This is a genomic window from Shinella yambaruensis (assembly GCF_050859155.1).
In the GTDB taxonomy this organism is placed as follows: Bacteria; Pseudomonadota; Alphaproteobacteria; order Rhizobiales; family Rhizobiaceae; genus Shinella; species Shinella yambaruensis.
Genome location: NZ_CP150638.1, coordinates 1 through 56,031 on the forward strand (window position 1 = coordinate 1; position 56,031 = coordinate 56,031).

Genomic DNA, 56,031 nt, shown 5'->3' on the forward strand with positions numbered 1-56,031 from the left:
ATGCAGATGAATACGGCCAGAACGGCTGGTGCATTCGCAAACGGGGAAAATGCACTTAAAACGCTCCCGCAAGAAGGGGCGCAGGCGGCGGGGGTTCCATCCGATATGAAGCAGGACGCGATTTTCGAGCGGGTCAGTGCGCGCCTTAAAGCGCAGGTTGGCCCGGACGTCTTCGCGAGCTGGTTCGGTCGGCTGAAGGTCCATTCCGTTTCCAAGAGCGTCGTGCGCCTGTCGGTGCCGACGACGTTCCTGAAGTCCTGGATCAACAATCGTTATCTCGATCTCATCACCAGCCTGTTCCAGCAGGAGGATGCCGAAATCCTCAAGGTGGAGATCCTGGTGCGAACCGCAACCCGCGGCGCCCGCACCGGCGTCGCCGAGGAGGCGGCGGCCACCGAGCCCGCAGCACCGCAGGCGCAGCCGCGCCGCGCCGCGAGCGGTCCGCAGCCCGTCGCCAGCGCAGCGGTATCGGTTGCCGCTTCGGCCCAGCCGCGCGTGCAGCAGCCGTCCGGCCCGCTCTTCGGCTCGCCGCTCGACCAGCGCTATACGTTCGACGCCTTCGTCGAGGGCACGTCGAACCGCGTCGCCCTTGCCGCTGCCCGCACGATCGCGGAAGCCGGCGCCGGCGCCGTGCGCTTCAACCCGCTCTTCGTCCATTCCAGCGTCGGCCTCGGCAAAACGCACCTTCTCCAGGCGATCGCGCTCGGCGCGCTGGCAAGCGCCCGCAACCCGCGCGTCGTCTATCTGACGGCCGAATACTTCATGTGGCGCTTTGCGACCGCGATCCGCGACAATGATGCGCTTTCCCTCAAGGAGACGCTGCGCAACATCGATCTCCTGATCATCGACGACATGCAGTTCCTGCAGGGCAATTCGATCCAGAACGAGTTCTGCCACCTGCTCAACATGCTGCTCGATTCCGCCAGGCAGGTCGTGGTCGCCGCCGACCGCGCGCCGTGGGAGCTGGAATCGCTCGATCCGCGGGTGCGCTCGCGCCTGCAGGGCGGCGTGGCCATCGAGATGGAAGCGCCGGACTACGAAATGCGCCTCGAAATCCTGAAACGCCGGCTCGCCGCCGCGCAGCAGGAGGACGCTTCGCTCGATATCCCGGTCGATATACTGAGCCATGTCGCGCGCAACATCACGGCGAGCGGCCGGGAGCTGGAAGGCGCCTTCAATCAGCTGCTCTTCCGCCGTTCCTTCGAGCCGAATCTCACGATCGAGCGCGTCGACGAATTGCTCGGCCACCTCGTCGCCGCCGGCGAACCGCGCCGGGTGCGCATCGAGGACATCCAGCGCGTGGTGGCGAAGCACTACAACGTCTCGCGCCAGGAGCTGGTCTCGAACCGCCGCACGCGCGTCATCGTTAAGCCGCGCCAGATTGCCATGTATCTGTCGAAGACGCTGACGCCGCGCTCCTTCCCGGAGATCGGCCGCCGCTTCGGCGGACGCGACCACACGACCGTGCTGCACGCGGTGCGCAAGATCGAGGAACTGATCGCGGGCGACACCAAGCTCAGCCACGAGATCGAACTGCTGAAGCGGTTGATCAACGAATGATCATGGCGTTCATGCCGTGACGAAAAGGGGCCGGAAGGCCCCTTTTCAGTGCCCACGCACTGCGCGCGCCTCTTCCGTCAGCCATTGCCGCAAAGCCGCGACCGCCGGCCGGTCCAGCGCGCCCGGCGGATAGACGATGTAATAGGCAAGCCCCGTCGCCACGCCGCGCGGGAAGGGGGCGATAAGCCGCCGCTCCTGGACCTCGCGTGCCACCAGCGAAAGCCGCGCCAGCGCCACGCCGTCGCCGGCCTTGGCCGCCTCGATCGCGCCGTTGCTGTCGGTGAAGACGGGGCCGCGCTGCACGTCGATGCCGGCAACGCCCATCGCTTCCAGCCAGAGCCGCCAGTCCTGCCGGTGCACGTCGTGGATCAGCACATGGCCGGCAAGGTCCGCCGGCGCATCGAGCGGGATCTTCTCCTTGAGGGCAGGCGCGATGACGGGCATCAGGTCGTCGTCGAGCAGCCTTTCGCTGACAAGGCCCTCGTAGCGGCCGAAGCCGTGGCGGATCGCGATATCGACGCCGTCGCGGGCAAAGTCGACGAGGCGGTTGGAGGCACTGATGCGGATGTCGGCGCCGGGCAGGCGCTCCTCGAATTTCGGCAGACGCGGCACGAGCCATTGTGCGGCGAAGGTCGGCGTGCAACTGATTGCCAGCGTCGCGGGAGATTTTGCCCGGGCCAGCAATTCGTCGGTCGCCTCGCGCATCATGCGAAAGGCCGAGCGCATCGCCTTGAAGTAGCCCTCGCCATTCTCCGTCAGCCTGATCTGCCGCGGCCGGCGCTCGAAGAGCTGCACGCCGAGCGATTGCTCCAGCTCGCGGATCTGCAGGCTGACGGCGCCCGGCGTGACATTGAGCTCGCCGGCGGCGAGCGTTACGCTCAGGTGTCGCGCTGCCGCTTCGAAGGCGCGCAGGCCGGAAAGGGAGGGGAGGCGGCCGTTCATGATTTAGTTTTCCTCGCTGAAGAGCCGAAATATGATCGTTTGTACCGCATGAAAATCCGCGAAATTATAGCGCGAAAGCCGGATTTTGACATCCGGGCACTGCGACAGGTTTAGAAAATTTCGCAAGGAGATTCCCATGGCCAACCGCAGCATGACCGCAGGCGAATGGGGCCTGCTCATCGCGCTCTCGCTTCTCTGGGGCGGTTCGTTCCTCTTCAACGGCATCCTGGTGCGCGAACTGCCGACGCTCACCATCGTCACCGCCCGCGTCGGCCTTGCCGCCCTCGCGCTCTGGACGGTCGTGCGCCTTGCCGGCCATGCCGTTCCGCGCAGCAGGGAAGTCTGGCTCGCCTTCCTCGGCATGGGCGTGCTCAACAACATCATCCCGTTCTCGCTGATCGTCTGGGGCCAGACGCACATCGCGAGCGGCCTCGCCTCCATCCTCAACGCCACCACGCCGCTCTTTGCCGTCATCGCCGCCCATCTGCTGACGACGGACGAGAAGATGACGGGCGGACGGCTCGTCGGCGTCCTCGTCGGCTTTCTCGGCGTGGCGCTGATGATCGGCCCCTCGGTCCTCTCCGATCTCGGCGCCAACCTCCTGGCGCAGCTTGCCGTGCTCGGCGGCGCCGTCTCTTATTCGATCGCCGGCATCTTCGGCCGCCGCTTCCGCCGCCTGGGCCTGCCGCCGCTGCTGCCGGCCGCAGGGCAGGTGACGGCCTCCGCCGTGCTGATGCTGCCCGTCGCGCTGGTCGTCGACCGCCCATGGACGCTCGCCATGCCCTCGGCGCAGACCTGGATGGCCCTGTTCGGCCTCGCCTTCCTCGCCACCGCGCTCGCCTATGTCATCTTCTTCCGCATTCTCGCCACGGCGGGCGCGACGAACCTGATGCTCGTGACCTTCCTCATCCCCGTCAGCGCCATCCTCGGCGCGCTGGTTCTCGGCGAGGTGCTGGCGCCGAAGCATTTTGCCGGCATGGTGCTGATCGCCGTCGGCCTTGCGGCCATCGACGGGCGTCTCCTGCGCATGGTGATGGAAAAGCGCCGGCCGCTCGGCTCGGATGCCGGCGGCTGATCAGCAGGCGAGGTCCGCGACGACGGCGTCGAGGATCAGCATGCCGGCCGGCGTGCAGCGCAGCCGCGAATTGCCGAGCCGCTCGATGAAGCCGTGCTCGATGAGGAACTGTTCCCGGTCGGGATCCGGGTCGCGGCCGGAGAGGGTCTGCCAGCGGGCGAGATCGACGCCCTCCTTGAGGCGCAGGCCCATCAGCAGCAGTTCGTCCGCCTGTGCCTCGCGCTCCAGAAGCTCCTGGTCGATCATGCCGTGGCCTTCCGCCTCGACCCGTTCCAGCCAGGCTTCCGGCTTGCGCTCCGTGGCGGTGGCGATCTTTGCGCCGCCGGTCGTCAGGCGGCCATGCGCGCCGGGACCGATGCCGACATAGTCGCCATAGCGCCAATAGGTGAGGTTGTGGCGGCTTTCCGCGCCGGGGCGGGCGTGGTTGGAGACCTCGTAGGCCGGCATGTTTTCGCGCTCGGTGATTTCCTGCGTCGCCTCGTAGAGCACGGCGGACTGCTCCCCGTCGGGCACGACCAGCTTGCCGGCCTTGTGAAGGCCGTAGAAGGGCGTGCCCTCCTCGATGGTGAGCTGGTAGAGCGAGAGATGATCGACGGCATAGGAGACGGCCTGCTTCAATTCGCGGTCCCAGTCCTCGACGGTCTGGTTCGGCCGGGCATAGATGAGGTCGAAGGACATGCGCGGAAAAATGTCGCGCGCGAGGCGGATCGCCTTCAGCGCGTCGGCGACGTCATGCAGCCGGCCGAGGAATTTGAGGTCCCGGTCGTTCAGCGCCTGAACGCCGAGCGAGACGCGGTTGACGCCGGCCGCGCGATAGCCGCGGAACCGTTCGGCCTCGACGCTGGAGGGGTTCGCCTCCATGGTGATCTCGATGCCGTCAGGCACATGCCAGTGGCGGGCGATGCCGTTGAGGATCGCATCCACCGTTTCCGGCGCCATCAGCGAGGGCGTGCCGCCGCCCATGAAGACGCTGGTGACGCTGCGCGAGCCGGTGAGCCGGCGCATCGTCGCCATTTCCTTCAGGAAGGCCTGCACGAAACGCGGCTGATCGACCGGCTGGTGGCGCACATGGCTGTTGAAGTCGCAATAGGGGCATTTGGCGGCACAGAACGGCCAGTGCACATAGATGCCGAAGCCGGGGTCGGAAAGGCCCGATCCCATGCCCGGCCGGATGTCGAGGGGCACCGCCGTCATCGCGCCTCAGGCCTTCAGGCAGGTTTCGACGAAGCGCTTGAAGGCGCGGGCGCGGTGCGACAGCGCGGCCGCATCGCCCGGCTTCCAGCCGTGCTTTTCCTGCGCGCTCATCTCGCCGAAGGTCGTCTCGTAGCCGTCCGGCCGGAAGACCGGATCGTAGCCGAAACCCTGCGTGCCACGCGGCGGCCAGACGACGTGGCCTTCCACTTCGCCGCGGAAGAGTTCGGTATGGCCGTCCGGCCAGGCAAGGCAGAGCACGGAGACGAAGCGCGCCGTGCGGTCCTTCGCCTCGGTGGCGCCCTTCTCGGCAAGCGCCTTCTCCACCTTCTCCATGGCCATGGCGAAGTCGCGCGTGCCGTCTTCCTTTTCCGCCCAGTTCGCCGTGTAGACGCCCGGCGCGCCGTCGAGCGCGTCGATGACGAGGCCGGAATCGTCCGAAAGGGCGGGCAGGCCCGCGGCCTTCGCCGAGGCGAGCGCCTTGATCGTCGCGTTTTCCTCGAAGGTCGTGCCGGTCTCGTCCGGCTCCTCGAATTTCAGTTCGGCGGCGGACCTGGCGGAAAAGCCGAAGGGGCCGATCAGGTCCTCGATCTCGCGGATCTTTCCGGCATTGTGGCTGGCGACGACGATCGTCTTGGTGTCGAGCTTGCGCATGAAATTCCTCAAGCGATGTTCCAGAGGCCCGGTTCGGCGCATTCGAGGCTGTTGCCGGCGGGGTCGCGGAAATAGATGGAGCGGGCGCCGTTCGGCCAGCGGAAATCCGCTTCGATGGCGATGCCGGCTTCTTCGAGCTTTTTCACCCAGAAATCAAGCGCCGGCCCCGGCACGCGGAAACAGGCATGGCCCGGCCCCCTCGCGCCGTGCACCGGCACCGGAAAGGCCTGGGGCGGCGGCGGATGCACGGTCTCGGCCGGATTGAAGATCAGGAGAACGCCGGGACCGCAGCGGAAGAAGACGTGGCGGTTCGCCTGCCGCGTGATCTTTTCCAATCCGAGGATGCCGCCATAGAAGGCTTCCGCCGCGTCGAGGTCGTCCGCGTAGAGCGCGGTTTCGAGAATGCCTTCGATCGCGGCGGTCATGGCGAAACCTGTCTCAGGCGATCGCCTGCTTCTGCAGGCCGACGAGGTCGGCGATGCCGGCGCGGGCGAGCGCCATCAGGCCGGAGAATTCCTCCTCCGTGAACGGCTTGCCCTCGGCGGTGCCCTGGATTTCGACGATGCCGCCCGAGCCGGTCATGACGAAATTGGCGTCGGTCTCGGCGGCGGAGTCTTCGAGATAGTCGAGGTCGATGACCGACTGGGCGGCGAAGATGCCGCAGGAGATCGCGGCGACATGGTCCTTCAGGACCTTCTCCACCTTGATCATGCTGCGGGCTTCCATCCATTTCAGGCAGTCGTGAAGGGCGATCCAGGCACCGGTGATGGACGCGGTGCGCGTGCCGCCGTCGGCCTGGATGACATCGCAGTCGACGGTGATCTGGCGTTCGCCGAGCGCTTCGAGATCGACGACGGCGCGCAGCGAGCGGCCGATGAGACGCTGGATCTCCTGCGTGCGGCCGCCCTGCTTGCCGGATGCCGCTTCGCGCCGCATGCGTTCGCCGGTGGCGCGCGGCAGCATGCCGTATTCGGCGGTCACCCAGCCCTTGCCGCTGTTGCGCAGCCACGGCGGCGTCTTTTCTTCCAGGCTCGCGGTGACGAGCACGTGCGTATCGCCGAACTTGACGAGACAGGAGCCTTCGGCATGTTTGGAAATGTTGCGCTCGAAGGAAACCTTGCGCATCTGGTCGGTTTTTCTGCCGGACGGCCGCATTGCGAACTCCTGTCTGAATTGTCTGGGAAGCTGCTTTAGACCAGATCGCCGGGCGAGGGAATGGTGGTGCGGCACGGCGCTTGCGTTTTGGCGCCTTGCAGCGGGAAACCATGGCGGGAAAATCCGTTTTGCGCTGACCTTCGAAATCACTATATTCCTGTCGGATAACAGGGTTTGCAGCGGAAAGATGGTTTTGAAGAGATCTCCGGGTCCTGACAGTCAGGCGGCGCTCGACGAGCGTTCGGGCGAAATCTTCCGCCGCATCGTCGAGAGCTATCTGGAAAGCGGCGAGCCGCTCGGCTCGCGTAACCTGTCGCGTATCCTGCCCATGTCGCTCTCGCCGGCCTCGGTGCGCAACGTGATGAGCGACCTCGAGGAGCTCGGCCTCATCTATTCGCCGCATATCAGCGCCGGGCGGCTGCCGACGCAGCTTGGCCTGCGTTTCTTCGTCGATGCCTTCATGCAGGTGGGCAACATCTCGCCGGAGGACCGCGCCTCGATCGAGCGCCATGTGCGCCCGCACGGCCAGAAGCATACCGCCGTCGAAACCATGATGAACGAGGCGAGCCAGGCGCTGTCCGGCATGTCGCGCGGCGCGGGCCTCGTCATCACCACGAAGAACGACGCCGTGCTGAAGCATGTCGAGTTCATCCGGCTGGAGCCGACCAAGGCGCTGGTCGTGCTGGTCGGCGATCACGACCAGGTAGAGAACCGCATCATCGAACTGCCGGCCGGCGTCACCAGCTCGCAGCTCACGGAGGCCGCCAACTTCCTCAACGCCCATCTTGCCGGCAACACGCTCGTGGAAGCGCGCTCGCAGCTCGAACGGCTGCGCGGCGAAATCAGCAGCGAGCTGGACAAGCTGTCGCAGGATCTCGTCGAGCGGGGCCTTGCGGTCTGGTCCGGCGGCTTCGACGAGGGCAAGCCGACGCGGCTGATCGTGCGCGGCCGGGCGAACCTCTTGGAAGGCCTTGCCGGCGCCGAGGATATCGATCGCCTGCGCATGCTCTTCGACGATCTGGAGCGCAAGGACAGCCTGATCGAACTCTTGAACCTTGCCGAGACGGGCCCGGGCGTGCGCATCTTCATCGGCTCGGAGAACAAGCTCTTCTCGCTGTCCGGCTCCTCGCTCATCGTCGCGCCCTATCGCGACAGCGACGACAAGATCGTCGGGGCCGTCGGCGTCATCGGGCCGACGCGGCTCAACTATTCCCGGATCGTGCCCATGGTGGACTATACGGCCCAGCTGATCTCGCGGCTTTCGCGCTGAATGCCCGCAATCCGGGCATCGGCCCTTGATTTTTCGGGATCAAAGCTCGATATCGGGCCAAACCCCTTAAAAGATGCAATTCGGAGTACGTCATGACCGACGAGAGCAAGAAACACGGACCTGACGAAGCGGTAGAGAGCACCATCGCCGCCGAAACATTCGCGCCGGAGGAGGCAACTGCCGAGGCCGCCGCCCCGGCGGAGCCGGATCCGGTCGATGCCCTGCGGGCCGAAAACGCCGAACTCAGGGACAAGTACCTGCGCCTCGCCGCCGAGATGGACAACCTGCGCCGGCGCACCGAGCGTGACGTGAAGGACGCCAAGTCCTATTCCGTCGCCGGCTTCGCCCGCGACATGCTGGCCGTGTCCGACAACCTGCGCCGCGCGCTGGATGCCATTCCGGCCGAAGCGCAGGCCGCCGAAGACACCGGCCTGAAGGCGCTGGCCGAGGGCGTGGAGATGACCGAGCGCTCCATGCTCGCAGCGCTCGAACGCCACGGCGTGCGCAAGCTCGACCCGATCGGCGAGAAGTTCGATCCGAACTTCCACCAGGCCATGTTCGAAGTGCCGAACCCGGACGTTGCCAACAACACGGTCGTGCAGGTCGTGCAGGACGGCTACGTCATCGGCGAGCGCGTGCTGCGCCCGGCCATGGTCGGCGTTTCCAAGGGCGGCCCGAAGGCGCCTGCCGGCGAGGCGAGCACCGCGCAGGCCTGATCGGCAGACGACAGGACAAAGAAAACCGGCGGTCGCAAAACCGCCGGTTTTTTCATGTGCATTCCATAAAACGCTAGGCCGCGTTCGATGCCTGTTCCTCGCTGAGGCAGGCATAGATGGCGCTCTCGCTGTCGGAGGCGCGCAGCTTTGCGACCATTGCCGGGTCGCGCAGCACGCGGGCGATGCGCGACAATGCCTTGAGGTGGTCCGCGCCGGCGCCTTCCGGGGCCAGAAGCAGGAAGACGAGGTCGACCGGCTGGTCGTCCAGCGCCTCGAAGTCCACGGGGGTTTCGAGCCTCGCGAAGAGACCGGTGATCTGCGAAAGCTCCTTCAGCTTGCCGTGCGGGATGGCGATGCCATTGCCCACGCCGGTCGAACCGAGCCGCTCGCGCTGAAGGATGACGTCGAAGATCTCGCGTTCCGGAAGACCGGTGATCTTTGCCGCTTTTGTCGCCAGCTCCTGAAGCAGCTGCTTCTTGGAATTGGCCTTCATCGCCGGAATAATCGCACTCTGCTGCAGCAAACCTGCCAATGCCATGCTTTTGTCCTCGTGCGCTGGGTGAAGGGATTGAAGAAGCGTGGCGCCCGTCCCGGCGCCACGCTCCCGTCACTCAGCCTTTGATATTGGCTGCGTCGATCCAGCCAATATTGCCGTCGTTGCGTCGGTAGACGATATTGAGCTGCTCCGACCCGGCGCTGCGGAAGAGAAGGACCGGCTCGTCCGTCATGTCGAGCGCCATGACGGCGCTGGCGACGGACATGGTCCTGAGTTTCTTCGTGCTTTCCGCAACGATGGTCGGCGCGTAGTCCTCGGGAAGCTCGTCGTCTTCGTCGGGGACCGAATCCATCACCGTGTAAGCCACTTCTGCAAAGGCATCATGACCATTGCCGTTGTGGTGATCCTTGAGCTTGCGCTTGTACCGACGCAGGCGCTTCTCGATCCGTTCGGAGGCCGATTGGAAGGCCGCCAGGGGATCGTTCGCTTCACCATTCGCCTGCAAGGCCATGCCGGTATCGAGGTGCACCTTGCAATCGGCACTGAACCGCGACCCCGCTTTTTCCACGGTAACCTGGCTCGAATATCCTCCGTCGAAATATTTGGTTACGGCCTCTCCCACCTGCTCTTCAATACGCTGGCGGAAGCTGTCGCCGATTTCCATATGTTTTCCGGATACACGCACACTCATGGAGGTTTCCTCTCTTTCGTGATTTGCGTGCAACAGTCTATTCCAACCTTATCCACGTTCCAAGCTTTTCACGCATGCACTGGTTTTTGTGACGCACGCTTCAGAAAAGCGGGGATATGTCTGGAGTTCCGGCCTGCCTTCCCTTCGAAAGTGGGGCGCGCATTAGCCCGTCCCGCCAGCGAAGTCAATTCCCGGGTTCACGCATTCTTAACGTCTGTCATATGAAAACGCCGGTTCTCCGGCTTTGTTTCACGAGGTGGCGGCCTTGGCGAGCGCCCGCTTCTCCCGGCGCCGCTGCACGGAGGAGGGGATGTTCATCGCCTCGCGGTATTTCGCCACGGTGCGGCGGGCAAGATCCACGCCCCCCTCGCGCAGGGCACCCACGATGTCGTCGTCGGAGAGCACCGCGTCGGGGGATTCCTGCGCGATCATGGCGCGGATGCGGTGACGCACGCTTTCGGCCGAATGGGAATCGCCTCCCTCCGCCGAGCCGATCGAGACGGTGAAGAAATATTTCAGCTCGAACAGGCCGCGCGGCGTCAGCATGTATTTGTTCGAGGTGACGCGGCTCACCGTCGATTCGTGCATCTTGATCGCCTCGGCGACCGTCTTCAGGTTCAAGGGGCGCAGTTGGTCGACCCCGTGCATCAGGAAGGCATCCTGCTGGCGCACGATCTCGCTCGCCACCTTCATGATGGTGCGGGCGCGCTGGTCGAGGCTGCGGGTCAGCCAGTTGGCCGTCTGCAGGCATTCGTTGAGGAAGCCGGAATCGGCGCTGTCGCGGCTCGTGCGGCTGGAGACGGAGGCGTAGTAGTCGCGATTGACGAGGACGCGCGGCAGCGTCTCGGCATTGAGCTCGACATGCCAGGTTCCGTCCGGCGCGGCGCGCACGACGATATCGGGCACCACGGCCTCCGAGGCGCTCGTCTCGTAGCGCGTGCCGGGCTTGGGGTCGAGCTTGCGGATCTCCGCCAGCATGTCGACGAGGTCTTCCTCGCCGACGCCGCAGAGCTTCTTCAGCGTGGCGAAATCGCGCCGGGCGAGCAGTTCGAGATTGTCGACGAGCACCGCCATGGCCGGGTCGAGCCGGTCCTTCGCCTTCAGCTGGATGGCGAGGCATTCGCTGAGCGAACGGGCGAAGACGCCGGGCGGGTCGAGTTCCTGCAGGCGGTAGAGCACACGGTCGACGTCGGCGACCGGCTTGCCGAGGCGCAGCGCCGTCTCGGCCGTGCTGCCCTGGAGATAGCCGGCATCGTCGAGCTGATCGACGAGATGCTGGGCGACCAGCCGGTCAACCGGGTCGGGCAGGAGGAAGGGAATCTGCTCATTCAGCACGTCGCGCAGCGTCTTGCGGGTCGCCACGAAGTCGTCGAGGTCGTAGCCCTCGCCATCCTCGCCGCCGCCGGGCATGGATTTCCACTGGCCGATGAGTTCCGGCGCATCGGCCGCGCGCGGGCCGGCATCGTCGGGAAAGATGTTATCGAGGCCGCCATCGAGCGTTTCGGGTGCGCTGCCCGCGCTGCCGCTGGTCGCGCTGTCGTAGAGGTCCGGCTGGAACCCGTCCTCGCCGCCTTCGGCATGGCCGCGGTCCTCGCCCGGCAGGGCATAATCCTCGCCGCCCTGCTCGCCGTCCCGTCCGCCTTCGTCGCCGGAGGCGATCTCCAGGAGCGGATTCTTCTCAAGTTCCTGCGCGATGAACTGGTTGAGCTCGACATGCGTCATCTGCAGGAGCTGGATGGACTGCATGAGCTGGGGTGTCATCACCAGCGACTGGCTTTGGCGCAGGAAAAGGCTGGCTGCGAGTGCCATGCGGACGCTCTACTCCCCGGAAAAGCGGCCTCCGGCCGGCGTGGCGGGGCGGCGAAATCCAACTGGCCCAAAAATTGCTTTTTTGATGGGTTTGGTCAAGCGCCAGCCGTAAACTTGGTGAAAATCGCGGCGCGCATGCGCACGGCTTGCGTCAGAGGCTGAAATTGTCGCCAAGATAGAGGCGGCGCACATCCGGATTGGCGACGATGTCGTTCGCCCGGCCGTGGGTCAGCACTTCGCCGGCATGGATGATATAGGCCCGGTCGATGAGGCCGAGCGTCTCGCGCACATTGTGGTCGGTGATGAGAACGCCGATGCCGCGCGAGGTGAGGTGGCGTACCAGCGCCTGGATGTCGGCGACGGAGATCGGATCGACGCCGGCAAAGGGTTCGTCGAGCAGCATGAAGGTCGGGTCGGTGGCGAGCGCCCGGGCGATCTCGAGGCGGCGGCGCTCGCCGCCGGACAGCGCGATGGCCGGCGACTTGCGAAGATGCGAGATCGAGAACTCGGCGAGCAGGCTGTCGAGCTTCTGCTCGCGCCGCGCCTTGTCCTTGTCGTGCACTTCCAGCACGGCGCGGATGTTCTCCTCCACCGTCAGCCCGCGGAAGATCGAGGCTTCCTGCGGCAGATAGCCGACGCCGAGGCGGGCGCGGCGATACATCGGCATGGTCGTGACGTCGTTGCCGTTGATCTCGATCGAGCCCGCGTCGACCGGCACGAGGCCCGTGATCATGTAGAAACAGGTCGTCTTGCCCGCGCCGTTCGGGCCGAGCAGGCCGACCGCCTCGCCGCGGCGCACGACGAGCGACACGCCGTTGACGACACAGCGGTCGCGGTAGCTCTTGGTCAGCCCGCGGGCAATGAGGGTCCCGTCGTAGCGCGAAAGATCGACGCTGCGCTGGGGCTCCTGCGCGGCCTTCCTGGGGCGGCGCGTCAGGCGGGTGAGCAAAGAGGAGGACACGCTATATCAGTTCGTCTGCTTGCGGGACTTCGGATCGAGCTGGATCATGACGCGGCCGCCGCAGGCGTCGAGCTTGGCCTCGCCGGTGCGCATGGTCACCGTGAGCTGGCAGCCGACGAAGACGTTCTTGCCTTCCGACAGCACGACCTTCTCGCCCTTCAGCAGCAGCGTCTCGTTGACGAGGTTGAACGTGCCGGTGTCGGCCGTCGCTTCCTGCGTGCCGGACTTCAGGTAGACCTTCTCCGAAACGTCGATCTTCTCGATATCCGCATCGCCGCTGGCCACCGAGCCGCCGCCGCTGGCGGCGTAGTAGACGACCATCTTGCCTGCCTGCAGCGTCGTCGTGCCCTGCACGACCTTCACATTGCCGGTAAACTCGGCCTTGTTCTCCTGGTCGCGGATTTCCAGCTTGTCGCTCTGGATCTGGATCGGCTTGTCGTTCGACAGCTGCATGCCCTTCATGCGGCTCGACGTCTGCTGGGCGTCCGCAGGAACCGAGATCAGCGCAAGGCCTGCGGCAAGAACGGAAATGCTGGCGGCCCGGAGCGGGGCGGAAAGAGTGGCGAACATGGCGCTCTTACTTTTCTCGGTTGCGGATGGCGGCAGGATCGACATCGACGACGACCTTGCCTTCGAAGACGACGACCCGGCCTTTATCCGTCATTCTCAGCGACTGCGCAACAATGGATGCTTCGCGCGAGCGGATGGAAACCGGCTCCTGTGTCGACATGTTGCCGCCGTCGATATCCAGATGGGCCGAACGGAAGGCGGCTTCAAGGCCGGTGTTGAGGCTGATGGTGAAGGGGGCGATCATGTCGAGCAGGTTCTTGCCGCGATCGTAGACGCCGGTCGCGGCGACCACTTCCGCGATCGTGGTCTCGTTGACAGGCATCTTCGCCGTGATGTTCTCCAGCGTGATGACGTCGGGCTGCTTCATGTCCTGCAGCGCGCGCTCGGCCTTCATGGAATAGCTGATGCCGTCGTCATTGCGGCCGGAAATCGCCGGATTGCGCATGACGATCTTGCCGTCCTCGATGGTGGCGCTTTCCACCTGCAGGTTGGACGGGACATAGGTGCGCACGATCGACACGATGGCGAAGACAAGGCCGATGACGATGGCGGCGACGGGCAGGGCGACCTTCAGCACGCGCACACGGGCGGAATGCCGCGCCGCGAGGCGGTAAGCCTCGGCGGAAGCGCCTACGCCCTGTGCACCCGACGGTGCTTCTGTCACGGTGTCCAGCATTGTGCCTGCTATATTAAAGTGCCGAATGGCGTTCGCTGCGAAACGGCGGGCCACTGCGGATAACGGGCCCCATATGGCGATTATTCCTCAACAAACAATGTCTGCCCAGGAAAGTTCAGCGACGAATTGCCATTTGCGTCTGGAATGCCATATCGATAGGGCCTTCGGCAAGCCACCTTGCAACCGGTGGCCACCAGAGTTGAGGACAGGGAATGGATCACGCCGCCATCGCCGACCGCCGGCAACTACGCCGCAAGCTCACCTTCTGGCGGATCGCCGCCATCGGGATCGTGCTCCTCGCCGTCTTCGCCGCGGCCGCCTTGCGCTGGCCGGGCAGCGGGGCACGCGACCATATCGCCCGCGTCGACATCAGCGGCATCATCCGGGACGATACCGAACTCCTGGAGCGCCTCGACCGAATCGCCCGCAACGACCGGGCGAAGGCGCTGGTCGTGACGATCTCCTCGCCCGGCGGCACCACCTATGGCGGCGAGGTGATCTTCAAGGCGCTGCGCAAGGTGGCGGAAAAGAAGCCCGTCGTCTCGGACGTGCGCACGCTCGCCGCCTCCGCCGGCTACATGATCGCGACGGCCGGCGACACGATCGTCGCGGGCGAAAGCTCGATCACCGGTTCCATCGGCGTGCTCTTCCAGTATCCGCAGATGAAGGAGCTGATGGACAAGATCGGCGTCTCGCTGGAGGAGATCAAGTCCGCGCCGCTGAAGGCCGAGCCCTCGCCGTTCCATCCGGCAAGCGAGGAGGCCAAGACGATGATCCGCGCCATGGTGATGGACAGCTACGACTGGTTCGTCGACCTCGTCGTCGAGCGCCGCAAGCTGCCGCGCGCCGAAGTGCTGCGCCTTGCCGACGGCAGCATCTTCACCGGCCGCCAGGCGCTCGCCGCCAGGCTCGTCGACCGGCTCGGCGGTCCGCAGGAGATCCGCGCCTATCTCGACGAGCGCAAGGTGCCGGCCGACCTTCCCTTCGTCGATTACCGGCCGGCGAACCGCTCCGGCTTCTTCTTCATGGGCGCCAGCCTGCGCGAGTTCGCTCGCTCCATCCTCGGCCTGCCGCTCGACCTTCAACCGACGATCGAAAAGCTGACCGGCGAAAAGTTGTTTCTTGACGGTCTGGTCTCGGTTTGGCAGGTTGATCGCGATTGAAAAACAAGAATTTTTGAGGGGGATACAGTGATCAAGTCGGAACTGGTTCAGATTGTCGCCGCGCGCAATCCCCACCTTTACCACCGCGACGTCGAGAACATCGTCAACGCGGTGCTCGATGAGATCACCGATGCGCTGGCCGGCGGAAACCGGGTGGAGCTGCGCGGCTTCGGCGCCTTCTCCGTCAAGAACCGCCCCTCCCGCTCGGGGCGCAACCCGCGCACGGGCGATGCGGTCTTCGTCGAGGAGAAGTGGGTTCCCTTCTTCAAGACCGGCAAGGAGCTGCGCGAGCGGCTGAACCCCGGCCAGGCCGACCAGGACGACTAAAGCGCGGGCGCCCGAACGGCGCCTTGCGCCAGAAAGGCGACGCCATGATCAAGAGAGTAGTCAACATCCTCGTGCTCATCCCGATCGGCATCGTGCTGATCGTGCTGTCGGTGGCGAACCGGCAGCCGGTGACGCTGGCGCTCAACCCGTTCCGACCGGAAGACAGCGTGCTCTCCGTCACCGCGCCCTTCTTCGTCTATCTCTTCCTCGCGGTGATCCTCGGCCTGGTGATCGGCTCGCTCGCCACCTGGTTCACCCAGGGCAAGTACCGCAAGCGCGCCCGCATCGAGGCGAGCGAAGCCGTCAAGTGGCACAGCGAGGCGGAAAAGCACAAGACACGCGCCGAAGCCATCGCCTCGCAGGCGGTGCTGCCGGCTTCCGGCAAGTAGGCGGGCGCCCCGCGCCTCAGTCCGTGCCCCCGTTCAGCTTTGCACCGAGATCGGCGAAGAACTGCGTCGCGAGCTTCTTCGAGGTCGAATCGATGAGGCGCGAGCCGAGCTGGGCGAGCTTGCCGCCGATCTGCGCCTTGACGTCGTAGGAAAGGATCGTGCCGTCGCCATCCTCGGTGAGCCGCACGTCCGCGCCGCCCTTGGCAAAGCCGGCGATGCCGCCCTTGCCCTCGCCGGAGATCGTGTAGCTCTCGGGCGGGTTGAGGTTCGACAGCGTCACCTCGCCGCTGAAATTCGCGGAGACGGGGCCGATCTTGCTCTTCACCGTCGCTTCCAGCTCGTTCGGCGATTTCATGGTGAGCGACTGACAGCCCGGGATGCAGGCCTTCAGCACGTCCGGATCGTTGAGCGCCGCCCAGACGGCCTCGCGCGGCGCGGCAATGCGTTCTTCGCCGGACATGTCCATGATCGATCCTCCCTTGTCGGACCAAAACTATCGCAATCGGAAAGCGCTTTGCCAAGTGGGGGAGGGATGGTATGGGGACCGCTTGTTTTCCGGCGCTGCCGGTGAGAATTCAACCGACGACGGACGATCGATCGTGAAGGACAGACACCGCCGGCCGAAGAGCGGCCCTGCCGCGCCCGTCAAGGCGCGCGCCGAGAGGGCCCCGGCCGCAAGGGCCCCCGCCCCGCCGAAGAAGGAGCCGCGCCCGGCGGCCGAGGCGCCTGTGCGCCCCCTGACGCGCCGCGAAGGCGAGAAACCGGCCGAGCGCGTGCCGGTCATCCTCGAAACCGCGGGCTCCGACCAGTACCGCCTGATCGACAGCGGCGCCGGCGAGAAGCTCGAACAATACGGCCCCTACCGCATCGTGCGGCCGGAAGCGCAGGCGCTCTGGCAGCGCAGCCGTCCCGGCATCTGGGACAAGGCCGATGCGCTCTTCACCGGCGACACGGACGAGGACGGCATGGGACGCTGGAAATTCCCCAGGGCCGCGCTGGGCGAGACCTGGCCGATGCAGCTGCTCGGCGTCGATTTCCACGGCCGCTTCACTGCCTTCCGCCATGTCGGCGTCTTTCCGGAGCAGCTCGCCCACTGGCGCTGGATGAAGGAGAAGGTCGAGACGGCGGGCCGGCCGGTCAAGGTGCTGAACCTCTTCGGCTATACCGGCGTCGCCTCGCTGGTCGCGGCCAGCGCCGGCGCGGAGGTCACCCATGTCGACGCCTCCAAGAAGGCGATCGGCTGGGCGCGCGAGAACCAGGCGCTCGGCCGCATGGAAAAGCTGCCGATCCGCTGGATCTGCGAGGATGCGATGAAGTTCATCCAGCGCGAGGAGCGCCGCGGCAGCACATACGACATCATCCTGACGGACCCGCCGAAATTCGGCCGCGGCCCGAACGGCGAGGTCTGGCACCTCTTCGACCACCTGCCGCTGATGCTGGATGTCTGCCGCGAGATCCTGTCGCCCAGGGCGATCGGCCTCGTGCTGACGGCCTATTCGATCCGCGCGAGCTTCTATTCCATCCACGAACTGATGCGCGAGACCATGCGCGGTGCCGGCGGCACGGTGGAATCGGGCGAGCTCGTCATCCGCGAGAGCGGTCCCGACGGCAGGGATGCCGGCCGCGCGCTCTCCACCTCCCTCTTCAGCCGATGGGTCAGCGCATGAGCCACGATCATTCCGCAACCCGCCGCGTCGGTCAGGTGAAGGAGGTGACGAGCCTTTCCAACCCGATCGTCAAGGACATCAAGGCGCTGTCCGACAAGAAGCACCGCGACGAGACCAGGAGCTTCATGGCGGAAGGCCTGAAGCTGGTCATCGACGCGCTGGAACTCGGCTTCGAGATCCGGACGCTGGTCTATGCCAAGAACGTCAAGGAGAAGCCCCAGGTCGTGCAATGCGCGACGAAGACGGTGGCGCGCGGCGGGCTGGTGCTGGAGGTCAGCGAGAAGGTGCTGTCCTCGATCACAAGGCGCGACAATCCGCAGATGGTCGTCGGCATCTTCACCCAGCGCTGGAAGCCTCTCCGCGAGCTGAAGCCGAAGACCGGCGAGACCTATGTCGCGCTCGACCGCGTGCGCGACCCCGGCAATCTCGGCACGATCATCCGCACGGCGGATGCGGCGGGCGCGAGCGGCGTCATCCTCGTCGGCGAGGCGACCGATCCGTTCTCGATGGAGACCGTGCGCGCCACCATGGGCTCGGTCTTCGCCATGCCGCTGGTCAAGACGAACGTCGCCGATTTCCTCGCCTGGAAGAAGACGGCAGGCGTCGAGGTCGTCGCGACCCACCTTGCCGGCGCCGTCGATTACCGCACCATCGACTACAGGAAGAAACCCGTCGTGCTGCTGATGGGTAACGAGCAGTCCGGCCTGCCGGACGAGCTTGCCCGGGCGGCGGATGCGCTTGCCCGCATCCCCCAGGCCGGCCGCGCCGATTCGCTCAATCTCGCCATCGCCACCGGCGTCATGCTCTTCGAGGCCCGTCGCCATCTTCTGACGCTGGAAGCCCGCGCATGAGCGAACGCATTCCGCTGATGTCCCGGCCGGTGCCCGTCATCGTCGTCATCCTCCTGGCGCTCGCCGTCGACCAGGCGATAAAATTCGCCGTCGAGATGTGGCTTCCCTTCCAGGAGGCGGTGCATGTGATGCCGATGCTGGCGCTCTACCGCACCTACAATTACGGCGTCGCCTTCTCCATGCTCTCGGGCATGGAGAGCTGGTTCATCATCACGCTTCGGCTCTTCGTCGTCGGCTTCGTCGTGTGGCTCTGGCGGCAGACGCCGAAGGCGCGCGGCTTCGCCCATGCCGGTTATGCCTTCATCATCGCCGGCGCCTTCGGCAACATCATCGACAAGGTCATCCTGGGCTACGTCATCGACTACGTGCTCTTCTACACGGAAACCTGGTCCTTCGCGGTGTTCAACCTCGCCGACACGTTCATCACCATCGGCGCCGGACTGGTCATCCTCGACGAACTCCTCCTGCTGCGCCGGCGCAATCGTTAAAATTCGAACGACTTGCTGAAGCCGATTTGAACGGTCCGCGTGCTATGCGGGCGTTCATGAGCGAACCCGTCAAGCTACAAGACCGGCTCAAGGCCGAATTTGCCGAAGCGCCGCGCCGCGCCGCCCGCACCCGTGGGCAGGAAGAGGCGGCGGCCGATCCGCAGGCCGTCGAGGTGGAGGCGGCCGCGCCCGTGCCCGAGCCGGAGGGCCATGCGACGGTCCGCAGCGTGATCGCCGGCACCGGCCTGCTGTTCGGCGCGCTCGTGCTGGCAACGGGTTTTGCCGCCGGCTTCTACATCGCGGCCGTCGTGCTCGGCCTTGCCGGCATGGCCGGCGGGGTCGTCCTCCTGCGCACGCGTCGTCCGGCATCCGGTGTCGAGGCGACGCATGACCGCTCCTGGGAGCGCAGCGAGACCTCGGAAATCCTCTCCGCCATCCATGACGTGCTCGGCGACATCGTCGTCATGCGCGCGCTCGACGGCCGCATTCTCAGCGCCAATGCCGTTCTCACCGACCTGACGGGCGCAACCGACGTCGTCGGCCGGACCTGCGAGGCGCTCGGACTCACCTTCCGCTCGCAGGCGATCGCCCATCGCTACGACGTCGATGTCGAGGGTCCGGCGGGCAAGCGCATCTATTCCTGGCACGACGTCACCGTGCGCGATCCCGCCTCCGGCGATCTCGTCGTGCATTCCATCGCCCGCGACGTCACTGAGGAGCGCCGCGCCGAGGGCGAGCGCGAGCGCGCCCGCCAGCGCGCCGAGGAGGCGAGCGCGGCGAAATCCCGCCTGCTCGCCACCGTCAGCCACGAGATCCGCACGCCGCTCTCGGGCATTCTCGGCATGTCGCATCTCATCGGCCAGACAAGGCTGACCGCCGAGCAGAAGAACTACCTTGCCGGCATGCGCCAGTCCGGCCATGCGCTCGTCCAGCTCGTCGATGACCTCCTGGATTTCTCCACCATCGAGGCCGGCCGCTTCCAGCTCCGCCCCTCCGAGGAGCCGGTGCGCCCGATGCTGGAAAGCGTCGTGGAAATGCTCTCGCACCGCGCCCATGAAAAGGGCATCGAGATCGGCTCCTTCGTTTCTCCGGACGTGCCGGGCCTTCTCCTCTACGATGCGCCGCGCCTGCGCCAGGTGCTCTACAACGTGGTCGGCAATGCGGTGAAGTTCACCCATACGGGCGGCGTCCTTCTGGAAACCACGCTCGATCGCGGCGCCGTCGTCATCCGCGTCACCGACACCGGCCCCGGCATGAATGCCGAGGAGCAGGCCCGCATCTTCCAGGAGTTCGAGCAGACGGGGAGCGCCGCGCAGCGCAGCGGCGGCACCGGCCTCGGCCTTGCCATCTCCGCCCGCATCCTCAGCGAGGCCGGCGGTGCGCTGACGCTCGAAAGCACGCCCGGCAAGGGCAGCACCTTCACCATCCGCATGCCGGTCGATCGCCCGCACAAGACCGCGGGCACCGGCGGTGCGCGCAAGGGCGTCTTGAAGGGCAGCCTGGTCTTCCTTCTGGCGCCGGCCGGCCCGGCCTCGAGGGCGCTGGTGCGCACCATCGATGCGCTCGGCGGCACCTGCCATCTGGCGACGGGGCTCGACGAGGCGCTCGACCTTGCCCAGGGCCTTGCCGGCAAGCGGGCCGAGCTGACCGACATCATCGTCGACAACCGCCTTGCCGGCGTCTTCCGCCGGGAGCTGGCCGATCTTGCAATGTTCCGCGACAGCCGTGCGCGCCGCATCTATCTCGTCAATCCGGAGGAGCGCAGCGGCCGCGCGATCGGCAATGGCGAGGGCTACGATTCCTGGCTCATCCGGCCGCTGCGCGAACGTTCGCTGGTCGAGGTGCTGCGGGGCCGCATGAAGGGCATCGAGGTGCGCGATGCGATCAACGACAACCGCCCGATCCTGAAGGACCTGCCGCCCGCCGCCGCCGAGCCGGCGGAGACAGCCGCGACGGGCGCGCGCATCCTCCTTGCCGAGGACGATCCGGTCAATGCCATGCTGGTGCGCTCCGTGCTGGAGCGGGCCGGCCACACGGTACGCCATGTGCCGGACTATCCGGCGCTCGTCTCCGCGCTTGCGGGCGCGACGGATGCCGGCCCCTTTGCCGCCGATCTCATCCTGACCGACCTCGGCATGCCGGGCGGCGAGGGCAGGGAGATGATCGCCCGCATCGTGCGGCGCGATTATGGCAATGCCCGCCTGCCGGTCGTCGTGCTGACGGCGGACAGTCGTGCGGGGCTGCGCGAGGAGCTTCTGGCGACCGGTGCCGACGCCGTGCTGGCAAAGCCCGCCGATCCCGTTCAGCTGATTGCGGAAATCGCCCGCCTTGCCCGGCGCGCGCCGGCCTGATCTTCTCCGGCCGGTGGCTTTTCGCTATCCAAGCCGGCCTTGCGTCATTATCCTGTTGCAGAATCGTGGTTAAAACCGCGAAGTTTCGTTTGACGGGTACACTGCCATGACGCTCGACCTCGCCCAGACCATCGCACCGGCGGAGATGCTCCAGAAGACGGCCCCGGCCGCGGGCCGCTCGGGTACGGACGTGCTCGGCCGCATCGGCAATCTCGAAACGCGCATCGCCCGTTCGGTGACGGAGATCGACGCGGCCCAGGCCGTGCGCTACCGCGTCTTCGCCGAGGAGATGCAGGCGCAGCTTTCGCCCGACGCCATCCGCCGCAAGCGCGATATCGATGCCTGGGACATGGTCTGCGACCATCTCCTCGTGCTCGACACCTCGATCGAGGGCGATGCGGAAGAGCAGATCGTCGGCACTTACCGCCTGCTGCGCCAGGATGTCGCCGCGGTCTCCGGCGGCTTCTATTCCCAGTCGGAATTCGACGTGGAGGCGCTGGTTGCGCGCCATCCGGAAAAGCGCTTCATGGAACTCGGCCGCTCCTGCGTGCTGCCGGCCTACCGCACCAAGCGCACGGTGGAGCTGCTCTGGCAGGGCAACTGGGCCTATTCGCTGAAGCACGGCATCGACGTGATGTTCGGCTGCGCCTCCTTCCACGGCATCGTGCCGGAGGAGCATGCGCTGGCGCTCTCCTTCCTGCATCACAACGTGCTGGCGAAGGACGAGTGGAGCGTTTCGGCCCGGCCGGAGCTCTTCCGCACCATGGACCTGATGCCCGCGGAAGGCATCGACACGCGCAAGGCGCTTTCGGCGCTGCCGCCGCTCATCAAGGGCTATCTGCGCCTCGGCGCGACGGTCGGAAACGGTGCCGTCGTCGATCACGGCTTCAACACGACGGATGTCCTGATCGTGCTGCCGATCGGCAAGATCTCCGGCCGCTATCTCAATTACTACGGCGCGGATGCCGGGCGTTTCGCCAGCTGAACAGTTTCATTGAAGGTCAGTATAGTCTGATTTGCCGCCCGTTCCCGACCTCCGGGACGGGCGGCTTTTTGCTTCGTGGGATTCGCGGAAGCAAGCGACAGTCCTGCGACCATGGCCGCGGGACTGTCCCGGCAGGTCAGACGCCGGAATTGTAGGCGGCCAGCGTCGCCATGTTGACGATGTCGCTGTCCTTCGCGCCCATCGAGACGATCTGCACCGACTTGTCGAGGCCGACGAGCAGCGGGCCGATCACCGTCGAGCCGCCGAGCTCCTGCAGCATCTTCGTCGAGATCGACGCCGAATGGAACGCCGGCATGACGAGCACGTTGCCGGGGGCCGAGAGACGGCAGAACGGATACTGCTCCATGATGCGCGGGTTGAGCGCCACATCGGCCGCCATCTCGCCGTCATACTCGAAATCGACGCGGCGGCGGTCGAGGATCTTCACGGCTTCGCGCACCCGCTCCGAACGCTCGCCCGAGGGGTGGCCGAAGGTGGAATAGGCGAGCATGGCGACGCGCGGCTCATAGCCGAGGCGGCGGGCGAGGCCGGCCGCTTCCTCCGCGATGTCGGCCAGTTCCTCCGAGGAGGGCATGTCGTGCACGGCGGTGTCGGCGACGAGCACGGCGCGCCCGCGGCAGAGCGCCAGCGACGCGCCGATGACCCGGTGGCCGGGCTTGGCGTCGATGCAGCGGCGCACGTCTTCCAGCGCGGTGGAATAGTTGCGGGTGAGGCCCGTCACCATGCCGTCGGCATCGCCGAGCGCCACCATGCAGGCCGCGAAGTGGTTGCGGTCGTTGTGGATCAGGCGCTGGGCGTCGCGGTAGAGGAAGCCTTTCCGCTGCAGGCGGGCATAGAGGTAGTCGATATAGACGTTGTTGCGCTTGGAGATGCGGGCGTTGAGCAGCTCGATGCCGGGCCGGTCGAGGTCGATGCCGGCGCGCTCCGCCGTCTCGCGGATGTGCTCCTCGCGGCCGAGCAGGATGGCGGTGCCGAGCTGCTGGTTGGCATAGGACACGGCGGCGCGCATCATCTGCTCTTCCTCGCCCTCGGCGAAGACGACGCGCTTCGGCTGGCGCCGCACGCGGGCATAGATCTGCTGGAGCGTCGAGGCGATCGGGTCGCGTCGGGCACGCAGATCACGTGCATAGGCGTCGAGGTCGGGGATGTTCTTGCGCGCGACGCCGGTCTCCATCGCGGCCTTGGCGACGGCGACGGGGATGGCCGAGATGAGGCGCGGGTCGAAGGGGACGGGGATGATGTACTGCGCGCCGAAGCGCGGGCGCACGCCCTGGTAGGCGGCGGCGACGTCGTCCGGCACGTCTTCCTTGGCAAGATGGGCGAGCGCCTCGGCCGCCGCGATCTTCATCGCGTCATTGATGGTGGAGGCGCGCACGTCGAGCGCGCCGCGGAAGATATAGGGGAAGCCGAGAACGTTGTTGACCTGGTTCGGATAGTCCGAGCGACCGGTGGCGACGATAGCGTCGTCGCGGATGCGGGCGACCTCTTCCGGCGTGATTTCCGGGTCGGGATTGGCCATGGCGAAGATGATCGGCCGCGGCGCCATGGAGCGGATCATCTCCTCCGAAAGCGCGCCCTTGGCCGAAAGGCCGAAGACGACGTCGGCGCCGTCCATGGCCTCGGCGAGCGTGCGACGGTCGGTCTTGACCGCATGCGCCGACTTCCACTGGTTCATGCCGTCTTCGCGGCCCTGGTAGATGACGCCCTTGGTGTCGCAGAGGATGACGTTCTCCGGCGCGAAGCCCATCGACTTGATGAGCTCGATGCAGGCGATGGCCGCGGCGCCCGCGCCGTTGCAGACGAGCTTGGTCGTCTTGAAGTCGCGGCCCGTCAGCGCCAGCGCGTTGATCAGGCCGGCGGCGGCGATGATGGCGGTACCGTGCTGGTCGTCATGGAAGACCGGGATGTCCATCAGTTCGCGCAGGCGCTGCTCGATGATGAAGCAGTCGGGCGCCTTGATGTCTTCCAGGTTGATGCCGCCGAAGGAGGGGCCGAGATAGCGCACGCAATTGATGAACTCGTCGACATTCTCGGTGTCGACCTCGAGGTCGATCGAATCGACGTCGGCAAAGCGCTTGAAAAGCACCGACTTGCCTTCCATCACCGGCTTGGAGGCGAGCGCGCCGAGATTGCCGAGGCCGAGGATGGCCGTGCCGTTCGAGATGACGGCGACCATGTTGCCGCGCGTCGTGTAGTCATAGGCGGTCGCCGGATCCGCGGCGATGGCCTTCACCGGCACCGCGACGCCCGGCGAATAGGCGAGCGAAAGGTCGCGCTGCGTCGCCATCGGCTTGGTCGGCGTGATCTCCAGCTTTCCGGGGCGCCCGGACGCGTGGAAATCCAGTGCTTCCGTGTCGGTGACGGTTGCCCTCTGGCGATCGGATTTGTCGGTTCCCGGCATGCTTCCCCCTTCACACTCCTGTGGGCGATAGGCCCATAACTCCTCGCAGGTGTTGTTTTCTATAGCGCCCCGTGGCTAGGGTGACACCTCTTTTTTAGGAAGAACTGACTCTCCGTGAACGATCAGATCGTGCGTCCGAACGATATCCTGTCGACGGCAGACCTTGCCAGTGACGAAAGCCGCGCATCGGCAACGCCGATGATGGAGCAGTATATCGAAATCAAGGCGGCCAATCCGGACAGCATGCTGTTCTACCGCATGGGCGATTTCTACGAGCTGTTCTTCCAGGACGCCGTGGACGCCGCCCGCGCGCTCGGCATCACGCTGACGAAGCGCGGCCAGCATATGGGCCTCGACATCCCCATGTGCGGCGTGCCGGTCCATGCCGCCGACGACTATCTGCAGAGGCTGATCGCGCTCGGCTTCCGCGTCGCGGTCTGCGAGCAGGTCGAGGATCCGGCGGAGGCGAAGAAGCGCGGCTCGAAATCCGTCGTGCGGCGCGACGTGGTGCGCCTCGTCACGCCGGGCACGCTGACCGAGGAGAAGCTGCTCTCGCCCTCCGACGCCAACTACCTGATGGCCGTCGCGCGCATCCGCGGCGGGGCGGAGCCATCGATGGCGCTCGCCTGGATCGATATTTCGACCGGCATCTTCCGTCTGTCGGAAACCAGCCAGGGCCAGCTTCTCGCCGATATCCTGCGCATCGAGCCGCGCGAACTGATCGTGCCGGACACGGTGTTCTACGATCCGGAATTCCGCCCGGTGCTCGACGTGCTCGGCCGCGTCGCCGTGCCGCAGCCGGCCGTGCTCTTCGACAGCGCGACGGCGGAGGGCCGCATCGCCCGCTATTTCGGCGTCTCGACGCTGGACGGCTTCGGCACTTTCTCCCGCGCCGAACTTGCCGCCGCCTCGGCGGCCGTCGCCTATGTGGAAAAGACGCAGATCGCCGAGCGCCCGCCGCTCGGCCGGCCGGAGCGGGAAAGTTCCGCCTCCACGCTCTTCATCGATCCGGCGACGCGCGCCAATCTCGAACTGGTGCGCACGCTCTCCGGCGAGCGCTCCGGCACGCTCCTGAAGGCGATCGACCGCACGGTGACCAGCGGCGGGGCGCGGCTGCTCGCCGAGCGGCTGATGTCGCCGCTGACCGATCCGGACACGATCAACGCGCGGCTCGATTCGATCGCCGCCCTTGGCGACCGGCCGTCCTTCTGCGAGGACCTGCGCGCGGTGCTGAAGCGGCTGCCCGACATGCCGCGCGCCCTGTCGCGCATCGCGCTCGGCCGGGGCGGGCCGCGTGATCTCGGCGCGATCCTGCAGGGCCTTACGATTTCCGGCGACGTCGCCCGGCTGATGGCCGCCGAGGGGTTGCAGGGCGAGCTTGCCGAGGCCGCGCAGGCCATCGGCGCACTGCCGCTCGACCTTTCGCATCGCCTTGCCGTCATGCTCGCCGATGAGCTGCCGCTCTTGAAGCGCGACGGCGGCTTCATACGCGAGGGCGCGGATGGCGAACTCGACGAGATGCGGGCGTTGCGCGACCAGTCGCGCCGCGTCATTGCCGGGCTCCAGCTGCAATATGCCGAGGAAACGGGCGTCAAGTCGCTGAAGATCAAGCACAACAACGTGCTCGGCTACTTCATCGAGGTCTCCGCCGGCAATGCCGCGGCGCTGACGGAGGGCGACGAGGCAAAGGCGCGCTTCATCCACCGCCAGACCATGGCCGGCGCCATGCGTTTCACCACGACGGTGCTTTCCGAGCTGGAGACGAAGATCGCCAATGCCGCCGACCGGGCGCTCGCCATCGAGCTTGCCGCCTTCAACGGCCTGGTCGATGCCGTCGTCGCCGAGGCCGAGGCCATCAAGGCGGCGGCGCGGGCGCTTGCCGTCATCGATGTCTCCGCCGGGCTTGCGGCGCTTGCCGAGGAGCAGGCCTATTGCCGGCCCGTCGTCGACCGCTCCACCATGTTCGCCATCGTCGGCGGGCGGCATCCGGTCGTCGAGCAGGCGTTGCGCCGCCAGCAGGCCGCCGCCTTCGTCGCCAATTCCTGCGACCTCTCGCCGAAGGACGGCAAGGGCCACGGTGCGATCTGGCTGCTCACCGGCCCGAACATGGGCGGTAAGTCGACCTTCCTGCGCCAGAACGCGCTCATCGCCATCCTCGCCCAGATGGGATCCTACGTGCCGGCCGAAAGCGCCCATATCGGCATCGTCGACCGGCTCTTCTCGCGCGTCGGCGCGTCGGACGACCTTGCCCGCGGCCGCTCGACCTTCATGGTGGAAATGGTCGAGACGGCGGCAATCCTCAACCAGGCGACCGACCGTTCCCTCGTCATCCTCGACGAGATCGGCCGCGGCACCGCGACCTTCGACGGTCTTTCGATCGCCTGGGCCGCCGTCGAGCACCTGCACGAGGCCAACCGCTGCCGCGGTCTCTTCGCCACGCATTTCCACGAGCTGACCGTGCTGTCGGAAAAGCTCGACCGTCTTTCCAACGCCACAATGCGCGTCAAGGAATGGGACGGTGACGTGATCTTCCTGCACGAGGTCGGCCCGGGTGCGGCGGACCGCTCCTACGGCATCCAGGTGGCGCGCCTTGCCGGCTTGCCGCCGTCGGTGGTCTCGCGCGCCAAGGATGTGCTGGCCAAGCTGGAGGATGCGGATCGCAAGAATCCGGCAAGCCAGCTCATTGATGATCTGCCGCTGTTCCAGGTCGCGGTGCGCCGCGAGGAGATCCAGCGCGGATCCGCCCCGTCGAAGGTGGAGACGCTGGTGAAGGCGCTCAACCCGGACGACATGACGCCGCGCGAGGCGCTCGATGCCCTCTATGCGCTGAAGAAAGAACTTGGCAATCGCTAGCGCCTGGGATCATTGTCCTCGCCTGCGGAAAGGGTCTATAGCGCATGCGAACCGAACGGGCGATCGACGAGAAGCGGGACGCAAGCCGGCATCCGATGGAAAAGAAACTCCTGGCGCCGGCCGATTCCGGCCTGATCGACGTGCCCGCGCTGCGCGCCAGATGCGAATTCATCGCCAGCACCAATGCCGACTATCGCGACCGCATGCGCCGCGAGCTGCTGGCCGAGTTCAAGAAGGTGAACGCCGCGGGCCGCGAGCGGGCACGCGAACTGCTCTTCGCCGATGGCAGCGGCCTGCAATGCGCCGCGCGCATTTCCTGGCTGCAGGACCAGCTGATCGCCGTCCTGCACGACTTTGCGCTCAACCACGTCTTCAGCGCCGGCCAGGCGCCGCCCGCCGCCCGCATCACGGTGACGGCCGTCGGCGGCTATGGCCGCGGCACGCTGGCACCGGGCTCGGATATCGACCTGCTCTTCCTCCTGCCGGTAAAACCCGCCGCCTGGAGCGAGCCGGCCATCGAGTTCATGCTCTACATCCTGTGGGATCTCGGCTTCAAGGTCGGCCATGCGACGCGCAACCTGGAGGAATGCATCCAGCTTTCCAAGGGCGACATGACGATCCGCACCGCGATCCTGGAGGCGCGCTACATCTGTGGCTCGGTGGCGCTGTTCGAGGATCTTGCCCTCCGCTTCGACCGAGAGATCATCCGCGGCACCGGCCCGGAATTCATCGCGGCGAAGCTCGCAGAGCGCGACGAGCGCCACCGCAAGGCCGGCGACACGCGCTACCTCGTCGAGCCGAACGTCAAGGAAGGCAAGGGCGGGCTTCGCGACCTGCACACGCTGTTCTGGATCGCCAAGTATTTCTACCACATCCGCGACCCCGCCGACCTAGTGAAGCTCGGCGTCCTGTCGCGCCAGGAATACAAGCTCTTCCAGAAGGCGGACGACTTCCTCTGGGCGGTGCGCTGCCACATGCACTTCCTGACGGGCAAGGCGGAGGAACGGCTCTCCTTCGACATCCAGCGCGAGATCGCCGAATGCCTCGGCTACCAGCCGCATCCCGGCCTTTCGGCGGTCGAGCGCTTCATGAAGCACTATTTCCTCGTCGCCAAGGACGTCGGGGACCTCACGCGCATCTTCTGCGCCACGCTGGAGGACCAGCAGGCCAAGGAAGCGCCCGGCCTCACCGCCGTCATCAGCCGCTTTACCCGCCGCACGCGCAAGATCGCCGGCACGCTCGATTTCCTCGAGGATCGCGGCCGCATCACCATCGCCGATCCCGACGTCTTCAAGCGCGATCCCGTCAACCTGATCCGGCTCTTCCACATCGCCGACATCAACGGGCTGGAATTCCATCCCGACGCGCTGAAGCAGGTCACGCGCTCGCTGAAGCTCGTCAATGCGGCGCTGCGCGAGAACGAGGAGGCGAACCGCCTCTTCCTGTCGATCCTCACCTCGCCGCGCGATCCCGCGCTCATCCTGCGCCGCATGAACGAGGCGGGGGTGCTCGGCCGGTTCATTCCGGATTTCGGCAAGATCGTCGCGATGATGCAGTTCAACATGTATCATCACTATACGGTCGACGAGCATCTGATCCGCGCCGTCGGCGTGCTGGCGGATATCGACCAGGGGCGCGAGAAGGATGCCCATCCGCTGAGCTACCAGCTGATGCCCGGTATCGAGGACCGCATTTCGCTCTATGTCGCGGTGCTGCTGCACGACATCGCCAAGGGCCGGCCGGAGGACCATTCGGAGGCGGGCGCCAGGGTCGCGCGCAAACTCTGCCCGCGCTTCGGGCTCTCGCCGAAGCAGACGGAGCTTGTCGTCTGGCTGATCGAGGAGCACCTGACCATGTCGATGGTCGCGCAGACCCGCGACCTCAACGACCGCAAGACCATCGTCGACTTCGCCGAGAAGGTGCAGTCGCTGGAGCGGCTGAAGATGCTGCTCGTGCTGACGGTCTGCGATATCCGCGCCGTCGGCCCGGGCGTGTGGAACGGCTGGAAGGGCCAGCTCCTGCGCACGCTCTATTACGAGACCGAACTCCTGATTTCCGGCGGCTTTTCCGAACTGTCGCGCAAGGAGCGCGCCCATGCCGCGCGGGAAATCCTCTCCGGCGCGCTTCCCGCCGACTGGAGCCAGAAGGACCGCAAGACCTATACGCGGCTGCACTATGATCCCTACCTGCTGACGGTCTCGCTCGAGGACCAGGTGCGCCACGCGGCCTTCATCCGCGAGGCGGACAAGGCAGGCCAGCCGCTGGCGACGATGGTGCGCACGCATTCCTTCCACGCCATTACCGAGATCACCGTGCTTTCGCCCGACCATCCGCGCCTCCTGACGGTGATCGCCGGGGCCTGCGCGGCGGCGGGCGCCAACATCGTTGATGCGCAGATCTTCACCACCTCCGACGGCCGGGCGCTCGACACGATCCTCGTCAACCGCGAGTTCCAGAACGATGCCGACGAGACGCGCCGGGCCGGCACGATCGGCCGGATGATCGAGGACGTGCTCTCCGGCCGCAAGCGCCTGCCGGAGGTGATCGCCACCCGCACGAAGAGCCGCAAGCGCAACCGCACCTTCACCGTCTCGCCTGCCGTGACGATCTCCAACACGCTGTCGAACAAGTTCACGGTGATCGAGATCGAGTGCCTCGACCGCCCCGGCCTCCTGTCCGAGGTGACGGCGGTGCTGTCGGATCTCTCGCTCGACATCGCCTCGGCGCATATCACCACCTTCGGCGAGAAGGTCATCGACACCTTCTACGTCACCGACCTCGTCGGCCAGAAGGTCACCAACGACAACCGGCAGGCCAACATCGCCGCGCGGCTGAAGGCCGTCATGGCGGACGAGGCGGACGAGCTGCGCGACCGCATGCCGCCCGGCATGATCGCGCCCGTTGCCGCCACGTCGAAGAGGATCAGGACGGAACAATGAGTCTGGTGAAAAAATTCGCGACCGTGGGCGGCGCGACGCTGGGCAGCCGCGTGCTCGGCTTCGCGCGCGAAACGCTGATGGCCGCAGCCCTCGGCACCGGGCCGATGGCCGACGCCTTCTACGCCGCCTTCCGCTTCCCCAACCTCTTCCGCCGCCTCTTCGCCGAGGGCGCCTTCAACGCCGCCTTCGTGCCGCTCTTCGCGAAAGAGATCGAGGCCGGCGGCATCGACGGGGCGAAGCGCTTTTCCGAGGAGGTCTTCGGCGTCCTCTTCACCGTGCTCCTGATGCTGACCATCGCGATGGAGCTCCTGATGCCGCTCATCGTCGCCTGGATCATCGCGCCGGGCTTCGTGGGGGATGCGGAGAAGTTCGATGTCACGGTGAAGCTCGCCGTCGTCATGTTCCCCTATCTCATGTGCATGTCGCTGACGGCGATGCTGTCGGGCATGCTGAATTCGCTGCATCACTATTTCGCCGCCGCCGTCGCGCCCGTCTTCCTCAATGTTGTGCTGATCGGCGCGCTCGGCTACGGGCTCTGGCAGGGTGCCTCGCCGCTGGAAACGGCCTGGTATCTCTCTTGGGGCGTGCTCGCCGCCGGCCTCCTGCAGATGGCCGTGCTCTATGCGGGCGTGCGCCATGCCGGCATGAAGATCGGTTTTCGCCGGCCGCGCATGACGCCGAACGTCAAGCGCCTGCTCTGGCTCGCGCTGCCGGCGGCGGTGACGGGCGGCATCACCCAGATCAATCAGATCATCGGCCAGATGATCGCCTCCACCAAGGACGGCGCGATCGCCGCCCTGCAATATGCCGACCGCGTCTACCAGCTCCCCCTCGGCGTCGTCGGCATCGCCGTCGGCGTCGTGCTGCTGCCGGAACTCGCCCGCGCGCTGAAGGGCGGGCAGGAGCGGGAGGCGGGCAACCTGCAGAACCGCTCGATGGAATTCGTGCTCTTCCTGACCCTGCCCGCCGCCGGCGCGCTCTGGGTCATCTCCGACGAGATCGTGCGCGTGCTCTACGAGCGCGGCGCCTTCAGCCCGGAAACGACGTCCGTCGTCGCCGGCACGCTTGCCATCTACGGGCTCGGCCTGCCGGGCTTCGTGATGATCAAGGCGCTGAACCCGGGCTTCTTCGCCCGCGAGGATACCAAGACGCCGATGCGCATCACGCTGCTGTCGGTCGTCGTCAACTGCATCCTCGCCGTCTCGCTCTTCCCGCTGTTCCACGAGCGCGGCATCGCCACGGCCGAAGCCGTTTCCGGCTGGCTGACGGCGCTGCTGTTGTTCGTGACGCTGGTGCGGCGTGGCCATTGGCCGCTGGAAAAGGCGCTGCTCTGGCGCGTCGCCCGCCTGCTGGCCGCGACGGTCATCATGGCCGTGGCGCTCGACTACGCCTCCGGCTATTTCGCCGATCGCCTTGCATCCACTGCGCCGCTCTACGAGCAGCTCGTGGCGCTCGGCCTGCTGATCGCCCTTGCCATGCTGGTCTATTTCTCCGTCGCCTTCCTTATCGGCGGTGCCGATCTCGGCATGATCCGGCGCAACCTCAAGCGCAAGCGCAAGGGCAAGGCCGCGCCGAGCGAGGAAAGCGCCGAATAGGCCGCCTCAGCGCGCCGCGAGCCGGGCGCGTCTTGCAAGGCGCGCCAGCCCGCCGCAATGATGCCAGTTGCGCCTCGGCCCCACATCGACATGCACGATGCCGTTGCAATAGGTGCCGACGCCGCCGATAGCCGGCGCGGACCTTGCTGCGGCGACGATCCGCTTCACCGGCACGCCCTGCACGCGGATATCGGCAGCGAGGCATTTTCGATGCAGCGATCCCCTCCGGCCGGCGGAGCGGTGGCCGGATGTGACGAGCGGCCGTCGCCCGACCTGCCGGGCGATATGGAGAAGGATTGCCCGCAGCTTGCCGGGGAAACATCGGTGCCGCACGCGCGGCGTCTGCACGGCGTAGATCTTTGCCGCGCCCTTCTCGATTCTTGCGGCGTGCTTGTGCCGTCCGCTCGCCATGGCTTCGCTCGCGAAGAACGACGTCAGCGCGATCATGCAGGCAAGCACGGTCGAACAGCTCTTTCGCATGGCACACGCCCTCCGGTCTGCGCCTTTGCGTCGAAACGCGGCCTGTCGAAATCCGACGGTCCCTGCCCCCGCCCGGAGATAAGAACCGGAAAGTGTCATTTATGAGGAGTTTCTGATGAGACGTGGCAACCGGGCGGCGCTGCTGCGGTCTTGATCGCCGCCCCCGCGCCGTGCATAAGCGGCGCCACGACAACAACGGAACCAGGCCTTCCACCCGCCTGAAGGATATCGCCATGAGCGCATTCAAGCCCCTCGTCTTCTCCGGCGTGCAGCCGACCGGCAACCTCCATCTCGGCAACTATCTCGGCGCGATCCGCAAGTTCGTCGCGCTGCAGGCCGACAACGACTGCATCTACTGCGTCGTCGACCTGCACGCGATCACCGCGCAGCTCGTGCACGACGACATGCGCGGCCAGATCCGCTCGATCGCCGCGGCCTTCATCGCCGCCGGCATCGACCCGAAGAAGCATATCGTCTTCAACCAGTCGGCCGTGCCGCAGCATGCCGAGCTCGCCTGGATCTTCAACTGCGTGGCGCGCATCGGCTGGATGGAGCGCATGACCCAGTTCAAGGACAAGGCCGGCGGCAAGAATGCCGAGCAGGTCTCGCTGGGGCTGCTTGCCTATCCGAGCCTGATGGCCGCCGACATCCTCGTCTACCGCGCCACCCATGTGCCGGTCGGCGACGACCAGAAGCAGCACCTGGAGCTGACCCGCGACATCGCGCAGAAGTTCAACATCGATTTCGGCAGCCACATCCGCAAGGCCGGCACCGGCGTCGACATCGTCGTCGGCGAGGAGCCGGTGCATGCCTATTTCCCGATGGTCGAGCCGCTGATCGGCGGCCCGGCACCGCGCGTCATGAGCCTGCGCGACGGCACCAAGAAGATGTCGAAGTCGGATGCCTCCGACCTTTCGCGCATCAACCTCACGGACGATGCCGACACGATCTCCAAGAAGATCCGCAAGGCCAAGACCGATCCGGATGCCTTGCCGGGCGAAGTCGAGGGCCTGAAGGGCCGCCCGGAGGCGGAGAACCTCGTCGGCATCTATGCCGCGCTCTCCGACAAGTCCAAGGCGGAGATCCTCGCCGAGTTCGGCGGCCAGCAGTTCTCCGTCTTCAAGCCGGCGCTCATCAACCTCGCCGTCAACGTCCTCTCGCCCATCACCGACGAGATGCGCCGCCTGATGGACGACACGAGCCATATCGACGCCATCCTGCGCGATGGCGGCGAAAGGGCGCGGGCGCGGGCCGAAAAAACCATGAAGGAAGTTCGCGACATCATCGGTTTTGTGCAGTAAGGTCGCCTCGAAACGTCCCGGCGCAAATCCCGGCAGAAGTGTGCAGCGGTTTGCGTGCGGAATTGCGCAGCACCTGGAGATGATGAGGCCGTATGGTTTCTCGACGACTTTCCCGCCTTGAAGGCCACCGCCGGAAATTCCTGGCGGTCATCGACGACACGCCGGAATGCCAGCGCGCCGTCCACTATGCGGGAATGCGGGCGAAGAACTCCAATGGCGGCGTCGTCCTGCTCTACGTGATCGCCAATGGCGATTTCCAGCAATGGCTGGGCGTCGAGGAGATCATGCGGGCCGAAGCGCGCGAGGAAGCGGAGGCCGTGCTGGCGAAGGCGGCGCAGGCCTTGCGCGAATCGGTCGGCATCGAGCCGGAAACGGTGATCCGCGAGGGCGTCGCCAGCGAAGAGATCAACGGGCTGATCGAGGAGGACCGGGACGTCGCGATCCTCGTGCTGGCGGCCGGTTCCGCCAAGGAGGGGCCGGGGCCGCTCGTCTCCTCGCTTGCCAGCCGCGGCCAGGCCTTTCCGATTCCGGTGACGGTCATTCCGGATTCGCTGTCCGACGAGGAACTGGACGCGCTGAGCTGATCTCCAGTCTTGAAGAAAGGCGCGGAAACGCCTATCTTCTTTTGAATTATTCTAAATATTCTGGCCGATCGGCGAGCGCCCGGCCGCACGGAGAGAAAGATGTTCATCCAGACCGAAGCGACGCCGAACCCGGCGACCCTGAAATTCCTGCCGGGCAAGGTGGTTCTGGAAACCGGTACGGCAGAGTTCCGCGACGAGACGGAAGCGCGCGCGGCTTCGCCCCTGGCGGCACGCCTGTTCGCCGTCCCCGGCGTCACGGGCGTGTTCCTCGGCTATGATTTCATCACCGTCACCAAGGACGGCGCCGACTGGCAGCACATGAAGCCGGCGATCCTCGGCAACATCATGGAACACTTCATGTCCGGCCAGCCGGTCATGGCGAGCGGCGCGCTCGGCGGCAACGAGACCGACGAGGGCGAATTCTTCGACGAGGGTGACGAGACGATCGTCGCCACCATCAAGGAGCTGCTCGACAGCCGCGTGCGTCCGGCCGTGGCCCAGGACGGCGGCGACATCACCTTCAAGGGGTTCCGCGACGGCGTCGTCTATCTCAACATGAAGGGTGCCTGCTCGGGTTGCCCGTCCTCAACGGCGACGCTGAAGCACGGCGTGCAGAACCTCCTTCGCCATTTCGTACCGGAAGTGCAGGAAGTTGAAGCCGTCATGTAAGGCCTGCCCCGCAATGCCCCGGTGCCCGGCATGATCGTGCTTGCGATCGATACGGCCGGCACGGGTTGCCATGCGGCGCTCTATGACCCCGACGAGGACAGGATTCTCGGCGCCGCCGGCGCCGATATCGGCCGTGGCCATGCCGAGCGGCTGATGGAATTCGTCGATGCGGCGTTCGATGCCGCCGGCCTCACGCTCAAGGATATCGATCGGATCGCCGTCACTATCGGCCCCGGCTCCTTCACCGGCATCCGCGTCGGCGTCGCGGCGGCACGCGGCCTTGCGCTGGCGCTCGGCATTCCTGCCGTCGGCGTCTCCACCCTGTCGGCGCTCGCCGCCGACCATCGGACCGCCGTGCCGCTGCTGGTCGCAATGGACGCCAAGCGGGACGAGGTCTACTGGCAGCGCTTCGCCGCCGATGGCAGCGCGCTGTCGCCGCCCGCGATCGCTGCCCTGGACGCGGCGCGAACGCTCGCGGCGGGGCATGACGGGGCGATTGCCGGCTCGGCGGCCGCGCTCCTGCTCGATGGCGCGCCGCAGGGCGGCGACGGCGTTTCCATCGCCACCGTCGCGCGCCTCGGTGCCGGCCTCGACCCGGCGGACCATCCGCCCAAGCCGCTCTATCTGCGCGGTCCCGATGCCAAGCCGCAGGCGGGTTTCGCGATCAAGAGGGCATGACGGCATGTCCCTGACCGACTATTTCACCCGCAAGCCTGCCTTCGACATCTTCCCGCTGGAAACCGCCGATGCCGGCATTGCGGCGGGCCTGCATCGCGCGCGTTTTCCCCAGCCGTGGAACGACGGCGAGTTCCATTCGCTGCTGCTGCAGGAGCCGGTCTACGGCTTCCTTGCGCTGAGGGAGGGCGCGCACGGCCGCATGGCCGGCGGCTTCGTGCTGGCCCGGGCCACGGCCGGGGAGGCGGAGATCCTGACGATCGGCGTCGACGAGCGGTTTTCCCGCGCGGGCCTCGGTTGGCGGCTGATGCAGGCGGCACTGCGCGAGGCCAAGATGCGCGGCGCCGAAGACATTTTCCTGGAGGTCGACGAGGGCAATGTCGCGGCTCGCGGGCTCTATGCCAAGCTCGGCTTTGTGAAGGTCGGCGAGCGCAAGGCCTATTATGTCGCCGCCGACGGCCACAGGTCCACGGCGCTTGTCTTGCGGCGCGATCTTCGTTAGTCCCCTATCGGGAGGTTGAACGGAAGAGGGCTGGATCGCATGTCGGATGTCGAGAAATCGCTGGAAGAGCTTTGTGTCGAGCGCGGCATGCGCATGACCGAGCAGCGCCGCGTGATCGCGCGCGTGCTGGAGGCCTCGGCCGATCACCCGGACGTGGAGGAGCTCTATCGCCGTTCGTCGGCCGTCGATTCGCGCATTTCCATCTCCACCGTCTACCGCACGGTCAAGCTCTTCGAGGATGCCGGCATCATCGAGCGCCACGATTTCCGCGACGGCCGCTCGCGCTACGAGACCGTGCCGGACGAGCACCACGACCACCTGATCGACCTGAAGAGCGGCGAGGTCATCGAGTTCCACTCGCCGGAGATCGAGGCCCTGCAGGAGCGCATCGCGCGCGAGCACGGCTTCAAGCTGGTCGACCACCGCCTCGAACTCTACGGCATTCCGCTCAAGGAGGGCGAGTGAGGCGGCCCATGACCGTTCGCTTCAGGCTGTCGCATCCGGTACCGCGGCACCCCCCTCTGCCCTGCCGGGCATCTCCCCCTCAAGGGGGGAGATCGACAAGACGCGAAAACTTCGCTCAATCAGCACCGCTGGAGAGGGGGGAAACGATCCCCCATCCAATCTCCCCCCTTGAGGGGGAGATGCCCGGCAGGGCAGAGGGGGGAAGCCACCTTTCATCAAGGCCGGTTTTCGCCCAGCGACCGGTGCCCCTTTGATCGTCTGGCTGCGTCTCGCCGTGGCTTTCCTCGTGCTCAGCGCGGTGACGGCCGTCTTGCTGCCCGTCCAGCTCGTCGGCCTGCGCTTCAATCTGAAAGTCCGCCGCCGTCTGCCGCGCCTCTGGCATCGTGTCGCCTGCTGGGTGCTCGGCCTCCGGGTGCGGGTGCATGGCACGCTGGAGGCGAAACGACCGTTGCTGCTTGCCTCCAACCATGTCTCCTGGAAGGACATCCTGGTGCTCGGCTCGGTGGCCGATGTGGTCTACATCGCCAAATCCGAGGTGCGCGGCTGGCCGGTCTTCGGCATCCTCGCCCGCCTCCAGGCGACGATCTTCGTGGAACGCGACCAGCGCCGGAAGACCGGCGACCAGGTCGACGAGATCGCGCGGCGGCTGACGGCCGGCGAGATCGTCGTGCTCTTTCCGGAGGGCACGACCTCGGACGGCAACCGCTTGCTGGAGATCAAGACCTCGCTCTTCGGCGCGGCCGCCTCCGCGGTGCCGCACGCGCCGGGCGGTGTCGTGCATATCCAGCCGGTCTCGATCGCCTATACCGGCGTGCACGGCATGGCCATGGGGCGCTTCCATCGACCGCTCGCCGCCTGGCCGGGCGATATCGAGCTCCTGCCGCATCTCCTCGGCGTCGCGCGCGAGGGGGCGGTGGATGTCGATGTCGATTTCGGCGAGCGGGTGGACTATTCCCGCAGCAGCAACCGCAAGCAGGTTAGCCGCACGGTCGAGGCACGCATTCGCGCCATGCTGGGCGCGCGCCTGCGCGGCCGATAGTCCGGGGAACGTGACAGGGCTTCATTTTCCGGGGCTTTTCCACTATGGAAGCGGCCATGAGCGAACAATCCCTCCTTCCGCCCGAAGCCGGCGCCACGCCGAACGCGCGTTCGAACACCCGCAAGGTCTTCGTGAAGACCTACGGCTGTCAGATGAACGTCTATGACAGCGACCGCATGACGGATGCGCTGTCGAAGGACGGCTACCAGGCGACGGACGTCCTGGAGGAGGCCGACCTCGTTCTCCTCAACACCTGTCATATCCGCGAGAAGGCGGCGGAAAAGGTCTATTCCGAGCTCGGCCGCCTGCGCGAGATGAAGAAGGCGCGCGCCAAGGACGGCCGCGAAATGGTGATCGGCGTCACCGGCTGCGTCGCCCAGGCCGAGGGTAGGGAAATCCTGCGCCGCGCGCCGGCAGTCGACCTGGTGGTCGGCCCGCAGACCTATCACCGCCTGCCGGACGCGCTGCGCCGTGCCAAGGGCGGTGAGCGCGTCGTCGAGACGGACTATGCCATCGAGGACAAGTTCGAGCATCTTCCCGCGCCGGAAAAGGCGAAGACCCGGGCCCGCGGCGTCACCGCCTTCCTGACGGTGCAGGAAGGCTGCGACAAGTTCTGCACCTTCTGCGTGGTGCCCTATACGCGCGGTTCGGAAGTCTCGCGCCCGGTTTCGCAGATCGTCTCGGAGGCCGAGCGCCTTGTCGAAGGAGGCGTGCGCGAGATCACCCTGCTCGGCCAGAACGTCAACGCCTGGCATGGCCTCGGTCCGGACGGCCGCGAATGGGGCCTTGGCGACCTCCTCTACCGGCTCGCCGGCATCAAGGGCCTCGCGCGCCTGCGTTATACGACCAGCCACCCGCGCGACATGGACGACCGCCTGATCGAAGCCCATCGCGACCTGCCGGCGCTGATGCCCTATCTGCACCTGCCGGTCCAGTCGGGCTCCGACCGCATCCTGAAAGCGATGAATCGGCGCCATACGGCGGCCGAATATATCGCCCTCATCGAGCGCATCCGCGCCGTCCAGCCGGAACTGGCGATCTCGGGCGATTTCATCGTCGGCTTCCCCGGCGAGAGCGACCGGGACTTCGAGGACACGATGCGCCTCATCGAGACGGTCGGTTATGCACAGGCATTTTCCTTCAAGTATTCCATACGGCCGGGCACGCCCGGCGCGGAGATGGACGGCCACGTCGCGGAAGACGTGAAGTCGGAACGCCTTGAAAGATTGCAGGCTTTGCTGTTTCAGCAGCAGCGCGAATTCGCGCGCGGCTGCGTCGGCAAGGAGATCGACCTGCTCCTGGAGAAGCCCGGCCGCATGCCCGGCCAGCTCGTCGGCCGCTCGCCTTGGCTGCAGCCTGTGAATGTTGATGCAAAAGCGTCTGAAATCGGTGACATTATCCGGGTACGAATCACCGATACCGGGCCCAACAGCCTTTTCGCGCAAGCGATCGGTTGACGGGCGGATCGCAAGGAGCCTGACCGCTTGAACGGACACGAATTGACGACGTCATCGCCGCGCCAGTCGAAAAAAGAGACCGACGCCAATCACTTCGTGCTGACCTTCGAGAACAATCGATACGCAAGCGAGCTGTTTGGCCAGTTCGACCAGAACCTGAAGCTGCTGGAGCAGCGTCTCGGCATCGATGCGCGCGCGCGGGGCAATTCCATCTCCATTTCCGGCGACGTGGTGGCGACCAACCAGGCCCGCCACGCCCTCGATTACCTTTACGACCGGCTTCAGAAGGGAGGCTCGATCGAGCTTTCCGACGTGGAGGGCGCGATCCGCATGGCGATCGCCGCGGACGACCAGCTTTCCCTGCCGACGATGGAGCGCAAGGCCAAGCTCACCATGTCGCAGATCTCCACCCGCAAGAAGACCATCGTTGCCCGTACCCCGATGCAGGATACCTATATCCGCGCGCTGGAGCGGTCCGAGCTCGTCTTCGGCGTCGGCCCGGCCGGCACGGGCAAGACCTATCTCGCCGTCGCCCATGCCGCCCAGCTCCTGGAGCGCGGCGCAGTCGACCGCATCATCCTGTCGCGTCCGGCCGTCGAGGCCGGCGAGCGTCTCGGCTTCCTGCCCGGCGACATGAAGGAGAAGGTCGATCCGTATCTGCGTCCGCTCTATGACGCGCTCTACGACATGATGCCGGGCGACAAGGTCGAACGCGCCATCACCGCCGGCGTCATCGAGATCGCGCCGCTCGCCTTCATGCGCGGCCGCACGCTCGCCAACGCCGCGGTCATCCTCGACGAGGCGCAGAACACGACCTCCATGCAGATGAAGATGTTCCTGACGCGTCTGGGTGAAAACGGCCGCATGATCGTCACGGGCGATCCGAGCCAGGTCGACCTGCCGCGTGGCGTCAAGTCGGGCCTTGTCGAAGCGCTGCAGATCCTCAAGGGCGTCGAGGGCGTTTCCGTCGTCCGCTTCAAGGACGCCGATGTCGTGCGCCACCCGATGGTCGCCCGCATCGTCCGGGCCTATGAAGCCCAGACGGCGGTGCAGGACGAAAGCGAGCAGATGGACCGCTGAGGCGGCTCAAAATTCTGATGAGCGAACTCGATATCCAGATTTCCGTCGAAGACGGCGCATGGCCTTCGGAAGAGCGCCTGCGCGAGATCAGCGAACGTGCGCTCGGCGCGGCCGCAGGTTTCCTCCGGCGGGAGGAAAGGCAGCCCTTCCCGAAGACGGGCGCCCCGGAGGTCTCCCTCGTCTTCACCAGCGACGGGGAGATCCGCGGCATCAACGCGCAATGGCGCAGCCAGGACAAGCCGACCAATGTCCTGTCCTTCCCGGCCTTTCCGCTGACGCCCGGAAAAATGCCGGGGCCGATGCTCGGCGATATCATTTTTGCCGAGGAAACGCTGGCCCGCGAGGCGGCGGATCTCGGCAAGTCTTTCGACGATCATCTCACGCACCTGCTGGTGCATGGATTTCTGCATCTCTTCGGCTATGATCACATGGACGACGAGGAAGCGGAAAAAATGGAGGGGCTGGAGACTCGCATTCTTGCCGAGCTTGGCCTATCTGACCCGTACGGGGATGACCCCGATGAATAGTTTGGACCAATGAGCGACTTTAGAAACCAGTCCGTAGAAACGGAAAAGAGTGAGGCGGACGCCTCAAGTCAGGACGAGGCGGGCAGTAGTAGCAGCGCGCCGAAGCAGGAAAGCGGGGGCCGGACATCCTTCTGGTCCCGCGCCGCACGGCTTTGGCGCATGACGGGTGCCTCCAGCCTGCGCAAGGACCTCGCCGACGCCCTGATGACGGAAGAGAGTGGCGGCGAGCCGACCTTCCTGCCCGAAGAGCGGGCGATGCTGCACAACATTCTTCGCTTCCGCGAGGTGCGGGTCGAGGACGTCATGGTGCCGCGCGCCGATATCGAGGCCGTCGACCAGGACATCACGATCGCCGAGCTGATGGTGATCTTCGAGGATTCCGGCCGCTCGCGCATGCCGGTCTACAATGAGAGCCTCGATGATCCGCGCGGCATGGTCCATATCCGCGACCTGCTCGCCTATGTCACCAAGCAGGCCCGCAACAAGCGCCGCACCAGTGCAAAACCGGCTCCCGCCAATGGCGAGAAGCCGACCCGCACGCCGAAGGCCGAATTCGACCTCGGCCGTGTCGATCTGTCGAAGACCGTCGCCGAAGCCGGCATCATCCGCCAGGTTCTCTTCGTGCCGCCCTCCATGCTCGCCGCCGACCTGATGGCGCGCATGCAGGCCGACCGCACGCAGATGGCCCTCGTCATCGACGAATATGGCGGTACGGACGGTCTTGCCTCGCTGGAGGACATCGTCGAGATGGTCGTCGGCGACATCGAGGACGAGCACGACGACGAGGAGGCCATGATCCAGCGCGTCAGCGACGATGTCTTCATCGCCGACGCCCGCGTCGAGCTGGAGGAGCTGGCGAAAGCCATCGGCCCGGATTTCGACATTCGCGAGCAGCTCGAAGACGCCGATACGCTCGGCGGCCTGATCTTCGCCTCGCTCGGCCGCATCCCGGTGCGGGGCGAGGTGGTGCAGGCGGTGCCGGGCTTCGAGTTCCACGTTCTCGACGCCGATCCGCGCCGCGTCAAGCGGGTACGCGTCACGCGCAAGCGCGCCGGCTCCGTCCGCCGCCGCGAGCGCAAGCCGGAGGGCGAGGGCCTGCCCCTTGCCGGCGACCGGCCGAAACTGCCGGAACAGCAGAACGACGGGGCGAACGCCGAATAGGCGGACGGCCCCCTTGAAAAATGATCTGCGCCTTGTGCCGCCGTGACGCGGGACAAGGCGCTGGTTTTTTGGAAGACTGGCGCGGCTGATTCGGGGACATGAAGGGGACGGCATGGAGCGGCTTGCGGGCAGGGTCATGCTCCTGTCTGGGACGAGACGGGCGCTTTTGGCATTTCTTGCGGGCCTGATCGGGGTGCTGGCGCTGCCGCCCTTCGGTTTCTTCGCAGCGCTGTTCGTCTCCTTTACCTTGCTCGTCTGGTTGCTCGACGGCGCCAGCGCCGCGCCGGAGGCCGGTTTCCTGCGGCGCCTGGCGCCTGCCTTCCGCATCGGCTGGTTCTTCGGCTTCGGCTACTTCGTCGGCGGGCTGTGGTGGCTCGGCAATGCGCTGCTCGTCGAGGCGGATGCCTTTGCCTGGGCGCTGCCGCTTGCCGTCTTCGGCCTGCCTGCCTTCCTTGCTTTCTACTACGGTCTTGCGGCCGCGCTCGCCCGCCTCCTCTGGTCGGACGGCATGGGCCGCATCGCCGCGCTCGCCTTCGCCTTCGGCATTGGCGAATGGCTGCGCGGCACGCTCTTCACCGGCTTTCCCTGGAATGCCGTCGGCTACGGCGCGATGCCCGTGCCGCTGCTCATGCAAGCGGCCGGCGTCGTCGGCATTGCCGGCATGAATGCGCTTGCCGTCTTCGTCTTCGCCGCGCCGGCATTGATCGGTACGCGGCGCGGCCGGGGGCCTGGCCTTTCGCTCGCCGTCCTGCTCTTCGCGGCCCAGCTCGGCTACGGCTACTATGCCCTGAACAGCGTGCCGGCACCGGAAGACGAGGCGACCGTCATCCGCCTCGTCCAGCCGGTGATCGACCAGGCGCTAAAGCTCGACGACGGCGCCCGCGCCGAGATCTTCGAGCAGCATCTGGCGCTGAGCGCCGCAAGTCCGGCGGCGGGCGGCAGGAGGCCCGACATCATCGTCTGGCCGGAGACCTCCATTCCCTTCATCCTCACCGACAATCCGGATGCGCTGGTGCGCATCGCGGCCGTGCTGGAGGACGACCAGGCGCTGATCGCCGGCGCCGTGCGCACCGAAAGCGCCGGTTCCGGCAAGGCGCCGCGCTACTACAACTCCATCTACGCCATCGACGGCCGCGGTCAGATCACCGGCGCGGCCGACAAGGTGCATCTCGTTCCCTTCGGCGAATACATGCCCTTTGCCGAGATTTTCGAGAGCCTCGGCGTGGATGCCGTCGCCATGCCGGGCGGCTTTTCCGCTGCCCGCGAGCACCAGCTCCTGAATGCGCTCGGCAAGGGTCTCTATCCGCTGATCTGCTACGAGGCGATCTTCCCCTCCGAGATCAACGGATCGGCGGACATGGCCGCCGCTCTGCTGAATGTCACCAACGATGCCTGGTTCGGCAGGACGCCCGGCCCCTACCAGCATTTCCAGCAGGCAAGGCTGCGCGCCGTCGAACGCGGCCTGCCACTGATTCGCGCCGCCAACAACGGTATTTCCGCCGTGGTCGATGCGAAGGGCAGGGTGGTGGAAGGCCTTGCCCATGATGTCCCGGGTTTTGTCGATGCAACTCTCCCGGGAAGATTTGCGGCTGCAGACCGGGCAAAGCAGCAGAATTGGTCGTTTCTGATTGTTCTCGGCGTTCTCTTCGCAATGGCGGGCATTTCTAGCATTGGTTTTAGAAACAGGACGAATTGACCAAAAACCCCTAAAATAGCATAGTGCACGCCGCCGGCGGTTCTCCTGTATTGTGGTGACCTTCAGGGTTTGCGCATACAACGTGGCGTTAAGTTTTCGTTAAGGCTGCCGGCAGGGTGGGGCCATTTCTGCGCGTTAGGACACATTGATGATGGAAAACAAGAAGAAGCCGAATCCGATTGATATTCACGTCGGTAGCCGGATCCGGCTTCGCAGGACCATGCTCGGCATGAGTCAGGAGAAGCTGGGCGAAAGCCTCGGCATCACCTTCCAGCAGATCCAGAAATACGAGAAGGGCACGAACCGCGTCGGCGCTAGCCGCCTGCAGAACATTTCGAGCATTCTCAACGTGCCCGTCTCCTTCTTCTTCGAGGATGCGCCGGGTGAACAGGCGGACGCCCAGGCGGGCTTTGCCGAAGCGTCGAGCTCCAACTACGTGGTCGACTTCCTGTCCTCCTCCGAAGGGCTCCAACTCAACCGGGCCTTCGTCAAGATCGGCGATCCCAAGGTCCGCCGCAAGCTCGTGGACCTCGTCAAGGCGCTTGCCGCCGAGGCCGAACTCGAGTGATCTCCGCGTGAGATCTGGAAGAAAAAGGCGGTCCTACGGGGCCGCTTTTCATTTGCGCACGCTTGTGTCGCGCCCGCGGCGACTGCGGCAAGACACCCGGAAAGCCGGGACATAAACATATTCTTATGTCCTTCTGCGCTTGTTTTTCCTCCGCGAACTGAATAACAACGTCGAAGTCCATTTCTTTGAGGGGAATTCCCGCATGCGCAGCAGCTATCTCTTCACCAGCGAGTCCGTCGCCGAGGGTCATCCGGACAAGGTGTGCGACCGCATCTCCGACGAAATCGTCGATCTGGTCTACCGCGAAGCCGTGAAGTCGAAAGTCGATCCGTGGTCGGTCCGTATTGCCTGCGAGACGCTTGCGACGACCAACCGCGTGGTGATCGCCGGTGAAGTGCGCCTGCCGCCGAGCCTGCTGAAGAAGGACAAGGACGGCAACGACGTCATCAACCCCTCCAAGTTCAAGTCGGCCGCCCGCAAGGCGATCCGCGACATCGGCTACGAGCAGGACGGCTTCAACTGGAAGACAGCGAAGATCGACGTGCTGCTGCATTCCCAGTCCGCCGACATCGCCCAGGGCGTCGACAACGCTGCCGACAAGCAGGGCGACGAGGGCGCCGGCGACCAGGGCATCATGTTCGGCTACGCCTGCCGCGAAACCACCGAGCTGATGCCGGCGCCGCTCTACTATTCGCACCGCATCCTCCAGCTTCTCGCCGAAGCCCGTAAGAAGGGCGAGGGCGATGCCGGCAAGCTCGGTCCGGACGCCAAGAGCCAGGTGACCGTGCGCTATGTCGATGGCAAGCCGGCCGATGTCGCCTCCATCGTGCTGTCCACGCAGCATCTCGATGACAGCTGGGATTCAAAGAAGGTCCGCGAGGTCGTGGAACCCTATATCCGCGAGGCGCTGAACGGCCTGAAGATCGCCGATGATTGCTCCTGGTACATCAACCCGACCGGCAAGTTCGTCATCGGCGGCCCGGACGGCGATGCCGGCCTCACCGGCCGCAAGATCATCGTCGACACCTATGGCGGCGCGGCCCCGCATGGCGGCGGCGCCTTCTCCGGCAAGGACACGACCAAGGTCGATCGTTCCGCTGCCTATGCCGCGCGCTACCTCGCCAAGAACGTCGTTGCCGCCGGCCTCGCGGACCGCTGCACGATCCAGCTTTCCTACGCCATCGGCGTCGCCCAGCCGCTCTCGGTCTATGTCGACCTGCACGGCACGGGCAAGGTGAGCGAAGACGCCGTCGAGGCCGCGATCCGCAAGGTCATGGACCTGTCGCCGTCGGGCATCCGCCGCCACCTCGACCTCAACAAGCCGATCTATGCCAAGACGGCCGCCTACGGTCATTTCGGCCGCAAGGCCGGCCGCGACGGCTCGTTCTCCTGGGAGCGCCTCGACCTCGTCAAGGCCCTCAAGGAAGCGTTGAAGAACTGAGGCCGGCATGACGGATGCAGAGCGCCGCAGCCGCGCGAGCGAAGCCTTCTTTGGTCGCCGCAAGGGAAAACCGCTCAGGGAGCGGCAGGCGCAGCATCTCGAGACCGTGCTGCCGGTGCTGAAGGTCGATCTATCGGCCCCGGCGCCGGCGGACATTGCGGCGCTCTATGATTTCTCGCCAGCCCGGACACGCCTCGAAATCGGCTTCGGCGGCGGGGAGCACCTCATCCGTCGCGCGCAGGAAGCGCCCGATACCGCCTTCATCGGTGTCGAGCCCTTCGTCAATTCGATGGCGAAGCTGATCGGCAGCGTGGAGGAAACGGGCGCGAAGAATATCCGGCTCTATGACGACGATGCGACGGCGCTGCTGGATTGGCTTCCGGCGGCCTCGATCGATCAGATCGACCTGCTCTATCCGGATCCGTGGCCGAAGAAGAAGCACTGGAAGAGGCGGTTCGTCTCGAAGGTCAATCTCGACCGCTTTGCCCGGGTGCTGAAGCCCGGCGGGCTCTTCTGCTTCGCGTCCGACATCGACACCTATGTCAACTGGACGCTGATGCACTGCGGGTCTCATCCCGCTTTCGTGTGGACCGCCGAAAACGCGGTCGACTGGCTGACGCCGTTTGCCGGCTGGCCGGGCACGCGCTACGAGGCCAAGGCCAAGCGCGAGGGCCGCAAGTCGGCCTATCTCACCTTCCGCCGTCTTTGACGGAAGGCTTTTCCGGCATCAGTGCAGGCTGACGGTGCGCAGGTCGTCCTCGGCCGCCTTGTAGAAGGTGCTCGAACGGTTGTCCGTCAGGAGGATCGGCGTGCCGTCGGCGCCGAACAGGGCCCACAGATCCAGGCTCGGGTCGATTTCCGGCGCTTCCGGGAAGACGCGCGAGACTTCGTCGGCCTTCATCTTCCGGATGTAGCCGACTTCGCCGGCGCCGAGATGTGCAAGATCCGCCTTCGAAACGGTGGGGGTTACAGTCTTCAGTCCCATCTTTGCCTCCATGGCAATGCCGGCAGGGCCGGCCACCGGACGTCCATGGCCACCATGGCCCATCGGTACGTCAGGCGATCAGGTTACGCTTGAAACGTTCCGGCGGGTGTTCCCGCAGGAACGGCTCATGATCTAGTCTGATACGGAAATGTTAATTTTCTTTACCATTCGCACAGGCTCGGGCCGCACGAGGTCGACCGCGAGCAGGCCGTTCTTCAGCTCCGCTCCCAAAACGCGCATGCCGTCGGCAAGCACGAAGGTGCGCTGGAACTGGCGGGCCGCAATGCCGCGGTAGAGATAGTCCCGCTCGCCGCTGTCGACCTGGCGGCCGCGGATGACGAGCTGGTTTTCCTCCGTCGTCACATCGAGCTCGTCTTCGGAAAAACCCGCGACGGCAAGGGTGATGCGCAGCCGTTCCGGTGCGCCTGTCTCGCCGTTCGGCCGCAGCCGCTCGATATTGTACGGGGGATAGCCATCATTGCCCTTAGCGATGCGCTCAAGGGTCTTTTCCATGGCGTCGAAGCCCAGGAGCAGCGGGCTCGTGAAAGGGGTCATGCGTGACATGCGTCTAGTCCTTGGCTTTCAAGCGACTTCGGCGGGACCCGACCTCGGCATCCCGATGGCTGCAATATGGGGATTGCCGGCGCAGGGCGCAAGACGCTTGCGAATGGCGATTTCGCAAATATAGTCGCCGCTTCGCCTGCGCGACGCGGGCCAAGAACAGAACCAGCGAGGAAACGGAGACGGCATGTCTGAGCCACGGAAAATCATCATCGACACGGATCCCGGCCAGGACGATGCGGCCGCGATCATGCTGGCGCTCGGCAGCCCGGAACTCGACATCCTCGGCATCACCACCGTCGCCGGCAACGTGCCGCTGGCGCGCACCTCCTGCAATGCCCGCATCATCCTGGAATTCTGTTCGCGGACCGACGTGAAGGTCTATGCCGGCGCCGACAGGCCGATCGCCCGCCCGCTGGTCACCGCCGAGCATGTCCATGGCAAGACCGGCCTCGACGGCCCGGAACTGCACGAGCCACAGATGCCGCTGGAGGCCCGGCATGCCGTGGACTTCATCATCGAGACGCTCCGGCGCGAACCGGCCGGCACGGTGACGCTCTGCACGCTCGGCCCGCTGACGAACATCGCGACGGCACTGGAGAAGGCGCCGGATATTGCCGGCCGCGTGCGCGAATTGGTCATGATGGGCGGCGGCTTCTTCGAGGGCGGCAACATCACGCCGGCTGCAGAATTCAACATCTATGTCGATCCGGAAGCGGCTGCCGCCGTCTTCAAGTCCGGCATCCCGATCGTCATGATGCCGCTCGACGTCACCCACAAGGTGCTGACGCTGAAGAGCCGTGTCGCCAGTCTGCGCGAGATCGGCAGCCGGCCCGCCAAGGCCCTCGTCGAAATGCTGGATTTCTTCGAGCGCTTCGACGTGGAGAAATACGGCTCCGACGGCGGCCCGCTGCACGATCCGACGGTCATCGCCTATCTCCTGAAGCCGGAGCTGTTCTCCGGCCGCGACTGCAATGTGGAGATCGAGACCGCCTCGCCGCTCACGACAGGCATGACGGTGGTCGACTGGTGGCAGGTCACCGGCCGCAAGCACAATGCGCGGGTGATGAAGGATGTCGATGCCGACGGCTTCTTCGCGCTTCTCGCCGAGCGCGTCGGCCGTCTCTGATGCGCGGCCCCCGCAGCGCCGGGCCGGGCGCCGAAGGTCGTTTCCACACGGAAATGATGGGTCTTTACGACCGCTTCGCGGCGCTCGGCTTCCGCCCGGTCCTCCTGCGCCGCTTCGTGCTGCTCAACGGCGGCGTGGCGGCGGCGAAGGAACTCGTCTTCAAGCCCGGCACAACCGGGCTGGAACGGCTGCTCGACGCGGGCAAGCCCGAGCTTTCCATGGAGGCGCTGATGCTGCGGCCCGAATACCGGGGCCTGTTTTCCGACCTGGAACTGAAGGAGGCTTCGCAGCGCCTCGCCAGCGCCAGCCGTTCGCGCTCCCGCGGCCGGCTCCAGGCAAAGCCGACGGAGCGGACATAGCCCTTGCCGGCACGGCTGTTCCCGTCATCCGCCTGCAATCCGTTCCTCCCCAAAACAAAAAGGCCGGCGTCTCCGCCGGCCTTTTTCGTCATTCGGTCCGTCTCAGAACTCTTCCCAGTCGTCCTGCGCCAGCGCCGTGTTGCCGGCGACCTGCGGCATGGCGCGGGCCGTGGCGCGCGGCGCCTGGTAGGTGGCGCGCTGCGGCTGGACGTCGCGGCGGGTCGCCTGCTGCACGGGCTGGGCAGCGGTCACGGCGGCGTTTCCAGCGCGGAATCGGGCGACGAGCGACTTCAGCGTCTGGGCTTCGTCGTTCAGCGCCATGGAGGCGGCGGTGGTCTCCTCCACCATCGCGGCGTTCTGCTGCGTCACCTGGTCCATCTGGTTGACGGCCGCGTTGATCTCCTTGAGGCCGACGGCCTGTTCGGAGGCGGATGAGGAGATCTGGCGGATGAGGCCGTTGATCTGGATGACCTGCTCGGCGATGTTCTCCAGCGCGCTGCCGGCCTTGCCGACGAGATCGACGCCCTCGCGGACCTGCACCTCGGAGGTGTTGATCAGTGTCTTGATCTCCTTGGCGGCATTGGCCGAACGCTGGGCAAGCTCGCGCACCTCCTGGGCGACGACGGCAAAACCCTTGCCGGCTTCACCTGCACGGGCGGCCTCGACACCGGCATTCAATGCCAGCAGGTTCGTCTGGAAGGCGATGTCGTCGATCACGCCGATGATGTTGGAGATCTCGCGCGAGGAGTGCTCGATGCCGTGCATGGCGCCGATCGCCTTCTGCACGACCTCGCCGGACTTGCTGGCGTCGTCGCTGGCCGTTTCCACCGACTTGGCGGCGACGCGGGCGTTTTCCGCGCTGGAATTGACCTGCGAGGTGAGCTGGTCGAGGGCGGCCGCCGTCTCTTCCAGGCTAGCCGCCTGCTGTTCGGTGCGGTGCGAGAGATCTGCCGCGCCCTTGGAGATCTCGCCCGTGCCGCCGCCGATATTGCCGACCGAGGCATTGACCGTCTGGATCGTCTCCTCGAGGCTGGCGATCGCCGAGTTGAAGTCGTTCTTGAGCTTGCCGTATTCGCCCGGGAAATCGCCGGAGAGACGGAAGGTCAGGTTGCCCGAGGAAAGCTGGGCAAGGCCGTCGCCGAGGCGGGCGACGATGTCGCGCTGGAGGGCGCTCGATTCCGCGCGCTCGGCTTCCGAGCGGTTGCGCTCGGCCTCGGTCAGCTGGCGCTGGTTGTCGGCCTCGGTTTCGAGGCGCTTAGTGTCGGCGAGCTGGTGGCGGAACCCTTCCAGCGCCTTGGCGACCGAGCCGGTCTCGTCCGAGCGCTCCTGGCCCGCGATCGGCTGGGTATAGACGCCGCTGCTGAGCGTCGCGACGCCGGAAACGAGGCCAGCGAGCGGCTTTTGCACGAAGAAGCGCACGGCGAAGTAGAGGCCGGCGAGAACGGCGCCGAGAACGATCAGGCCGCCGAGGATCATCATGCGAGTCTGGTCGTCGACCGGAGCGTTGATCGCGGCGCGCGGCACGTCGACCAGCACGACCCAGGTCGTGTTGATGTCCGGCAGCGCGAAGGGATAGACGACGCGGTCGAAGGCGGCGAGCTCGTCGAAGGAGAGGTTTTCGATACGGCCGGTCTTGCCCGTCGCAAGCGCCTCCTTGATGATGTCGGCGCCGCCGCCGTCATAGTCCGTCATCAGGAGATCTGCGTTCGGCGCAACGATCCACTTGCCGGTTTGCGACAGCAGCATGACGCGGCCTTCGCCGAAGGGCTTCAGCTGGCTGAGCTTCTCGTTCAGCGTCTTCAGGGAAACGTCGACGCCGGTGACGCCGATCAGCCTGCCGCCCGGGGCGACCGGAAAGGCGATGGAGGCCATGGTGAAGCCTTCGCCGGTCGAGCTTTCCTTGTAGGGCTGGCTCATGGCGCCCTTGCCGCTGCCGGCGGCCAGCGAATACCATTCGGCCTTGTAGTCGGATTCGAAGGTGGAGAGCGCGATGGAGCCATCCTTGCGCTTCGTCCAGTACGGGTTGAACGAGCCGTCCTTGAACGTGCCGGTTTCCAGCTGTTCGGCCGTCTCGCGCGACTTGCCGTCGAAGGCGTTCGGCTCCTCGGCAAACCAGCTGCCGAGCGCGAAGCTGTTCTTTTCCGCGTTCGCCTTGATGATATCCACGACTTCCTTGCGGTCGAAGTGCCCGCCCGCATGACCCTGCTCGATCACGCCTGCCATGGAGCGCGCGGCGCTGGCGAGCTGGCCGATATCGGTCGCGATGTCGGCGGCGATCGCCTTCGCCTCGGTATCGGCTTCGGAATAGACGAGGGCGGCGACGCGGCTCTGCGTCTGGCCGATGAGTACGGTGTTGGAGGCGAGCATTACCAGGGCGATGGTGCCGCCGGTGACCGCGATGAGCTTCGTCGCAAGCGACTTGGCCTGGAACTTGAACATAAAAACCTCACGATGAGAGACGTCCGCGGCGGGCACCGCGGAGGAGCACAGTCGTTTGCGGGGGGGCTCCATCATGGAGGGCACGGCGCGCAACCAGCGCCAGAGATGGCCGGTCTCAAGGGCCGGAATCTGAAGATTTCAGTAACCCATAAAATATTAATAAATAGCCAAGCGTCGCCGCCACTTCTTGGCGCAACCGGCTGATTTCTCGGGCGTCGCAGCCAATGCGACGCCCGATGTGTCAATTGCGAAATCCGGCGGGCAGCGCGGCCACGCCACCGTTTAGATTTCGGCGTCGACGGCGGGGGCGAAGGGGATGGAGGGCTGGGCGCCGGGCTTCAAGCAGGCGAGCGATCCGGCGACGGCGGCGCGGCGCAGCGCCTCCTTGAAGCCGAGCCCGGCATCGAGCGAGGCGGCGAGGTAACCGCAGAACGTGTCGCCCGCACCCACCGTGTCGACGGGCTCGATCTTGAGGCCGGCGGCGCGGAAAATCTCGTTCCTGCGGATCGCGACGACGCCGTCGGCGCCGAGCGTGACGATGATCGTCTGGCCGCTGCCGGCATGCAGCGTGCGCATGGTCGTCTCGCGCGCCTCGTCAGAGAGTTCGCCCTTGCCGACGAAGAGGTCGAATTCCGTTTCGTTGGCGACGAGGATATCGGCCATCGCGCCGAGGCGACGGGCATCGGCGCTGAAGGGCGCGATGTTGACGATCGAGATGACGCCCTTCTGCTTGGCGCTGACGAGCGCGGCCTCGATGGCGGCATTGGGGATTTCGAACTGCAGCATCAGGTAGTCGCCGCGCGTCATGCCGCCGACGGTGCGCTTCGCATCCTCCTCGCTGACGGTGCCGTTGGCGCCCGGCACGACGACGATGACGTTCTCGCCTTCGTCGTCGACGAGGATATGGGCCGTGCCGGTCGCCTCGGCGGCGGAGCGCACGCCGTTGAGATCGACGGCGGCGTCGGCGAGCAGTGCCAGCGCCTGGCTGCCCAGCCGGTCGTCGCCGACGGCGCCGGCCATGCGCACGATCGCGCCGGCGCGGCGGGCGGCGAGCGCCTGGTTGGCGCCCTTGCCGCCGGCGGCGGTGGTGAAGCTGCTGCCCATCACCGTCTCGCCCGGCTTCGGCAGGCGTTCTGGCGTGGCGATGAGGTCCATGTTGATGGAGCCGAAGACGGTGATCATGAGAGGTGCCCCTTGTCGTTTCCGCCGGACACTGCCCGAGGCGGTCAGTCCTCGTCAACCACCCTCAGCCGAAGCTGCCCCGTCCGAGCCTCGACGGCCGCCTCCGCAGGCGCGGAAAGCGCCGATGCCGCTTCGAATTCCATGTCTCCGATGCGCGCGCCACGCCGGGTGAGCTTCTCCGTCGAGGTCAGGATGAGGTCGACATCCTTCTGCGCGGCGGTGAAATGGCCGGAAAGCTTGCGTACCCGGTCGTCGAGCCGCGTCAGATCGTCCATCAGCCGGGCAACCTCGCCCTGGATGACATGGGCCTGCTCGCGCATGCGCTGGTCCTTCAGAAGCGCCTGCAGCACCTGCACGGAGAGCATGAGCAGCGACGGCGAGACGATGACGATGCGCGCCCTGTGCGCCCGCTGCACGATGGCCTCGAAATTCTCGTGGATGCTGGCGAAGATCGATTCGGAGGGAACGAAGAGGAAGGCGGTGTCCTGCGTCTCGCCGGCGAGGAGATATTTTTCGGCGATATCGCGGATATGGGTCTCCATGTCGCGGCGGAACTGCTGTGCCGCGAGCTTGGCAGCCTCGGGAGAGCGCCCGTCCGACAGCGCATTCCACGCCTCCAGCGGGAATTTCGCATCGACGACGAGAGGCGGCTGGCCGTTCGGCATGCGGATCGTGCAGTCGGGCCTGACGCCGTTGGAAAGCTGCGCCTGGAACTGGTAGGCGCCGGGCGGCATGGCGTCGGCGATGATCGTCTCCATGCGCGACTGGCCGAAGGCGCCGCGCGTCTGCTTGTTGGAGAGGATCGCCTGGAGGCCGACCACGTCCTTCGCCAGCGACTGGATGTTGCTCTGCGCATTGTCGATCACGGCAAGCCGCTCCTGCAGGCGGCGGAGGTTCTCGTGCGTGTTGCGGGTCTGCTCGGAGATCGACTGGCCGATCCGCTGCGTCAGGCCGTCGAGCCGGGCATTGATCGCCTGGTTCGTCTCCGATTGCTTCGAGCCGAAGACGTCGGCCATGGCGGCGACGCGTCCCTGCATTTCCGTCTGTGCCTTCAGGAGTTCGGCAAAGCGCAGCTCCGCCATCGCCGACGCCTCGCGCTGGCGCGCCTGGCTGCGGCGGGCCGAAAGCAGGCCGAAGACGGCGATCAGCACGGCGGCGAGCAGCACGAACGCCGGGCCGGGGCCGCCGAGCCGGGCAAGGAGGGAGGCGAGCAGCATGTCAAAGGTCGGATCGATCATGCCGCGACCATAACACGGATTGCGGCGGAAACCAGATCATAACGTGAACAGATGCGCAGGACATGCCACGCTGGCGGCGGTCGAAGCCGATTGAAAGCGTCAAAAAACCGCGCTAAGGAGGCGAGATGACCATCAAGCCGCTGATTATCCTTCCCGATCCGATCCTCCGCCAGGTTTCGAAGCCCATCGAGACCGTCGACAGCGAGGTGAAGGCACTCGCCGACGACATGCTGGAAACCATGTACGATGCGCCGGGCATCGGCCTTGCCGCGATCCAGATCGGCGTCGCGCGCCGCATGCTGGTGCTCGACGTCTCGAAGGAGGGCGAGGACAAGAAGCCGCTCGTCTTCATCAATCCGGAAGTCGTCTCCGCCTCGGATGCCCGCTCGGTCTATGAGGAGGGCTGCCTGTCGATCCCGGATTATTATGCCGAGGTCGAGCGCCCCGCCGCCATCACCGTCAAGCATCTCGACCGCGACGGCAAGGAGCAGCTGACGGAGGCCGACGGCCTGCTGGCGACCTGCCTGCAGCACGAGATCGATCACCTGAACGGCGTGCTGTTCATCGACCACATTTCCAAGCTGAAGCGCGAAATGGTGATCCGCAAGTTCACCAAGGCGGCGAAGCTGCGCGGCAGCAAGGCGCTCTGAGGCGACAACCAGGCGCTTGCCGCCCGGGCTTTGTTTCATGCAATTCCGGCCGCAAAGCCCGCTTCGCGCTTTTGCTGGAACCACTTTCCTGGAGGCTGACCGATGGCCCTTCGCATCATCTTCATGGGCACGCCGGATTTCTCCGTTCCGACGCTTGAGGCGCTGGCGGAGGCCGGCCACGAGATCGTCGCCGTCTATTCGCAGCCGCCGCGCCCGGCCGGCCGCCGCGGCCTCGAACTGGTGAAGTCGCCGGTGCACCAGGCGGCGGAAAGGCTCGGGCTTCCCGTCTTCACCCCGCTCAATTTCCGCGAGGAGGCCGACCGCGCGGCCTTTCGCGCGCTGAAGGCGGATGTCGCCGTCGTCGTCGCCTATGGCCTCCTGCTGCCGGAGGCGATCCTTACCGGCACCCGGCTCGGCTGCTACAACGGCCATGCCTCGCTGCTGCCGCGCTGGCGCGGTGCAGCGCCCATCCAGCGGGCGATCATGGCGGGGGACGCGGAAACCGGCATGATGGTCATGCAGATGGAGAAGGGCCTCGACACCGGCCCGGTCGCGCTGACCCATCGCGTGGTGATCGGCGACACCATGACGGCCGGTGAGTTGCACGATACGCTGATGCAGGCGGGCGGCGCCCTGATGGTGGAAGCCATGGCGAAGCTCGAAGCCGGCGACCTGCCGCTGACCGCGCAGGCGGAGGAGGGCGTGCTCTACGCGGCCAAGATCGACAAGGCCGAGACCCGCGTCGATTTTTCCCGCCCCGCCGGGGACGTGCACAACCATATCCGCGGCCTCTCGCCCTTCCCCGGCACCTGGTTCGAGCTGCCGGTCGGCGGCAAGCCGGAGCGGGTGAAGGTTCTGGCGAGCGCGCCGTCCGGTGAAACCACGGCGAAAGCCGCCGGCACGGTTCTCGACGACCGGCTCACGGTCGCCTGCGGTGACGGCGGGGCGGTCCGGCTCGTGCGCCTGCAGAAGGCGGGCGGCAAGCCGCTCGACGCGGCCGATTTCCTACGCGGCACGCCCGTCGCAGCCGGCCAGGTCATCGGCTGATGCCGCGCTACCGCCTCCGCATCGAATATGACGGCACGCCCTATGTCGGCTGGCAGCGGCAGGACAACGGGCACTCCGTGCAAGGCGCCATCGAGGCGGCCATCCTGTCGCTCACGGGCGAGACCGTCTCGATCCGCGGCGCGGGGCGCACGGATTCGGGCGTGCATGCCATGGGGCAGGTGGCCCATGCGGACCTTTCCCGGGTGTGGAAGGAGCACACGCTGCGCAACGCGCTCAACGCCCATCTCGGCATGGCCGGCGAGCGGATCGCGATCCTCGATGCGGCGGCGGTGCCCGACGATTTCGACGCCCGCTTCTCGGCGGTGAAGCGGCACTATCTCTACCGCATCATCTCGCGCCCCGCGCCGCTGGCGCTGGAGGCGAACCGGGCCTGGTTCGTCGCCAGGGCGCTCGACCACGAGGTGATGCATGCCGCCGGGCAGATGCTCGTCGGCAGGCACGACTTCACGACCTTCCGTGCCGCCCAGTGCCAGGCGAACAGCCCCGTGCGCACCATCGACCGACTGGACGTGACGCGCAGCGGCGACCTGATCGAGATGCGCGTCTCGGCGCAGAGCTTCCTGCACAACCAGATCCGCTCCTTCGCCGGCACGCTGAAGCTGGCCGGCGAGGGCAAGTGGACGCCGCAGGACGTGCGCGCGGCGCTGGAGGCGCGCGACCGCAAGGCCTGCGGCCCCGTGGCGCCGCCGGACGGGCTCTATTTCATGGCTGTCGACTACTAGGCGGCCCGGAGGGCGAAAGGCGCATCAGCCCGGCAACGTGCCGAGGAGTTGCTGCAATTGCTGCCCGACGATCATCGGCGGCAGCACGTAGATCGCCGTCATGGCCGAGGCGAGCAGCGTCTGTCTGCCGACGCACATCCACACGAGGCGGAACTGCAGCACGACGCTGGCGCCGAAGACCGCATAGAGCAGCAGGCCGGCAAAGGGCGCGCTCGTGGGCAGGATCAGCGTCAGCGCGAAGGGGATCGCCGCGGCAT

55 protein-coding genes (1 of these 55 only partly in view) are annotated in these 56,031 nt (G+C 66.1%); 35 read left to right on the plus strand and 20 right to left on the minus strand.

What is annotated here, in order from left to right:
- The first annotated feature begins 105 nt into the window (after positions 1-105).
- A complete protein-coding gene (gene dnaA, locus WMC41_RS00005; RefSeq protein WP_272804215.1) occupies positions 106-1,560 on the plus strand; it encodes a chromosomal replication initiator protein DnaA in 1,455 nt (484 codons plus the stop codon).
- Between the two features lie 45 nt (positions 1,561-1,605).
- Here the strand turns inward: dnaA and gcvA are convergent, their stop codons facing one another.
- A complete protein-coding gene (gcvA, locus tag WMC41_RS00010) occupies positions 1,606-2,502 on the minus strand; it encodes a transcriptional regulator GcvA (protein WP_272804216.1) in 897 nt (298 codons plus the stop codon).
- Between the two features lie 136 nt (positions 2,503-2,638).
- On the opposite strand from gcvA, the gene WMC41_RS00015 reads away from it, so the two are divergent.
- The gene (locus WMC41_RS00015; RefSeq protein ID WP_432346513.1) at positions 2,639-3,577 is read left to right on the plus strand and encodes a DMT family transporter; all 939 of its coding nucleotides are present in this window, start codon (positions 2,639-2,641) and stop codon (positions 3,575-3,577) included.
- Here the strand turns inward: WMC41_RS00015 and hemW are convergent, their stop codons facing one another.
- The 4 genes from hemW to rph are packed head-to-tail and all read right to left on the minus strand — an operon-like array spanning position 3,578 to position 6,577.
- The gene (gene hemW, locus WMC41_RS00020; protein ID WP_432346515.1) at positions 3,578-4,771 is read right to left on the minus strand and encodes a radical SAM family heme chaperone HemW; all 1,194 of its coding nucleotides are present in this window, start codon (positions 4,769-4,771) and stop codon (positions 3,578-3,580) included.
- Positions 4,772-4,777: 6 nt separating this feature from the next.
- Entirely contained in the window at positions 4,778-5,422 is a 645-nt protein-coding gene (gene rdgB / locus WMC41_RS00025; protein WP_272804219.1) for an RdgB/HAM1 family non-canonical purine NTP pyrophosphatase, read from the minus strand.
- A gap of 8 nt (positions 5,423-5,430) precedes the next feature.
- Positions 5,431-5,847: a VOC family protein gene (locus WMC41_RS00030; protein ID WP_272804220.1), complete on the minus strand. Its 417-nt coding sequence runs from the start codon at positions 5,845-5,847 to the stop codon at positions 5,431-5,433.
- A 13-nt stretch (positions 5,848-5,860) separates the two neighbouring features.
- Positions 5,861-6,577, minus strand: coding sequence for a ribonuclease PH (gene rph, locus WMC41_RS00035; protein WP_244767236.1), 717 nt, complete (start codon positions 6,575-6,577; stop codon positions 5,861-5,863).
- Between the two features lie 193 nt (positions 6,578-6,770).
- On the opposite strand from rph, the gene hrcA reads away from it, so the two are divergent.
- Both hrcA and grpE read left to right on the plus strand, forming a co-directional pair.
- Positions 6,771-7,847: a heat-inducible transcriptional repressor HrcA gene (gene hrcA / locus WMC41_RS00040; protein WP_244767237.1), complete on the plus strand. Its 1,077-nt coding sequence runs from the start codon at positions 6,771-6,773 to the stop codon at positions 7,845-7,847.
- 92 nt (positions 7,848-7,939) lie between these two features.
- Entirely contained in the window at positions 7,940-8,563 is a 624-nt protein-coding gene (gene grpE / locus WMC41_RS00045; protein ID WP_432346518.1) for a nucleotide exchange factor GrpE, read from the plus strand.
- A gap of 73 nt (positions 8,564-8,636) precedes the next feature.
- Here the strand turns inward: grpE and ptsN are convergent, their stop codons facing one another.
- The 6 genes from ptsN to lptC all read right to left on the minus strand — a co-directional run bounded on the left by ptsN (position 8,637) and on the right by lptC (position 13,766).
- Positions 8,637-9,101, minus strand: coding sequence for a PTS IIA-like nitrogen regulatory protein PtsN (ptsN, locus tag WMC41_RS00050; RefSeq protein WP_023516844.1), 465 nt, complete (start codon positions 9,099-9,101; stop codon positions 8,637-8,639).
- A 73-nt stretch (positions 9,102-9,174) separates the two neighbouring features.
- The gene (gene hpf, locus WMC41_RS00055; protein WP_244767239.1) at positions 9,175-9,750 is read right to left on the minus strand and encodes a ribosome hibernation-promoting factor, HPF/YfiA family; all 576 of its coding nucleotides are present in this window, start codon (positions 9,748-9,750) and stop codon (positions 9,175-9,177) included.
- A 249-nt stretch (positions 9,751-9,999) separates the two neighbouring features.
- Positions 10,000-11,559, minus strand: a complete 1,560-nt coding sequence (gene rpoN, locus WMC41_RS00060) for an RNA polymerase factor sigma-54 (protein WP_432346521.1) — start codon at positions 11,557-11,559, stop codon at positions 10,000-10,002.
- A gap of 151 nt (positions 11,560-11,710) precedes the next feature.
- The gene (gene lptB, locus WMC41_RS00065) at positions 11,711-12,508 is read right to left on the minus strand and encodes an LPS export ABC transporter ATP-binding protein (RefSeq protein ID WP_398430435.1); all 798 of its coding nucleotides are present in this window, start codon (positions 12,506-12,508) and stop codon (positions 11,711-11,713) included.
- Between the two features lie 18 nt (positions 12,509-12,526).
- Positions 12,527-13,090 (minus strand): LptA/OstA family protein, encoded by a 564-nt coding sequence (locus tag WMC41_RS00070; protein ID WP_272804223.1) that lies wholly within the window; start codon positions 13,088-13,090, stop codon positions 12,527-12,529.
- Between the two features lie 7 nt (positions 13,091-13,097).
- Positions 13,098-13,766 carry an LPS export ABC transporter periplasmic protein LptC gene (gene lptC, locus WMC41_RS00075; RefSeq protein ID WP_272804224.1) on the minus strand — a complete coding sequence of 223 codons (669 nt, stop codon included), beginning with the start codon at positions 13,764-13,766 and terminating at the stop codon, positions 13,098-13,100.
- 212 nt (positions 13,767-13,978) lie between these two features.
- Here lptC and sppA point away from each other — a divergent pair, with 212 nt between their 5' ends.
- From sppA to WMC41_RS00090, 3 genes are read left to right on the plus strand one after another with little or no spacing between them, the layout of a single operon-like run.
- Positions 13,979-14,929, plus strand: a complete 951-nt coding sequence (gene sppA / locus WMC41_RS00080) for a signal peptide peptidase SppA (RefSeq protein WP_244767243.1) — start codon at positions 13,979-13,981, stop codon at positions 14,927-14,929.
- 27 nt (positions 14,930-14,956) lie between these two features.
- On the plus strand, positions 14,957-15,256 hold the full coding sequence (locus WMC41_RS00085) for an integration host factor subunit beta (RefSeq protein ID WP_023513227.1): 300 nt from the start codon (positions 14,957-14,959) through the stop codon (positions 15,254-15,256).
- Positions 15,257-15,300: 44 nt separating this feature from the next.
- Positions 15,301-15,645 carry a LapA family protein gene (locus WMC41_RS00090; protein WP_064328625.1) on the plus strand — a complete coding sequence of 115 codons (345 nt, stop codon included), beginning with the start codon at positions 15,301-15,303 and terminating at the stop codon, positions 15,643-15,645.
- A 16-nt stretch (positions 15,646-15,661) separates the two neighbouring features.
- Here WMC41_RS00090 and WMC41_RS00095 read toward each other — a convergent pair whose 3' ends face one another.
- On the minus strand, positions 15,662-16,111 hold the full coding sequence (locus WMC41_RS00095) for an SRPBCC family protein (RefSeq protein ID WP_432346525.1): 450 nt from the start codon (positions 16,109-16,111) through the stop codon (positions 15,662-15,664).
- 55 nt (positions 16,112-16,166) lie between these two features.
- Here WMC41_RS00095 and WMC41_RS00100 point away from each other — a divergent pair, with 55 nt between their 5' ends.
- The 5 genes from WMC41_RS00100 to WMC41_RS00120 all read left to right on the plus strand — a co-directional run bounded on the left by WMC41_RS00100 (position 16,167) and on the right by WMC41_RS00120 (position 21,987).
- On the plus strand, positions 16,167-17,312 hold the full coding sequence (locus WMC41_RS00100) for a class I SAM-dependent methyltransferase (RefSeq protein ID WP_432346527.1): 1,146 nt from the start codon (positions 16,167-16,169) through the stop codon (positions 17,310-17,312).
- Positions 17,309-18,163 (plus strand): TrmH family RNA methyltransferase, encoded by an 855-nt coding sequence (locus WMC41_RS00105; RefSeq protein ID WP_432346529.1) that lies wholly within the window; start codon positions 17,309-17,311, stop codon positions 18,161-18,163. The genes WMC41_RS00100 and WMC41_RS00105 overlap by 4 nt, the downstream gene beginning before the upstream one ends.
- Positions 18,160-18,651: a signal peptidase II gene (gene lspA, locus WMC41_RS00110; RefSeq protein WP_432346531.1), complete on the plus strand. Its 492-nt coding sequence runs from the start codon at positions 18,160-18,162 to the stop codon at positions 18,649-18,651. The genes WMC41_RS00105 and lspA overlap by 4 nt, the downstream gene beginning before the upstream one ends.
- Positions 18,652-18,707: 56 nt before the next feature.
- On the plus strand, positions 18,708-21,002 hold the full coding sequence (locus tag WMC41_RS00115) for an ATP-binding protein (RefSeq protein ID WP_432346533.1): 2,295 nt from the start codon (positions 18,708-18,710) through the stop codon (positions 21,000-21,002).
- 145 nt (positions 21,003-21,147) lie between these two features.
- Positions 21,148-21,987 carry a GNAT family N-acetyltransferase gene (locus WMC41_RS00120; RefSeq protein WP_244767616.1) on the plus strand — a complete coding sequence of 280 codons (840 nt, stop codon included), beginning with the start codon at positions 21,148-21,150 and terminating at the stop codon, positions 21,985-21,987.
- Positions 21,988-22,123: 136 nt separating this feature from the next.
- Here WMC41_RS00120 and WMC41_RS00125 read toward each other — a convergent pair whose 3' ends face one another.
- A complete protein-coding gene (locus WMC41_RS00125; protein WP_244767249.1) occupies positions 22,124-24,409 on the minus strand; it encodes an NADP-dependent malic enzyme in 2,286 nt (761 codons plus the stop codon).
- A 114-nt stretch (positions 24,410-24,523) separates the two neighbouring features.
- Between WMC41_RS00125 and mutS the strand changes: the two genes are divergently transcribed.
- The 3 genes from mutS to murJ all read left to right on the plus strand — a co-directional run bounded on the left by mutS (position 24,524) and on the right by murJ (position 31,796).
- Positions 24,524-27,262 carry a DNA mismatch repair protein MutS gene (mutS, locus tag WMC41_RS00130; protein ID WP_432346536.1) on the plus strand — a complete coding sequence of 913 codons (2,739 nt, stop codon included), beginning with the start codon at positions 24,524-24,526 and terminating at the stop codon, positions 27,260-27,262.
- Between the two features lie 95 nt (positions 27,263-27,357).
- Positions 27,358-30,201: a [protein-PII] uridylyltransferase gene (locus WMC41_RS00135; protein ID WP_432348403.1), complete on the plus strand. Its 2,844-nt coding sequence runs from the start codon at positions 27,358-27,360 to the stop codon at positions 30,199-30,201.
- The gene (gene murJ, locus WMC41_RS00140) at positions 30,198-31,796 is read left to right on the plus strand and encodes a murein biosynthesis integral membrane protein MurJ (RefSeq protein ID WP_432346538.1); all 1,599 of its coding nucleotides are present in this window, start codon (positions 30,198-30,200) and stop codon (positions 31,794-31,796) included. Before WMC41_RS00135 ends, murJ begins: the two co-directional genes overlap by 4 nt.
- Before the next feature lie 6 nt (positions 31,797-31,802).
- Here the strand turns inward: murJ and WMC41_RS00145 are convergent, their stop codons facing one another.
- Entirely contained in the window at positions 31,803-32,276 is a 474-nt protein-coding gene (locus WMC41_RS00145) for a YcbK family protein (protein ID WP_288078445.1), read from the minus strand.
- Between the two features lie 233 nt (positions 32,277-32,509).
- Between WMC41_RS00145 and trpS the strand changes: the two genes are divergently transcribed.
- The 15 genes from trpS to trmB all read left to right on the plus strand — a co-directional run bounded on the left by trpS (position 32,510) and on the right by trmB (position 46,150).
- Entirely contained in the window at positions 32,510-33,577 is a 1,068-nt protein-coding gene (gene trpS / locus WMC41_RS00150) for a tryptophan--tRNA ligase (protein ID WP_432346540.1), read from the plus strand.
- Between the two features lie 92 nt (positions 33,578-33,669).
- Positions 33,670-34,161, plus strand: coding sequence for a universal stress protein (locus WMC41_RS00155; RefSeq protein ID WP_244767254.1), 492 nt, complete (start codon positions 33,670-33,672; stop codon positions 34,159-34,161).
- Between the two features lie 99 nt (positions 34,162-34,260).
- Positions 34,261-34,830 carry a NifU family protein gene (locus WMC41_RS00160; protein ID WP_244767255.1) on the plus strand — a complete coding sequence of 190 codons (570 nt, stop codon included), beginning with the start codon at positions 34,261-34,263 and terminating at the stop codon, positions 34,828-34,830.
- Positions 34,831-34,860: 30 nt separating this feature from the next.
- Positions 34,861-35,508 (plus strand): tRNA (adenosine(37)-N6)-threonylcarbamoyltransferase complex dimerization subunit type 1 TsaB, encoded by a 648-nt coding sequence (gene tsaB / locus WMC41_RS00165; RefSeq protein WP_432346543.1) that lies wholly within the window; start codon positions 34,861-34,863, stop codon positions 35,506-35,508.
- A 4-nt stretch (positions 35,509-35,512) separates the two neighbouring features.
- Entirely contained in the window at positions 35,513-36,007 is a 495-nt protein-coding gene (locus WMC41_RS00170; protein WP_432346545.1) for a GNAT family N-acetyltransferase, read from the plus strand.
- A gap of 39 nt (positions 36,008-36,046) precedes the next feature.
- The gene (locus WMC41_RS00175; protein ID WP_244767258.1) at positions 36,047-36,472 is read left to right on the plus strand and encodes a Fur family transcriptional regulator; all 426 of its coding nucleotides are present in this window, start codon (positions 36,047-36,049) and stop codon (positions 36,470-36,472) included.
- Positions 36,473-36,722: 250 nt separating this feature from the next.
- Positions 36,723-37,511, plus strand: a complete 789-nt coding sequence (locus WMC41_RS00180; protein ID WP_272804235.1) for a lysophospholipid acyltransferase family protein — start codon at positions 36,723-36,725, stop codon at positions 37,509-37,511.
- Between the two features lie 56 nt (positions 37,512-37,567).
- Entirely contained in the window at positions 37,568-38,968 is a 1,401-nt protein-coding gene (gene miaB / locus WMC41_RS00185; protein ID WP_288078442.1) for a tRNA (N6-isopentenyl adenosine(37)-C2)-methylthiotransferase MiaB, read from the plus strand.
- A 27-nt stretch (positions 38,969-38,995) separates the two neighbouring features.
- Positions 38,996-40,048 (plus strand): PhoH family protein, encoded by a 1,053-nt coding sequence (locus WMC41_RS00190; protein ID WP_244767261.1) that lies wholly within the window; start codon positions 38,996-38,998, stop codon positions 40,046-40,048.
- Positions 40,049-40,065: 17 nt separating this feature from the next.
- On the plus strand, positions 40,066-40,575 hold the full coding sequence (gene ybeY / locus WMC41_RS00195) for an rRNA maturation RNase YbeY (protein WP_244767262.1): 510 nt from the start codon (positions 40,066-40,068) through the stop codon (positions 40,573-40,575).
- A 9-nt stretch (positions 40,576-40,584) separates the two neighbouring features.
- Positions 40,585-41,736, plus strand: a complete 1,152-nt coding sequence (locus WMC41_RS00200; RefSeq protein WP_432346549.1) for a hemolysin family protein — start codon at positions 40,585-40,587, stop codon at positions 41,734-41,736.
- Positions 41,737-41,848: 112 nt separating this feature from the next.
- Positions 41,849-43,432 (plus strand): apolipoprotein N-acyltransferase, encoded by a 1,584-nt coding sequence (lnt, locus tag WMC41_RS00205; RefSeq protein WP_432346551.1) that lies wholly within the window; start codon positions 41,849-41,851, stop codon positions 43,430-43,432.
- A gap of 148 nt (positions 43,433-43,580) precedes the next feature.
- On the plus strand, positions 43,581-44,000 hold the full coding sequence (locus tag WMC41_RS00210; RefSeq protein WP_064328645.1) for a helix-turn-helix domain-containing protein: 420 nt from the start codon (positions 43,581-43,583) through the stop codon (positions 43,998-44,000).
- A gap of 202 nt (positions 44,001-44,202) precedes the next feature.
- The gene (metK, locus tag WMC41_RS00215; protein WP_432346553.1) at positions 44,203-45,441 is read left to right on the plus strand and encodes a methionine adenosyltransferase; all 1,239 of its coding nucleotides are present in this window, start codon (positions 44,203-44,205) and stop codon (positions 45,439-45,441) included.
- Between the two features lie 7 nt (positions 45,442-45,448).
- Positions 45,449-46,150, plus strand: coding sequence for a tRNA (guanosine(46)-N7)-methyltransferase TrmB (gene trmB, locus WMC41_RS00220; protein WP_432346555.1), 702 nt, complete (start codon positions 45,449-45,451; stop codon positions 46,148-46,150).
- A gap of 18 nt (positions 46,151-46,168) precedes the next feature.
- Here the strand turns inward: trmB and WMC41_RS00225 are convergent, their stop codons facing one another.
- Together WMC41_RS00225 and WMC41_RS00230 are read right to left on the minus strand one after the other, a co-directional pair.
- Positions 46,169-46,426 carry a DUF1150 family protein gene (locus tag WMC41_RS00225; protein ID WP_064332367.1) on the minus strand — a complete coding sequence of 86 codons (258 nt, stop codon included), beginning with the start codon at positions 46,424-46,426 and terminating at the stop codon, positions 46,169-46,171.
- A 132-nt stretch (positions 46,427-46,558) separates the two neighbouring features.
- Positions 46,559-46,990 carry an Hsp20 family protein gene (locus WMC41_RS00230; RefSeq protein WP_272804241.1) on the minus strand — a complete coding sequence of 144 codons (432 nt, stop codon included), beginning with the start codon at positions 46,988-46,990 and terminating at the stop codon, positions 46,559-46,561.
- A 184-nt stretch (positions 46,991-47,174) separates the two neighbouring features.
- Between WMC41_RS00230 and WMC41_RS00235 the strand changes: the two genes are divergently transcribed.
- Positions 47,175-48,116: a nucleoside hydrolase gene (locus tag WMC41_RS00235; RefSeq protein ID WP_432346558.1), complete on the plus strand. Its 942-nt coding sequence runs from the start codon at positions 47,175-47,177 to the stop codon at positions 48,114-48,116.
- Positions 48,116-48,475 carry a hypothetical protein gene (locus tag WMC41_RS00240; protein ID WP_288078432.1) on the plus strand — a complete coding sequence of 120 codons (360 nt, stop codon included), beginning with the start codon at positions 48,116-48,118 and terminating at the stop codon, positions 48,473-48,475. The genes WMC41_RS00235 and WMC41_RS00240 overlap by 1 nt, the downstream gene beginning before the upstream one ends.
- Before the next feature lie 102 nt (positions 48,476-48,577).
- Here the strand turns inward: WMC41_RS00240 and WMC41_RS00245 are convergent, their stop codons facing one another.
- The 3 genes from WMC41_RS00245 to WMC41_RS00255 all read right to left on the minus strand — a co-directional run bounded on the left by WMC41_RS00245 (position 48,578) and on the right by WMC41_RS00255 (position 53,334).
- The gene (locus WMC41_RS00245; protein ID WP_432346560.1) at positions 48,578-50,914 is read right to left on the minus strand and encodes a methyl-accepting chemotaxis protein; all 2,337 of its coding nucleotides are present in this window, start codon (positions 50,912-50,914) and stop codon (positions 48,578-48,580) included.
- A gap of 282 nt (positions 50,915-51,196) precedes the next feature.
- Positions 51,197-52,096 carry a ribokinase gene (locus tag WMC41_RS00250; protein ID WP_244767271.1) on the minus strand — a complete coding sequence of 300 codons (900 nt, stop codon included), beginning with the start codon at positions 52,094-52,096 and terminating at the stop codon, positions 51,197-51,199.
- A 44-nt stretch (positions 52,097-52,140) separates the two neighbouring features.
- Positions 52,141-53,334, minus strand: coding sequence for a DNA recombination protein RmuC (locus WMC41_RS00255; protein WP_432346563.1), 1,194 nt, complete (start codon positions 53,332-53,334; stop codon positions 52,141-52,143).
- A 125-nt stretch (positions 53,335-53,459) separates the two neighbouring features.
- On the opposite strand from WMC41_RS00255, the gene def reads away from it, so the two are divergent.
- The 3 genes from def to truA all read left to right on the plus strand — a co-directional run bounded on the left by def (position 53,460) and on the right by truA (position 55,774).
- The gene (def, locus tag WMC41_RS00260; RefSeq protein WP_244767272.1) at positions 53,460-53,984 is read left to right on the plus strand and encodes a peptide deformylase; all 525 of its coding nucleotides are present in this window, start codon (positions 53,460-53,462) and stop codon (positions 53,982-53,984) included.
- 102 nt (positions 53,985-54,086) lie between these two features.
- A complete protein-coding gene (fmt, locus tag WMC41_RS00265; protein ID WP_432346564.1) occupies positions 54,087-55,031 on the plus strand; it encodes a methionyl-tRNA formyltransferase in 945 nt (314 codons plus the stop codon).
- A complete protein-coding gene (truA, locus tag WMC41_RS00270) occupies positions 55,031-55,774 on the plus strand; it encodes a tRNA pseudouridine(38-40) synthase TruA (RefSeq protein ID WP_432346566.1) in 744 nt (247 codons plus the stop codon). The genes fmt and truA overlap by 1 nt, the downstream gene beginning before the upstream one ends.
- 24 nt (positions 55,775-55,798) lie before the next feature.
- Here the strand turns inward: truA and WMC41_RS00275 are convergent, their stop codons facing one another.
- A protein-coding gene (locus WMC41_RS00275) for a hypothetical protein (RefSeq protein WP_288078426.1) crosses the window boundary here: on the minus strand, positions 55,799-56,031 show its end. Its footprint extends 364 nt past the window's final position; 233 of the gene's 597 nt are visible here — the last part of the coding sequence; its start codon lies beyond the right edge, outside the window — the gene reads right to left on this strand; its stop codon occupies positions 55,799-55,801.

Coding starts and splice junctions, on each gene's coding strand:
- dnaA (WP_272804215.1), top strand. CDS start 106: ATGAAGCAGGACGCGATTTTCGAGCGGGTCAGTGCGCGCCTTAAAGCG.
- gcvA (WP_272804216.1), bottom strand. CDS start 2,502: ATGAACGGCCGCCTCCCCTCCCTTTCCGGCCTGCGCGCCTTCGAAGCG.
- WMC41_RS00015 (WP_432346513.1), top strand. CDS start 2,639: ATGGCCAACCGCAGCATGACCGCAGGCGAATGGGGCCTGCTCATCGCG.
- hemW (WP_432346515.1), bottom strand. CDS start 4,771: ATGACGGCGGTGCCCCTCGACATCCGGCCGGGCATGGGATCGGGCCTT.
- rdgB (WP_272804219.1), bottom strand. CDS start 5,422: ATGCGCAAGCTCGACACCAAGACGATCGTCGTCGCCAGCCACAATGCC.
- WMC41_RS00030 (WP_272804220.1), bottom strand. CDS start 5,847: ATGACCGCCGCGATCGAAGGCATTCTCGAAACCGCGCTCTACGCGGAC.
- rph (WP_244767236.1), bottom strand. CDS start 6,577: ATGCGGCCGTCCGGCAGAAAAACCGACCAGATGCGCAAGGTTTCCTTC.
- grpE (WP_432346518.1), top strand. CDS start 7,940: ATGACCGACGAGAGCAAGAAACACGGACCTGACGAAGCGGTAGAGAGC.
- ptsN (WP_023516844.1), bottom strand. CDS start 9,101: ATGGCATTGGCAGGTTTGCTGCAGCAGAGTGCGATTATTCCGGCGATG.
- hpf (WP_244767239.1), bottom strand. CDS start 9,750: ATGAGTGTGCGTGTATCCGGAAAACATATGGAAATCGGCGACAGCTTC.
- rpoN (WP_432346521.1), bottom strand. CDS start 11,559: ATGGCACTCGCAGCCAGCCTTTTCCTGCGCCAAAGCCAGTCGCTGGTG.
- WMC41_RS00070 (WP_272804223.1), bottom strand. CDS start 13,090: ATGTTCGCCACTCTTTCCGCCCCGCTCCGGGCCGCCAGCATTTCCGTT.
- lptC (WP_272804224.1), bottom strand. CDS start 13,766: ATGCTGGACACCGTGACAGAAGCACCGTCGGGTGCACAGGGCGTAGGC.
- sppA (WP_244767243.1), top strand. CDS start 13,979: ATGGATCACGCCGCCATCGCCGACCGCCGGCAACTACGCCGCAAGCTC.
- WMC41_RS00090 (WP_064328625.1), top strand. CDS start 15,301: ATGATCAAGAGAGTAGTCAACATCCTCGTGCTCATCCCGATCGGCATC.
- WMC41_RS00095 (WP_432346525.1), bottom strand. CDS start 16,111: ATGGACATGTCCGGCGAAGAACGCATTGCCGCGCCGCGCGAGGCCGTC.
- WMC41_RS00105 (WP_432346529.1), top strand. CDS start 17,309: ATGAGCCACGATCATTCCGCAACCCGCCGCGTCGGTCAGGTGAAGGAG.
- lspA (WP_432346531.1), top strand. CDS start 18,160: ATGAGCGAACGCATTCCGCTGATGTCCCGGCCGGTGCCCGTCATCGTC.
- WMC41_RS00115 (WP_432346533.1), top strand. CDS start 18,708: ATGAGCGAACCCGTCAAGCTACAAGACCGGCTCAAGGCCGAATTTGCC.
- WMC41_RS00120 (WP_244767616.1), top strand. CDS start 21,148: ATGCTCCAGAAGACGGCCCCGGCCGCGGGCCGCTCGGGTACGGACGTG.
- WMC41_RS00125 (WP_244767249.1), bottom strand. CDS start 24,409: ATGCCGGGAACCGACAAATCCGATCGCCAGAGGGCAACCGTCACCGAC.
- WMC41_RS00135 (WP_432348403.1), top strand. CDS start 27,358: ATGGAAAAGAAACTCCTGGCGCCGGCCGATTCCGGCCTGATCGACGTG.
- murJ (WP_432346538.1), top strand. CDS start 30,198: ATGAGTCTGGTGAAAAAATTCGCGACCGTGGGCGGCGCGACGCTGGGC.
- WMC41_RS00145 (WP_288078445.1), bottom strand. CDS start 32,276: ATGCGAAAGAGCTGTTCGACCGTGCTTGCCTGCATGATCGCGCTGACG.
- trpS (WP_432346540.1), top strand. CDS start 32,510: ATGAGCGCATTCAAGCCCCTCGTCTTCTCCGGCGTGCAGCCGACCGGC.
- WMC41_RS00155 (WP_244767254.1), top strand. CDS start 33,670: ATGGTTTCTCGACGACTTTCCCGCCTTGAAGGCCACCGCCGGAAATTC.
- WMC41_RS00160 (WP_244767255.1), top strand. CDS start 34,261: ATGTTCATCCAGACCGAAGCGACGCCGAACCCGGCGACCCTGAAATTC.
- tsaB (WP_432346543.1), top strand. CDS start 34,861: ATGATCGTGCTTGCGATCGATACGGCCGGCACGGGTTGCCATGCGGCG.
- WMC41_RS00170 (WP_432346545.1), top strand. CDS start 35,513: ATGTCCCTGACCGACTATTTCACCCGCAAGCCTGCCTTCGACATCTTC.
- WMC41_RS00175 (WP_244767258.1), top strand. CDS start 36,047: ATGTCGGATGTCGAGAAATCGCTGGAAGAGCTTTGTGTCGAGCGCGGC.
- miaB (WP_288078442.1), top strand. CDS start 37,568: ATGAGCGAACAATCCCTCCTTCCGCCCGAAGCCGGCGCCACGCCGAAC.
- ybeY (WP_244767262.1), top strand. CDS start 40,066: ATGAGCGAACTCGATATCCAGATTTCCGTCGAAGACGGCGCATGGCCT.
- WMC41_RS00200 (WP_432346549.1), top strand. CDS start 40,585: ATGAGCGACTTTAGAAACCAGTCCGTAGAAACGGAAAAGAGTGAGGCG.
- lnt (WP_432346551.1), top strand. CDS start 41,849: ATGGAGCGGCTTGCGGGCAGGGTCATGCTCCTGTCTGGGACGAGACGG.
- WMC41_RS00210 (WP_064328645.1), top strand. CDS start 43,581: ATGATGGAAAACAAGAAGAAGCCGAATCCGATTGATATTCACGTCGGT.
- metK (WP_432346553.1), top strand. CDS start 44,203: ATGCGCAGCAGCTATCTCTTCACCAGCGAGTCCGTCGCCGAGGGTCAT.
- trmB (WP_432346555.1), top strand. CDS start 45,449: ATGACGGATGCAGAGCGCCGCAGCCGCGCGAGCGAAGCCTTCTTTGGT.
- WMC41_RS00225 (WP_064332367.1), bottom strand. CDS start 46,426: ATGGGACTGAAGACTGTAACCCCCACCGTTTCGAAGGCGGATCTTGCA.
- WMC41_RS00230 (WP_272804241.1), bottom strand. CDS start 46,990: ATGTCACGCATGACCCCTTTCACGAGCCCGCTGCTCCTGGGCTTCGAC.
- WMC41_RS00235 (WP_432346558.1), top strand. CDS start 47,175: ATGTCTGAGCCACGGAAAATCATCATCGACACGGATCCCGGCCAGGAC.
- WMC41_RS00240 (WP_288078432.1), top strand. CDS start 48,116: ATGCGCGGCCCCCGCAGCGCCGGGCCGGGCGCCGAAGGTCGTTTCCAC.
- WMC41_RS00245 (WP_432346560.1), bottom strand. CDS start 50,914: ATGTTCAAGTTCCAGGCCAAGTCGCTTGCGACGAAGCTCATCGCGGTC.
- WMC41_RS00250 (WP_244767271.1), bottom strand. CDS start 52,096: ATGATCACCGTCTTCGGCTCCATCAACATGGACCTCATCGCCACGCCA.
- WMC41_RS00255 (WP_432346563.1), bottom strand. CDS start 53,334: ATGATCGATCCGACCTTTGACATGCTGCTCGCCTCCCTCCTTGCCCGG.
- def (WP_244767272.1), top strand. CDS start 53,460: ATGACCATCAAGCCGCTGATTATCCTTCCCGATCCGATCCTCCGCCAG.
- fmt (WP_432346564.1), top strand. CDS start 54,087: ATGGCCCTTCGCATCATCTTCATGGGCACGCCGGATTTCTCCGTTCCG.
- truA (WP_432346566.1), top strand. CDS start 55,031: ATGCCGCGCTACCGCCTCCGCATCGAATATGACGGCACGCCCTATGTC.